Genomic DNA, 55,047 nt, shown 5'->3' on the forward strand with positions numbered 1-55,047 from the left:
AGATGCACCTCTTCGTTCAGGATCAGATCGCCCGCCAGTTCGGCGGCCTTGTTCGGGTTCGACTGGCTGTCGCGCTCCAGAATCTCCAGCTCATAGGTGTTGCCATTCGCCGACTGAAGGGTGCCCCCCAGTGCTTCGCGGATTTTCTGCACCGTATAGCCGTCGGTTTCCCCGAACAGCCCCAGCGGGCCGGTGGCCGGGGTGATATAGCCCATCTTGATCTTGCCCGCCGTCTGGGCGCGCAGATAGGTGGGCATTGCAAGTGTCGAGGCGGCCACGCCCGCACCCATGCCTCGCAGCATGGACCGGCGGCTGATCCCCGATTTGACCAGCTTGTTGTAATAGGTCATTCCCGTCTCCTCCCTCGTGTTGACCCCCCGGCCTGCTTCCTCCTCGCAGACCAAGGGGCGATAAAGTCACGTCATCCGGATCAGCGACCCGCCGTCGATCACGATCAGCGACCCGGTGAAATAGGCCCCGGCCGGCGAGGCCAGCAGCAGCGCCAGACCCTTGATGTCCTCGACATCGCCGATCCGCCCGATCAGCGACTGCGACTCGAACGCGGCGCGATCCGCCTTGTTGCGCAAGCGGCCGCCCGCGATATTGGTGATGAACGGCCCCGGCAGGATGGCATTGACGCGGATGCCATAAGCCCCCAGCTCCATCGCCATATGCCGCACAAAATGATTCACGGCGGCCTTTGCGGGCATATAGCTGGTGCCGACGATGCTTTCATTGATCAGCGCCGCGATGGACGAGGTGACGATGATTTCACCGCCCCCCGCCGGTTTCATGTGCCGCACCGCATTCTTGACCGTCACATAAACCGAGGTCAGGTTGATCTCGATCCCGCGATCCCATTGCTCGTCGGGAATGTTCTCGATCGCCCCATCCGGGTTGCGCTCGCCGGTCGGGGTGTTGAAGCCGGGGCCGGGGTCAATGCCCGCATTGGCAAACACCGTGTCAATCCGCCCGTGCCGCGCCGCGACTGCATCAAAAGCCGCCGCCATGCCGGGCCGGTCGCCGACATCGACCCTCTGGCCCCAGACATCCCAGCCCTGCGCCACCATGCCCGCCACGGTCTCATTCAGCCCGGCAGGATCAATGTCAAAGATGCAAACCCTTGCGCCCTGTTCGGCAAGGATCTCGGCATAGGCTTTGCCAATGCCGCTGGCCCCCCCGGTGACAATCACCGATTTGCCACGGACATCGAACATCGTCTCAAGTGCTGCCATCTGGTCCTCCCCCGGTCAGTTGCCCGCACACCATTGCCGCCCCTGACAGGCAGCAAGACAGAGCCCGGTCCCGCCGGGGTCAGCCTGTGAATGATACGGAATGGGTTCACCCGCCTCCCAGGGAGCGAACCGATTGCCCACATCAGGGTCTGAACAGCGGTTCAAGTCAAATGCGGAAAACGGCGTTTAATATATCGTTTCGACATAAGTATAAATCGTTGAAAATAGGCGATATTTTGAAAATTTTCAATCTCGGGCTGGTCTCGCCCTGATTTATGATGATCAAATGCGTAAATCATATTGATTATTTGATAACTTCGGCAAAGGATCAGCCGATGAAATCCCCGATGCTGCCCCTGCGCCGTACCATCGACTCTGCCGGTCTGCTGGATCGCGGCGGCCGCCCCACCGTGCGCGAGCTGCTGGGCAGCCTGTCGTTTGACGCGCTGACCGGCGCGCTCCACCTGAATGGTGAGCGTGTCACCCTGCAACTCGCCGAGGCGGACCGCATCCTGCGGCGCGAACTGGTGCATCTGTTGGGCGAGGATGAGGCGCGGGTGCTGCTGCTGCGGCGGGGATACCAGATGGGGCATCACGATGCCGCCTATGTCGCCCGCTCCTGGCCCGCGCTGGACCGGGGCGATGCCTTTACCGCTGGCACCCGGCTGCACATGTTCAGCGGCATCGTCCGGGTCGAAACCGTGCACAATGATTTCGATTTCGCCCGCGGCCGGTTCTCGGCCGAATTCCTGTGGCACAACTCGGTCGAGGCCGAAGACGGACCGGACCAGCCCCGTCGCTCTGACCGGCCGGTGTGCTGGCAGCAATTGGGCTATGCCTCTGGCTACGCCAGCTTTTTCTTTGGCGTGCCGGTGATCTACAAGGAAACCCAATGCGTGGCACAGGGTCATCGCTGCTGCCGGGTGCAGGGGCGGCTGGCCACCGGCTGGGGTGAGGATGATCCCGATGTGATCCTGTTCCGCAACCGGATTCTGCCCCGCACCCCGCTGACCGCAGCGCGCAGGCCGCAAGCCGCGCAGGTGCCCGACGCCGCCGATCTGCCGCTGGTCACCCCGGTGCTGCGCTGGCTGGAGCGGGCGGCGCAACTGCCCTTGCCCTGCCTGATCGCCGGGGCTGGCAGTTGCGGGCAGGACATCGCGGCGGCGCATCTGTTGCGGCTGTCGGGCCGGGCCGAGGGCGCGCTGCGCCTGACCGGGGCCAGCACCGGCGTTGACAGCTTGCGCGCCGCATTGGCGCAACAGCGCAAGCCCCGCCGCAAGGATCTGCCCCCCGCTCTGGTGCTGTCCGGGGTCGAGGCGCTGCCCGCGCCCGCACAGGCCGAGCTGGCAGCAGAGCTGTCCCATGCCGAGCCGCAGCTCTGGTCGCAGCTGGTGGTCACCTCGGCGCTGCCCTTGTCGCACTTGTCTGCCGGGGGTATTCTGCCCGCGCTCTGGGCGCGGCTGGCCCCGCTGGCGACCGAGCTGCCGGGGCTGGCAGACCGGCTGGCCGATCTGCCGCATCTGGCGGCCCTGCGCCTGTCCCGGCTGGCGCTGCAACTGGGCCTTGATCCGCCGGTGATTGCACCCGGCGCGCTGGACCTGCTGGCCGACCATGCCCCCGCCAACGGGGTCGAGGGGCTGGAGGCGGTTCTGACGGCAGTTCTGGTGGATCTGCCCGAAGGCCAGCCGGTCACCGCCGCCGTTGTCGCCCGCGCGCAGCAGCGGGTCAGCCCCGGACCAGCGCGGCCCATAGCTCCGGCAGATGATCTGGAGGCGATGATTGCAGCGCAATTGGCAACGGGCAGCTTTTCGCTGCCTGCGCATGAGGCCCGCATCCGCGATCTGGCGCAAACGCAGGCCGGGGGCAATCTGGCGGCGGCGGCGCGGCTCCTGGGCATCAGCCGGGCGCAACTGGCCTATCGCGAAAAGGCCGCGCGAAAATAGCGGCGGGACCGGGGGCAGGGCGCCGCCGCTGGCAGCGTCAGGACAGCGCTTCCATCGTGCCGCCGGTCGGGATTTCGGTCGCGCCGCCGTTTTCCACGATCACCAGATCATAGCCACCGCCGTCCTTCATCCGCCACTGACCGCCGGTCAGCGGGGTTTTGCAGACGTTGCGCGCGGCAAACTCGGGCACGCCCGCGCCGTTCCACGCCACCTTGCCGACGATGGTATCCAGATCGGTCGCCGCAATCGCCTCGGCCACCGCGTCGCCATCGGTCACATCACCCGCGCGGCCCATCACATTGGCCGCCACTTCGAACAGCGAATGGACAAAGCCGATCGGCTGGGTCCAGGGCCGCCCGGTCTTTGCGGTAAACGCCGCCGCCAGATCGGCCGAGCTTTCGCCGGTCAGCGATGACGCAAACGGGTGCGACGGGGTCCACCACACCTCGGACGACAGGTTATGCCCGGCAGCACCCAGCGTTTCCACCGATTGCGGGAACAGCAGCGCCTTGGCCACCGTCACCACCTTGGGATTCACCCCTTGCTGGCGCAGCTGGTTCCAGAAGGTGGTGAAATCCGGCGGGATCAGAACGCCGGTGATGATGTCGGTGTTCGCCGCCTTGAACGCATTGATCTGGGCCGAGAAATCATCGGTCAGGTTCTGAAAGCTGCCCGGATTGGTCAGCGCATAGCCCGCCGCATCCAGACCGGGGCGCAGCCCGTTGTCATTGTCGCCCCAGGCATTGCCATCGGCATCATTGGGGAACAGCCCGCCCACCGCCTTGTTGGTCTCCAGCTGGTTCCACATCGCGGTATAGACCCGGATCACATCTTCCATGCCCCAGAAGTAGTGGAAGGCATAGTCAAACGGCTTCCAGCTCGCCGGATCGCGCGGGTTGCCTTGCTGGCCGATGAACCACGGCTGCCATGGCGCGACCGTGGTGATGCAGGGAATGCCCTCGCCCTCACAGACACCCGCCACCGGATTGGTGTTTTCCGGGGTCGAGGCCGCCAGCATCAGGTTGACCTCGTCGTTCAGGATCAGCTCTTTGGCCACCTCTGCCGCGCGGTTCGGGTTGGACTGGCTGTCCTTGACGATCACCTCGAACTCGCGGCCCATGTCCGAGGCCAGAAACGCCTCGATGTTAAAGGCATCGCTTTCGGCAAAGCCCGCCAGCGGCCCGGTCTGCGGCGAGACATAGCCGAGTTTGATCTTGGCCCCCTGCGCGAGGGCGGGCGCGGCCAGACCGCTTGCCGCCAGGGTCAGGCCGGTCGCCGATGTGGTGCGCAGGAACGTGCGTCTGGTAATCATGTCTCTCTCCCTTTTGGTTGCGCGGGCCTGTCACGCGGCCCGCCGGAATGACGAAACGGCGGCCCTAGCGCGGGGCCGCCATTCCGGGTGTCTTGCCGCTGACCAGATCGGCCAGCACGGTCTGAAGCATCGCCACTTCGGCATCACTCACCTCATGCCCGCGTCCGGGGAACAGGTCGCTGCGCAGTCTGGCGCGGCTTTGGCCCAGTTCCAGCACGGCCTCGGCAAAGGCGGTGACCGGAATCCACGGATCAGCATCCGACCCGGTCAGATAGACCGGCAGATCCGGGGGCAGGGCCTGCGGGCGCAGATCACCCGGCTGACCCACCCGGCAGCCGGTAAAGGCCACCAGTGCCTCGGGGGCAGGGCGGCCCGAGAACGCATATTCCAGCGACAGGCAGGCCCCTTGCGAGAACCCGGCCAGCACCAGCGGCAGGCCCGGATAGTCTGCCCGCGCCGCCGCAATATCCGCCGCCAGCTGATCCAGCGCCGCAGCCAGCGCGCGCTTTGTGTCCCCGGTCAGCGGGTCCACCGCGCGGGCGGCATACCAGCTGCCGCCATTCGCACGGGGCAGCACAAACGCCACCTCTGGCGCGGATATCCGCGCCAGAACATGCGATTGCATTTCTTCGGGCGATTGCCCCCGGCCGTGGACAAGGACGCAGACCGCCCTTGCCCCAGCGCTCGCTCCCAGCCAGAGCGCGCCATCCGTCATCAGACGAACTCTGCCGCTTCCAGCCCCTCGCGCAGCTCCGCCTCGCGGTCCTTGAACCATGGCGGAAACACCAGTGTCTTGCCGATCTGGCCGGGCGGCTCATCCTTGGCCCAGCCTTCGGGCGTGGTCCAGGCCAGCTCGAACAGCGCCCCGCCGGGGCTGCGGACATAGCAGGATTTGAAGTAGTTGCGATCCTTCTGCTCCGAGATATCGGTAAAGCCCAAGCCCTCGATATGGGCGCGCAGCTTCAGCTGGTTGTCCTCATCGCCGGTGTTCAGCGCCAGATGGTGGATCGTGCCGCCCGAAAGCGTCCAGGTGCCCGCCGCGCTGTCGCGGTCCTCGATCACCTCAACCCGTTGCACCACGCCATTGGCATCGGGCACGCGGTAGACCAGACCCTCATGCGTGTCGGCTTCTTTGGTCAGGGGCAGGGCGATGGTCATGAAATCATCCATCGCCGTGCGGTCAAAACAGGCCACCACTGCGCCGTAAATCCCCTTGATGCCATGCTCCGGGCCAATGCCCTGTGCCGCATTGGTGATCGGCGTGCGCGGGTCGCCGTCGCTTTCGACCAGCTCATGCGGAATGCCGCACGGGTGGGCAAAAACCACGCGATCCGCCCCGAACCGGGTGGTCTTTTCCGCCGCAATGCCGCGCTGGTTCAGCCGGTCCACCCAGAACTGCGATGCGCCCTTGGGAATGGTCTGCAGAATGCTGCGCGACTGGTTGGTGCCGCGACGGCCATACACGCCGGGCTTGCGGAACGGGAAGGTGGTGATGATGGTCGAGGCGTCGCCATCGGGCGAGCCATAATACAGGTGATAAACCGGGATGGTCCCGTCAAACAGCACCGTGCGCTTGACCGAATGCAGGCCCAGGGTCTTGGTGTAGAAATCAAAATCCTCCTGCGCGCCGTCGGTTGACATTGTCAGGTGGTGATAGCCGCTGATCTGGCTCATGTGGTCTCCTCCGTTTCAGATCCGCCTTGCCGCAACGGGCAAAGCACCAGGTTTACGTCAAGCAGTCGCCCCGCCGCCGACTCTGCGGGAGGACGGAAATCGGCCAAAAGCTCGGGTTTGACCCCAAAGATCGCATCGCGCCCGATGGCCGCATCGGCCCGGTCAAAAATATGCGTCACCAGCGTCTCATGGCCCTTGGCCGAGACGCGGAAATGCAGATGCGCCGGGCGCTCCAGACACAGGCCAAGCGCCTGCATCAACCGGCCCACCGGACCGTCCGACGGCAAGGCATAGCCGCGCGGCATCACCGAGCGAAAGCCAAAGCGCCCCTGACTGTCGGTGCGGAACCGGCCGCGCAGATTGTGCTCCGGCTGCCGGTCAGGTTCCTGATTTTCGTACTTGCCGGTCCCATTGGCTTGCCAAACCTCGACCAGCGCTGCGGGCAGGGGCGCACCGCCCAAGGCGGTGATCTGCCCGCGCACCGCCAGAGGCTCGCCCTTGCCATCGCGCGACAGATCGGCCCCCAGCGGCAGATCGGGCGCGTCCGCGCGGTAGAACGGCCCCGCCACCGTGTTGGGCGTCGCCCCGGACGGGCGCGGGCTGTTCAGATCCTCCAGCAGCGACGACAGCCCCATCGCATCGGCCAGCAGCACCCATTCCTGCCGGCGCGGGTCCGCCGCATGCCCCACCTCGGTCAGAAATTCGATCCCCGCGCGCAGCTCTGCCGGGGTCAGGTTCAGATCGTCGCTCAGCTGATGCAGGGTCAGAACCAGCGTGCCCAGCGTCTCGCTCAGCCGCGACGGGGCCACACGGCCCAGCCGGTCGGCGAACTCTGCTGAAACCCTGCGCGGCGGCACCGGGCTTGCGCCCGCATGCAGCCTGCCATGCTGCCCTTCCATCCCTCGGGGCCTCCCGTCCCCTTGAGTCATGAATAGCGCGCCCTTGCGCGAATCTGATTGAGTTGTTCGCCGCACAGTATAGCAATATGGCATGAAGCTGAATGAACGCCATCTGATGCAACTTGCCGCCGTCCTTGATGCGGGCGGCGTCTCCGAAGGCGCGGCGATGCTGGGCCTGACCCAACCCGCCGTCAGCCGCTCGCTTGCGATGCTGGAGGCGCGGGTCGGCGAGCCTTTGTTCATCAAGGGCCGCCGCCCGCTGCAGGCCACCGCGCTGGGCGGCCAACTGGCCGTACAGGGCCGCGCCATCATCGCCGCCTCGCGCCGGGCGTCCGATGTGGTGCAGGGCTTTGTGCGTGGCACCACCGGGCAGGTGCGGCTGGGGGGCGTGCCCTTTTTCATCGACGCGATGATCAGCCGGATGATCGGCGAGTTTCTCAATCTCGAACCCGGCGTCACTGTCCATCAGGCCTATATGAACCTGCCCGAGCTTTCCGCCGCGCTGGAGGCGAACCAGATCGACCTTGGCATCGTGCCCATCGGCGCGCTGGATCTGGGGTCGCGCTTTGTCTTCACCGAGATTCTGCCCGGCCGCAACATCGTCGCCTGTCGTCCGGGCCATCCCTTGATGCGCAAACGCCCGCTCGAAGCGGGCGATCTGACCCGCTATCCATGGGTCGCCCCGCTGCCCGGCTCCCCCCTGATGTCGGATCTCCAGATGATTCTGATGTCGATCGGCATGTCGGATCTCAACATCCGCTATTCCGGCGGCTCGCTGATGAGCGTGGTGAATGTGCTGGCCGAAACCGATGCGCTGGCGGTGCTGCCGTTTTCGGTGGTCTTTGCGCAGCGGCAGGAAAACCGGGTGGTGGTTCTGCCCTATGACATTCCGCAGCCCAACCGCTCGCTGGGCCTGCTGCGCCTGACCTCCGGCCCGCGCAATCCGGCGGTGGAGCGGTTTGCGGGCTATATCCTCTCGGCCTTTGACGATCTGAAACATGTGATCCGCCGGCATGAGCGGTCGGTGATCTGGGGCGCAGGCCCCGACAACAACGGCTGAGACCCGCCTGGCCGGGCAGGTCGCGCCAACACAAAGGACACCTGATGAATCGCATCGACGGAAAAATCGCAGTCATCACCGGCGGCACCCAAGGCCTGGGGGCTGCCGTCGCGCGCCAGTTTGCGCTGGCCGGGGCGGCGGGCATCGTGCTGGTCGGGCGCGGGCAGGACAAGGGCGATAAGGTCGCCGCCGACATCACCGCAGCGCATGGCATTCCGGTGATCATGGTGCCCGCCGATCTGGGCCGGACCGAGGATGTCCGCACCATCATCCCCCGCGCCGACCAAGCCTTTGGCCGCGTCGATATTCTGGTCAACGCAGCCGGGCTGACCGACCGCGGCACGATCCTGAACACCACGCCAGAGCTGTTCGACCGCATGTTCGCCGTCAACGTCCGCGCGCCGTTCTTTCTGATGCAGGATGCCGCAACGCTCATGATCCGCGACGGGGTTGAGGGCCGGATCGTCAATATCGGCTCAATGTCCGAACAGGCGGGCCAGCCGTTTCTGGCCCCCTATAGCGCCTCCAAGGGCGCGTTGGCGACGCTGACCCGCAACGCCGCCTTTGCCCTGATGCGCAACTGCATCCACATCAACCAGCTCTCGATCGGCTGGATGAACTCCGACCACGAACGCCAGCTGAACGCATCCGAAACCGGCGATCCGGGCTTCATCGACCGCGCCGCCGCCGCCAAACCCTTTGGCCGCATCCTCGATCCGGTCGAGGTGGCAAAGGCCGTGCTGTGGCTCTCCAGCGCTGACAGCGGCATGATGACCGGCGCCGTCGTCAACTTCGACCAGTCGATCTGGGGCGCCTATGACGACGCCCCTGTGCCCGCATCCGCCCTGTCCCCGTTGCCCTGAGGGCGGAAAGAACCGCTCTCAACGCCGCCCGACCGGGCGCAGCGGCGGGGCAGGGGGCAGCAGCCCGCGAATGTCGGCAACCATGAGCCGATGGCCAACGGAAGATTCGAGGCTCTGCAGACGTGTGTGCACGGGTCTGGAAAGGGGAGAGACCGCACCTTCAGCCTGGCCGTTTCCGGCAGTTTCCACAGACCCCGCGCCCTTCAGCTCTGCCGTCAGTTCTGCGCCGCCGAAAAGCTCCGCCCTGCCAGCAAGGCACAGGCGGCCTGATCAGCGGGCACCTCAAAGCCACCCTCGGCTCCGGCAGCGACCTCGCATTCCAGCGGCAGCGCCGTGTTGTCACCGCCCTCGGCCGCCTCCAGCCGCAGCACACCATCTTGCAGGCTGTATTGCCCGGCAAGGGTCTGCGCGTCGCTGACAAGCTCAAACGCCCCGCCGTCCGCAAGGGTCAGGGTCATCCCTTCGGCCTCGTACTGACCCGGCTCCAGCGCGTTCACCTTTGGCGCGACGCCTGCCTGCTCAGGCGCTGGGTCAGCCGCAGTCTGATCGGCGGCCCCGTCCTGCACGGGCGCTCCGGTCTCACCCGCTGCTGCCTCCGCTTCCGGTGAAGCCTCCTCAGCGGCACCGCCCTGCGCCGCCTCAGCCGTGGACGGATCGGCGGCTTCCTGTTGGTCAGGGGCGGCGGCAGACTCTTCTGCGCCAGCCGCCTCCGTGCCGCCCTCCGCCTCTGGCGACTGCTGCGCTGCCGTGCGCGCGAAGGCCTGCGTTTCGTCTGCAATCAGGGCAGTTTGCGCCGCCATCTGCTCTGTCAACTGGCGCTCGATCCGCACCAGATCCTGCGACCGCGCCGAGACATCTTCGGTCAGCTGGCTCAGCACCGCCTGCCGCTCTTCGCGCTGCGCCTGAATGGCGGCCACGTCTTCGGTTAGCGTCGATTGCACCTGCGTCAGCCGCGCGATTTCTTCGGTCAGCCCGCGCGACTGGTCTTCCAGCCGGATCGCCTCCTCGCGGGTCTGCGCCGTGGTTTCCTCAACCGAAGCCGCCTCCTGCAGAGCGGTTTGCAGCCGGGCTTCGGTCTCTGCCGCCGTTTCGCTCAGCGTGGCGGTCTCGGTGGTCAGATCCGCAAGCGTCTGGCGCACCTCAGCTTCCCGCGCACGCGCCTCTTCCAGCCGGGTGCCAACCGCTGCCATTTCCTCGGTCTGGGTGGCGACCTGCGATTCCAGCTCGGCGCGGCGCTGCTCATAGCCCGCCAGTTCCTCGCGCAGCGGCGCAACCTGCGCCTCCACCTCGGCCAGCGCGGCGCGGCCCGCCTCCTGCTCGGCCTCAAGGCCGGTCAGTGCCGCCTGTGCGGCATCCCTCCGGGCCATCAGCTCATCCAGCTCGGTCTGCACTGAAGCGCGCTGGGCCGTCGCCTCTTCGACCTCGGGGGCCAGACGCGCGATGGACGCATCCAACTCCGCCAACGTGCCCGCCGCCGCGCGCTGCGCTTCCAGATCGCGTTGCAACGTGCCGCTCTGGGCCACCACGGTTTCCAGCTGTGCCGCCGTGTTGCGCTGCTGGGTAAAGAAGTAGATCGTGCCGATCCAGCCGACGACCGCCGCAACAGCAACAATACTGGTTGTCGAGGTCAGTCCGCTTTTGGTGGTGGCCGCCATGTGAGTATCTCCCCTGTGAAAATCTGTCGGTTTTCCGCTCCCGTCAGGCCATGGGTAGGGCCGGTGATTCAAAAGGGCACAGGTCGCAACTGTGTCTGATCGTCCAGGGGGCGCTCGCAAAGAGTCAACACCGATGCCCGGCATCCGGTTCCCCGCTCTGACAGCATGACGCACCGCGCCCCGGCTGTTGCCGGGGGCGGGTCTTGTGGGGCGGGCAAAGCGGTGGGGGGGCGATCAAGCGCAATAGTCGCAAAGGTCAGTGCAGGGCAACCGCACCAAAGCGCTGAATGCCCCGCCGTCGCACAACGGCAAAAGTAAACAAACCGTTAAATCTAAGGAGTCAAGTCGTTGATTTTAAAAGATACATAGTCCTGTAACACAGGGGGAACCACAGGTTCCCCCTGTGCCGTCAGACCAGCCGCTCGACCTCTTTCGCGGCGCGCACAAAGTCTGCAAACAGCGGGTGCGGGGCAAAGGGCTTTGATTTCAGCTCGGGGTGGAACTGGACCCCGATGAACCACGGATGATCCTTGACCTCGACGATCTCGGGCAGCTTTCCATCGGGCGACATCCCGGAAAACACCAGCCCGCAGGTCTCCAGCTGCTCGCGGTACTTGATGTCCACCTCATAGCGGTGCCGGTGCCGTTCCTCGATCACCGTGCCGCCATAGATCTCGGCCACATGCGAGCCGACTTTCAGGCTGGCGGTATAGGCCCCCAGCCGCATCGTGCCGCCCTTGTCATCATCCGACTTGCGCCGCACGGTGTGGTTGCCCTGCACCCATTCTTTCAGGTGGTAGACCACCGGGGTAAAGCGCTTTTTCCCGGCCTCGTGGTCAAACTCCTCCGACCCGGCATTCGGCAGCCCGGCCAGATTGCGGGCGGATTCAATGACCGCCATCTGCATGCCAAGGCAGATGCCCAGATAGGGAATCTTTTTCTCCCGCGCGAATTGCGCCGCCTTGATCTTGCCTTCGGTCCCGCGCTCGCCAAAGCCGCCGGGCACCAGAATGGCGTGATACTCCTGCAGATAGGGAGCGGGATCTTCGTGCTCGAAAATCTCGGCATCAATCCATTCCGCCTTGACCCGCGTGCGGTTGGCCATGCCGCCATGGGTCAGCGCCTCGGCGATCGACTTATAGGCGTCTTCCAGCTGGGTATACTTGCCCACAATCGCCACCCGGACCGTGCCTTCGGCCCCGTTCAGACGGTCCATCACGTCTTCCCAACGGGTCAGGTTCGGCTTGGGCGCGGGCGAGATGCCAAAGGCATCCAGCACCGCCTGATCAAGGCCCGCGCGGTGATAGGCAAGGGGGGCCTCGTAGATGGTTTTCAGATCATAGGCCGGGATCACATGTTCCTTGCGCACGTTGCAGAACAGCGCGATCTTTTCCCGCTCTTTGTCGGGAATCGGGTGTTCCGACCGGCAGACCAGCACATCGGGGGCAAGGCCGATGCTTTGCAACTCCTTGACCGAATGCTGGGTGGGCTTGGTCTTCAGCTCGCCCGACGCCGCAAGATAGGGCAGCAGCGTCAGGTGCATCAGGATCGACTGGCCGCGCGGACGCTCATGGATGAACTGCCGGATGGCTTCAAAGAACGGCAGGCCCTCGATATCGCCGACGGTGCCGCCGATTTCACACAGCATGAAATCAACCTCATCCGCGCCGATGCGCAGGAAATCCTTGATCTCGTTGGTGACGTGCGGAATGACCTGAATGGTCTTGCCCAGATAATCGCCGCGCCGTTCTTTCTCCAGCACGTTGGAATAGATCCGGCCCGAAGAGATGGAATCGGTGGCGCGGGCATGCACGCCGGTAAAGCGTTCGTAATGGCCAAGATCCAGGTCGGTTTCGGCGCCATCGTCGGTGACAAACACCTCACCATGCTCGAACGGCGACATCGTGCCGGGGTCGACGTTGAGATAGGGGTCAAGCTTGCGCAGACGGACGGTGTAGCCCCTGGCCTGCAACAAAGCGCCCAAGGCGGCAGAGGCCAACCCCTTGCCAAGCGATGACACAACGCCGCCGGTAATGAAAATGTAGCGCGCCATGTGCGGCCCCCGTGTTGTTCGTCGCGATTCGATGGGTGGGAATCGCAGCACCACGGGACCCATGCCTTACCCTAGGCAACGGTCCTTTGCAACAGCACCGCTAGATGCTGTTTTGCAAGGTGGAGCCGCGACAACAGATAGTGTCGTTCGATGGGTTCAGTTGTCAGCCCGTGGCGGGGCCAGGGGCGCATTGGTCGGAGCCGGGGGCAGCAGGTCGGTGCCCGAAGGTGCCGCCGGTGTCTCTGGCGCCCGTGCCGGGGCCCCGATCTGGTCGATCACCGAGCTGGACCCGGCCTTTTGCGCGGCCAGAATGGTCAGCGTGATCGAGGTGCAGATGAAGAGGATGGCCAGGATCCAGGTCACCTTGCCAAGCGCTGTCGCCGCAGCCCGGCCCGACATCGCGCCACCGCCACCGCCACCCATGCCAAGGCCGCCGCCTTCGGACCTTTGGAGCAGAACCACGCCCACCAGCAGGAGGGCGAGGATAAGGTGGATGGCGAGGATAACGTTTTCCATGGGTGTTCCCGAAGCTGACGCGCCTATCTAGGCTGATGGGGGGCGGCGCGCAACCCCTTCACGGGCAGCGCGGGTTTCAAGGGCAGATGCCTCCGGCGGGAGTATTTGGCAAGCAGCAATGCAAAGGGGGCGTCTGGGGGCGGAGGCATGAAAATGCACAGGCGGTGCCGGGCGGGGCATTTCGGTGTTTCCCTGCGCGGCGCTTTACGTCTATAGCACAGACGGTTTTGGAACCGAGGAGATCAGCATGGCCAACGTGGTTGTCGTGGGTGCCCAATGGGGCGACGAGGGCAAGGGCAAGATTGTGGACTGGCTGTCCGAACGCGCCGACATCGTCGCGCGCTTTCAGGGCGGGCACAATGCGGGCCATACGCTGGTCATCGACGGCAAGGTTTACAAGCTGTCGTTGCTGCCGAGCGGAATCGTGCGCGGCGGCAAGCTGTCGGTGATCGGCAATGGCGTCGTGCTGGACCCCTGGCATCTGGTGATGGAAATCGCCAAGCTGCGTGATCAGGGCGTTGATATCTCGCCCGAGAACCTGTTGGTGGCCGAGAACGCGCCGCTGATCCTGCCGCTGCATGGCGAGCTGGACCGCGCCCGTGAGGGCAGCATTGCCGTGGCCAAGATCGGCACCACCGGGCGCGGCATCGGCCCCGCCTATGAAGACAAGGTCGGCCGCCGCGCCATCCGCGTCGCCGATCTGGCTGATGCGGCCACGTTGGAGCTGCGGGTGGACCGCTTGCTCGCGCATCACGATGCGCTGCGCCGGGGCTTGGGGATGGAGCCGGTGGACCGCGCCGCGCTGCTGGCGGCTTTGCATGAGATCGCGCCGCAGGTGCTGCCCTATGCCGCCCCGGTCTGGAAGGTGATGAATGAGTCGCGCCGGTCCGGAAAGCGCATCCTGTTCGAGGGCGCGCAAGGGGCGCTGCTGGACATTGATTTCGGCACCTATCCGTTTGTTACCTCGTCCAACGTGATTGCCGGGCAGGCGGCAACGGGCGTGGGCCTTGGCCCGACCGCGATTGATTTCGTGCTGGGAATTGTAAAGGCCTATACCACCCGTGTCGGTGAGGGCCCGTTCCCGGCGGAACTGTTTGATGCCGATGGCGAGCGGCTCGGGGTGCGGGGCCATGAGTTCGGCACCGTGACCGGACGCAAGCGGCGCTGTGGCTGGTTTGATGCGGTTCTGGTCCGCCAGACCTGCGCCACCTCTGGTGTTTCGGGCATCGCGCTGACCAAGCTTGATGTGCTGGACGGGTTCGAGACGCTGAAGATCTGTGTCGGCTATGATCTGGATGGCACCCGGCTGGATTATCTGCCGACCGCCGCCGATCAGCAGGCCCGCTGCACGCCGATCTACGAAGAGATGCCGGGCTGGTCGGAGTCGACCGCCGGGGCGCGGTCCTGGGCCGATCTTCCGGGGGCCGCGATCAAATACGTGCGCCGGATCGAAGAGTTGATCCAGTGCCCGGTCGCGCTACTTTCTACCTCGCCCGAGCGGGATGACACCATTCTGGTGACCGATCCCTTTGCCGACTGATCACAGCGCGCAGCCTGCGGGGGGCGCGCGGACCCCGACCCGGAGGAGGACAGCATGGCACTGAGCTACAAGGCACGGCGGCGGCTGGCGCTTCTGGTGCTGCTGGTCGGGTTGCCCGCCTATGTGGTGGTGGCGGTTACCCTGGTAAACTGGTTCGATCCTCAATCGCGGCTGGCGCAATTCTTCATCTATGTCGGCCTTGGGCTGATCTGGATCCTGCCGCTGCGTCCGGTTTTTCTGGGTGTGGGGCAACCTGACCCAGAGGCAAAGCCGGACGAGCTGCCGAAATAAGAACAGGCGGAATGCGTTGTCGCATTCCGCCTGTCTTCGGGGCCTTGATGGCAGCCTCGGCCCACTATCCTGAAATACCCTTCAGCCCGCCAGTTTCCGGGCCTCTGCCAGCAGGGGCGAGGCCTCGCTGATCGCGAACTGTCCCCGGCGGCTGCGTTCGATCACGCCGTCACGTAGCAGGATACCAAAGCTGCGCAACCCGTCTTCGCGGGTCAGACCTTCGGCGGCGGCATCTATGTGGCGCATAAGCTGCGGGCGGGTAAAGCTGTCGCGACCCTCCACACAGGCGATATAGGCCGCGGCGGCCTCCAGCAGGTCGGGCAGATCGGTGGCGCCCAGCCGTTCGGCAAATTCGGGAAAGCCGCTGTCGGCACCAAAGATATTGTCGGTCGCGTCTTCAGGATCGAACTCATCATCCAGATCCGGCACGCGCGCCAGGGCAGGTGCCGCAGAAACCATGGTCGCAGGCACGGGGCGCTGGGACGGGACGCTGGACAAAGCGGGGCGGTCGATGCGCTGCTCTGACACCAGAACCAGCGGTGCGGGACGCTCGCCTTGGGCGGGGGCCGCTGGGCGCACCACTTTGGCCAGATCGTCGCGGTAAGCGCCAAGGCGTTCGCTGCCATTGCCGGCAAGCGTGCTGCCAGTGGCGCGGCGTTCGGCGATGGTTGCTGCAACGGCGGCTTTCAGGTGGGCGATGGCCGACTGGCGACGCTTGGTGTCGGGCACTTCCATCTGGGTGCGGGCCTCGGCCATCAGCCGGGTGACGGCAACATCTTCGGTCGGCGCGCCAAGGCGGCGGTCGCGTGCGGGATCGACTTTTGCAACCGGAGCCTGATCCGGGGCCGGAGTATCCTGCTCCAGAGCCGCAAGTTCTGCAGCGAGGGCGGCTTCGGCCTCTTGCGACAGGCTGGCAGGGGCCTCTGCCGCTGCCTCTGCCGCTGCCGGCGCAGGCTGCTCTGTCATGGCAGCTTCGCCGCGCCGGATCTTGATGACACGGGCACGGGCGCGCTGCAGCTTTTCAACCGTTATCGGTGCTGATGATCCGGTTTCGGCTGTGGTTTCGGTCAAAGGCGCGGCTATGGGGGCCGCTTGCTTTGCCACTGCTGCGGGGCGCAAACTCCGGACAGGGCGCGTCGGTGCGACCTCTGCCACAGGCGGAGCCTGCTCTGCGACCGGGGCCGGAGCGGCCTCCGGTTCCTGAACGGCTTCGGTTTGCGGCGTGGTCTCGGCCATTGACACCTCGGCAGAAATCGCTTCGGCCTGTGTCTCGGTGCTGTCGTCAACCAAGTTGAGCAGATCGTCATCTTCATCCGCAGCGGCGATAAAAGACTCACGAATTCCGGCTTTTGCGGCAGGCGCAGAGCTTGCCGATTCTGGTACGTCGGCGTCTGCTTCCGGGTCGATCAACGCCCCGAGGCTGGCGCGCAGGGCATCGTCGGATTGATCGGTCGCAGGCTGGTCCGCCCGTTCGGTGGCGGTGGCCGAGGGCGTGGCATCGGTGCCGGTTTCGGCTGCCAGGCTGGCCAGCAGGAACGCATCACTCTCAGATGTATCGGCTTCCGGGGCGTCAGCATCGGCCGCTGGTGCGGTGTCTTCGGCCATGTCGGCAGAGGTCGCCGCCGCCGGGACCGCCAGATCTTCATCAGCCAGATCTTCGCTACGGCCTGCATCAAGCGCCATCAGCGTCGCCAGATCTTCGGCCCCGATGTCATTCTGAAGCTCTGCATCTGCGGCCATTTCCGCATCAGCAGTCTGCAATTCGGGAGGCAGGTCGCCTGTCACGATCTCTTCGGTTGTGGGTTCGCTGTCTTCGGGTAACAGATCTCCGAAGTTGTCGTTGCCCATTGGCTGATCTGCCGGTTTCACCTGTGTCCCGGCAGCGTCCTGCAGGGCATGATCCTCTTCGGCAAAACCCTCTGCCGCAAAGCTCTCAGCCGTGAAGTCATCCCCCGCATCGGCTTCATCCACAAAGTCATGGCTCTGCGGCGGGTTCAGCGGGGCTGTCGCGGTTACAATTGTGGCCGTCTCCGCCTCTTTCTGGTTTTCGGCGGCCGCCTTTCGCAGACGTGACAGTTTTTCGGCGACTGATTCTGCGCCTTCGGCAATGGGCTGGGTGTTCTCGGTCTGAACAGGGGCCAGAACGGGCGCGGGCCGTGCCGGTGCAGCGACCGTGCGTGCCGGCATCTCGACAACCGGCTGCGGCGCAGCCTCGGCTGTGGCCGGAGCCGCGATGCGGCGCGATGCCAGCGACTCATTGTCTTCGGCGCGCAGAATCACGCCATTGTCCTGTATTTTCGCCTCAACCCGGCGCTGAATCTCGCGTTCGGCAATGCGGTGCAGCATCGCGGCATCGGGCTGCGGTGGCTCTGCGCCGAAATACCGATCCTCGGCAGCCAGATCGCGGAAGTATTCCGCAATGGCCTTCATCGTATTGAAAGGGTCGTCAAACCCCTCCAGAGTACAGGAGAAGGTTCCATAGGAAACCGTAAGGATCTTACTCGCACCGGTCATCGGATGCTCGCTTTCTGCAAAGTTCGATACGTCTTGATCACCCATCACCGGTTCGAATCCGTGGACAGATCAGGGTAATTTGAAGGATTGTTTGTGGCAGCCGCCCCGGAGTTTCGCCGCAATTGGAAAGACAGTATCCGCATGAATCAGGTCATTGTGCAATCCTCGGGCGGGATCACACTTGTCGGAGGGGCGCCGGTTTCGGCCCCATTGTTTCGATTTTCGCAGCAACGCGCGCCACTGATTGTGGCCGCAGATGGCGGTGCCGACCGCTGCCTTGCGCTTGGCGCGCGGCCCGTGGCGGTCATTGGCGACATGGATTCGATCTCGGATTCGGCGCGCGCGGCGGTCGGGGCTGACCGCCTGCACCAGATCGGTGAACAGGACAGCACCGATTTCGACAAGGCGCTGCGGTCGGTCGATGCGCGCTATGTGATTGCGCTGGGGTTCATGGGCGCCCGGATGGATCACGGGCTGGCGGTTTTCAACACGCTGGTCCGCCAGCACAGTGCCTGCGTTCTGCTGGGGTCGCGCGATGTGGTGTTTCATGTGCCTGCCCGGTTGCAGATCGGGCTGAGGCGCGGCGACCGGTTCAGCCTGTTTCCGCTGGCAGCGGTGACAGGCACCAGCACCGGGCTGGACTGGCCGATTGACGGGCTGGATTTTGCCCCCGATGGCCGGGTCGGCACGTCGAACCGGGTCAGTGCAGGGCCGGTCAGTATTGCGATGTCGGGGCCGGGGATGCTGTGCATCCTGCCCCGCGTGCGGCTGGATCAGGTCCTGGAGGCGCTGACCGGCGCGGACCGGGCCGACAGCCGCTCGCGGTAGATGATGTAGAGCCCCGACGACGTGATCACGGCAATCCCCGCCCAGGTCAGCGCATTGGGGAAATCGCCAAAGATCCAGTAGCCAAGGGCCACCGCCGCCACGATCTCCAGATAATGCAGCGGCGCCAGCGTGGCGGAGGGCGCGAATTTCAGCGCATAGGTCATGCACATGTGGCTGAGCGCCGCCCAGAACCCCACGCCAAACAGCCAGAGCCAGACCATGCCCTGCGGCATCACCGGGTCAAAATGCCGCCAGCCAGTGCCCTCGGCCAGCAACATCACCGGCAGGCACATCAACAGCCCGGTCCAGGAGGTGTGGAACTGCATCGCGACCGGGTGCATGAAGCCAGACACCTGCCGGGTCGACAGCATGTAGAACGCAAAGAAAAACGCGGTTCCCAAGGGCCAAAGCGCGACATACCCGAACGCCGCCAGCGAGGGCTGGATCACCAGCAGCGCGCCGGCAAAGCCGACACAGGATGCAGCAATCCGGCGCGGCCCCACCTCATCGTTGAACAATAACCGCCCCAGCAGCAGCAGAATGAACGGCTCGACAAAGGCAATCGCCAGAGCATCGGCCACCGGCATCACCTGAATGGCGGCCACAAAGCTGAAGGTGGACAGGATCAGGAACACCGCCCGCAGACAGATCAGCCCCAGCGCGCGCGGCGTCAGCCGCAGCGTGATCCCCATGATCAGAATGACCGGAAGCATCAATGCGCCCTGAACCACAAACCGTGCGGTGACGATCTGGCCCACCGGCACGGTGGACGAGGCCAGCTTTGCCGACACATCCAGCAACGGCGCCAGAACGCAGAAGGCAAGCATCAGCACGACGCCGGGCAGGATACGGTCAGGTTGACGGCTCATGCCCTTGGGCTAGCGTGGCATTCCCGCCGCGTCCATCGCAAAAACGACACGTCCGCGAAAACGACGCGCGAGGGCGGGGATTTTGCGATCCGCTCTTGTCGCCTGCGGCCCGTTGCCGGTAATTGTCGGGGAAATCTGCCGGACAAGGGGGCAAGTGTGCTGGTTCTGGAACAGGCGCGACTGGTGTTTTTGTCCAATCCAAAGACGGCAACGCAATCCTTGCGCGCTGTGTTGGACCCGTTTGCGCAAGCCACCCCGGCCAATACCGGCCACAAACACATCAACGCCCAGATCTATGGCCGCAAATGGGCCGGGCCCATCCGCCGCAGCTGTGGCGCGGGGTTCGAGACCTTTGCCGTCATGCGCGAACCGATGGAGCAGTTGGGCAGCTGGTTCCGCTACCGTCAGCGCGATGCGATCCGTGGCCATGAAAACTCCACCCACGGCCTGAGCTTCGCCGAATTTGTCGAGGCCCGCCTGTCCGATGATCCGCCGCCCTTTGCCCGCATCGGCCGGCAGGACCGCTTTCTGGGCTTTCTCAACAGCGGCCCGCCGGTCAATTACATCTTTGACTATGCCGCCCTTGACCGGCTGCTGGCGTTCCTGTCTCTCCGCCTTGGCACCCGGCTGAGCCTGCCACACCGCAACGTGTCCCCTGCAGCCGATGCCGCCGACCTGAGCCTGCCGGAGGATCTGCTGGCGCGATACCACAGCGCTCATGCGACAGAATTCGCGCTTTATGACCGGGTGCGGCAAAGTGGTATGCTTCATACTCCCGCAGCGCCCGGTGACACGGCAGAATGAGTATTTGGAAAGCAGCAATCCGCGCAGGCGGCACTTTGCATTGCTGCTTTCAAAATACTCCCGCCGGAGGCTCCACCCTCGGCCCCCGGTGCTGCGGTCAGCAGTTGGGGACGTTCACCGCCAGCCCGCCCAGCGAGGTTTCCTTGTATTTCTCATGCATGTCGCGGCCGGTCTGACGCATCGTCTCGATACAGGCATCCAGGCTGACCAGATGCTGCCCGTCGCCCCGCATCGACAGCGAGGCCGCCGAGACCGCCTTGATCGCGCCCAATCCGTTGCGCTCGATGCAGGGCACCTGCACCAACCCCCGGACCGGGTCGCAGGTCATGCCAAGGTGATGCTCCAGCGCGATTTCGGCGGCGTTTTCCACCTGTTCCGGGGTGCCGCCAAGTACGGCACAGAGCCCGGCGGCCCCCATGGCGGCGGCGCTGCCGACTTCGGCCTGACAGCCGCATTCCGCGCCCGAGATGCTGGCATTGTGCTTGCACAAGCCGCCGATGGCCGCAGCGGTCAGCAGGAATTCCCCGATGCGTGATGGAGCCGCCCCCGGCACATGGTCCAGCCAGTAGCGGATCACCGCAGGCACCACGCCCGCCGCCCCGTTGGTCGGCGCGGTCACCACCTGGCCCCCGGCGGCGTTTTCCTCGTTCACCGCCATGGCATACAGGCTCATCCAGTCGTTGATCGTATGCGGGGCCTGCATGTTCAGCCCGCGTTCGGCCAGAAGCTGGTCGTGGATGCCCTTTGCCCGGCGCCGCACCTTCAGCCCGCCGGGCAGGATGCCGGTTCCCTCCATCCCCCGGTCAATGCAGGCCGACATCACCTCCCACAGCCGGGCGATGCCGCGATCCAGCTCGGCAGCGGAGCGGAAGCGCAGCTCGTTGGCGCGTTTCATTCCGGCGATCGACAAGCCGCTGTCGTTTGCCATCGCCAGCATTTCGGCGGCGGTTTCAAACGGGAACGGCACATCGGCGCGGGCTTTTTTCTTGTCGGCGGTGCTGGCCTCCAGTTCCGCTGCGGTCAGGACAAAGCCACCCCCGATGGAGTAATAGGTCTCCTCCAGAATAACGTCGCCCTGCGCATCGGTGGCCCGCAGGATCAGGCCATTGGCATGGCCGGGCAGGGCAGGGCCGTAATCAAACGCCAGATCCCGTTCCGGGTCGAACTGCAGCGCCCGCAGGCCGGGCGGGGTGATGTGGCGCGACTGGCGGATCTCGTGCAGAACGTCGTCTGCGCGCTCCGCGTCATAGGTTTCCGGCACAAACCCCGCAAGGCCGAGGATGGTGGCCCGGTCCGTCGCATGGCCCACGCCGGTAAAGGCGAGGCTGCCATGCAGTGACGCCCGCAGCCCATGCGCCTGAAAGGGCGAGGCGCGGAGGCGGTCGAGAAACCGGGCGGCAGCCACCATTGGCCCCATGGTGTGGCTGGACGACGGGCCGATCCCGACCTTGAACATATCGAAGACGGACAGGAACATGCAGGCGTATCCTTTGCTTTGGCGCCACCTTGCGCCATTCCGGCGCGGTTTCGCCACACGAAAACGACATGACCGTAGGGGAAGCGTCATCCGGGGCCGGGCGCGCTTTTGGGCAATTCACCCTCGCGCCTCGGGGCAGCTTTGCCTATAACCCGGGCACGCCATTCATTTACTGCCGGGGAATCGATCCATGCCTGCCGAACTCTCACCCATCGACAAGGCCAAATTTCTCGCGGCCAAGCGCGCCACCGAATTTGTCGAAGACGGGATGAAGCTGGGGCTGGGCACCGGGTCCACGGCCGCGTGGATGGTGCGCTGTCTGGCCGAACGCATCCGCGAAGAGGGGCTGCGCGTGGTCGGTGTGCCGACCTCCAGCCGCACCGCGCAACTGGCGGCGCATCTGGGCATTCCGCTTACCACGCTGGACGAGGCCAAATGGCTGGACATGACCATTGATGGCGCAGATGAGTTTGATGGCAACCTGAACCTGATCAAGGGCGGCGGCGCGGCGCTGTTGCAGGAAAAGATCGTGGCAACCGCGTCGGATCAGATGATCGTCATCGCCGATGCCGCCAAGGATGTGACCCAGCTGGGGGCGTTTCCGCTGCCGATCGAGGTGATCCCCTTTGGCTGGCAGACCACCAAGGCGCTGGTCGAGGAAACGCTGGTTTCGCTTGATGTGCTCAACCGCGATGTCACCCTGCGGATGAACGGCGGGTCGCCACTGGTGACGGACGAGTCGAACTATATCCTTGATCTGCATCTCAAACGCATCGGCAACCCGCGCCAGCTGGCCTTGGTGCTGAACCAGATTCCGGGTGTGGTGGAAAACGGGCTGTTCATCGACATCTGTGACATCGTGGTGATCGGTCACGGTGATGGCCGGGTCACGGTGCGCGACATCAACTCGGGCGAGACCGAAGACGAACGGGTCGAATTCGTGCCCACCTCCAACATATTTGCGGATCTGGACTGATGGCTTTTGATGTAGACCTGTTTGTCATTGGCGGCGGCTCGGGTGGGGTGCGCGCCGCGCGCATGGCGGCGGCGACCGGCGCAAAGGTTGCCTTGGCCGAAGACAGCCGGCTTGGCGGCACCTGTGTCATCCGTGGCTGCGTGCCGAAAAAGCTGATGGTCTTTGCCTCATCATTCCGCGAAATGCCGTCCGAGGCGCGGGCTTATGGTTGGGATATTCCCGACGGCAGCTTTGATTGGTCGGTGTTTCGCGACAAGCTGCACGCTGAACTTGACCGGCTGGAGGGGGTGTATCGCCGCCTGCTCGACGGATCGGGGGTGAAGATTTACGACACGCGGGCGCGGCTGAGTGACGCGCATAGGGTGGCGCTGGCGTCCGGCGAGACCGTCACCGCCAAGCATATCCTGATCGCCACCGGCGGCAGACCCGTGCGCCCTGATCTGCCCAATGCCGGGCTGGGGCTGGTGTCGGACGATATCTTCGAGCTGCAATCGCTGCCAAAATCCATTCTGATCGTCGGCGGCGGCTTTATCGCTTGCGAGATGGCCTGCATCATGGCCGGGCTTGGCGTCAAGGTCACGCAGTTCTATCGCGGCGCGCAGATCCTGCGTGGCTTTGACGACGAGGCGCGCGGGCTGATCGCCGAGTCAATGAAGGCGCAGGGGATCGAGCTGCATCTTGGCACCAATATCGTCGAGATGGCCGAAGCCGCCGCGATGGCGGAGGATGACGCCAATATGGGCGCGGGAGTGGAGTCGGCGGTGGATCTGCTGCCGCAATCCGGCCAGCTTGGGTGCCCGGTCTGGGTCAAGGCGACCAACGGCATGGAGCAAAGCTTTGACTCTGTCCTGTTTGCCACCGGACGCAGCCCGAACACGGCTCATATGGGGCTTGAAGATCTGGGCGTAACCCTCGGACGATACGGCGAAATCAGCGTTGATGCCTATAGCCAGACCGCGATCCCCTCGATTTATGCCATTGGCGATGTGACCAATCGGGTCAATCTGACCCCGGTGGCGATCCGCGAAGGCATGGCCTTTGTCCGCACCGTGTTTGAGGGCGAGCCGACGCCGGTGGATCACGACCTGATCCCCAGCGCGGTGTTTACCCAGCCGGAGCTTGGCACCGTTGGCCTGACCGAAGAGGCGGCCCGCGCACAAGAGCCGATCGAGGTCTATTGCACCAGCTTCCGCCCGATGCGCACCGCTTTCGCCGGAGGCGACGCGCGGGTGTTGATGAAACTGATCATCAGCCAGTCCAGCCGCAAGGTTCTGGGATGTCACATCGTCGCACCTGACGCGGGCGAGATGATCCAGCTGGCGGCAATTGCCGTCAAAATGGGGGCAACCAAAGAGGATTTCGATCGCACGGTCGCGGTTCATCCGACAATGGCAGAAGAGCTGGTCACGATGCGGACAGCGACACGCACGGCCTGACCGGATTCGCTTGATTTTCGCGTCAGAATGACCAGTTAAAGACATAGCATAAAAAGAAGGGTTTCAACGAATGGCAAGTGGAGGTCCCTGGGGCGGTGGCGGCTCGGGCGGTGATGATCGGGGCAATGGTCGGGATGACGAACGCAAACCGGGCGGGCAACGGCCCGCAAACGGTGGTCCGCAGATCCCAGAGATCGACGAGATCGTGAAAAAGGGGCAAGAGCAGCTGCGCGTCCTGATGGGCGGTCGCGGCAAGGGCGGAGGCACTGGCGGCGGCGGCGGTGGTCGTGGACCATCAGGCCCACGGATCACCAAGCAGGGCATCGCGCTCGGCGCGCTTGCGGCGGTTGCGCTCTGGGGCTTCATGTCGTTCTACACCGTGCGCCCCGAAGAACGCTCGGTCGAGCTGTTCCTGGGTGAATTTTCCACCATCGGCAATCCGGGCCTGAACTTTGCGCCCTGGCCGCTGGTCACGGCGGAAATCGTGCAGGTCACCAACGAGCGGACGACCGATATTGGCGTCGGCCGCACCGGCGAAGATGGTGGCCTGATGCTGACCCGCGATCAGAACATCGTGGACATCGGCTTTCAGGTGGTCTGGAACATCGAAGATCCGTCCAAGTTCCTGTTCAACCTTGCCGATCCCTCTGGCACGATGCTGGCCGTTTCGGAATCCGCGATGCGCGACATCATCGCCCGGTCCGAACTCGCCCCCATTCTGAACCGCGACCGGGGTGCGATTGCAACCGATCTGCGGGCAGCTGTGCAGAACACGCTGGACAGCTATGATGCCGGTCTCAACGTGATCCGGGTCAACTTTGAAAAGGCCGACCCCCCGCGTGAGGTGATCGACGCCTTCCGCGCGGTGCAGGCCGCACAGCAGGAACGTGACCGGCTGGAAAAAGAAGCCGACGGCTACGCCAACCGGGTGACCGCAGGCGCGCGTGGTGAAGCTGCCCGCATTGTCGAAGAGGCCGAAGCCTACCGTGCCCGCGTCGTCAACGACGCCTCGGGTGAGGCCAGCCGGTTCCTCTCGGTCTATGCGGAGTATGTCAAAGCCCCCGAAGTCACCCGCAAGCGCATGTATCTGGAAACCATGGAACAGGTACTGGGCAGCATGAACAAGGTCATTCTGGACGGTGTGCAGGGTGGCGAGGGTGGTGGTCAGGGCGTTGTGCCTTTCCTGCCGCTGAATGAACTGGGTCGGCAGACGCCTGCGTCCGCACCTGCGGCAGCGGCCACGACCGGAGGGAACAACTGATGAAAGCGCAACTCATTCTGCCCGTGGTGGTGGTTCTCGGGGCCGCCGTTCTGTCATCGCTGTTCATCGTCGATGAGCGTGAAAAGGCGCTGGTGCTGCAGTTTGGTCAGGTCAAGCAGGTCAAGGAAACTCCGGGTCTGGGCTTCAAGATCCCGCTGATTCAGGAAGTCGTGAAATACGATAGCCGTATTCTGGGCCTGCCAACCCAGCCGATGGAGGTGACACCGCTGGACGACCGCCGCCTTGTGGTCGATGCCTTTGCCCGCTGGCGGATTTCGGACCTGATCGAGTTCCGCGAAGCGGTTGGTGCTGGTGGCGTCGATGCCGCACAGACCCGGCTGGACCGGATTCTGAACGCTGCCATCCGTGAGGTTTTGGGTTCGGTGCCGTCAAACCGCGTGCTGTCCGAAGACCGGACTGCGCTGATGAACCTGATCCGCGACCGGGCTCGCGTCGAATCCGGCGCCTTGGGGATCGAGGTTATCGACGTGCGTCTGACCCGCACCGACCTGCCGGAGCAGAACCTTGCCGCCACCTTTGCCCGGATGCGGGCGGAACGTGAACGTGAGGCTGCGGATGAAATCGCCCGTGGTGGCGAAGCCGCGCAACGGGTGCGGGCAACCGCCGACCGGACCGTGGTGGAACTGACCTCCGAGGCGCGCCGCATGGCCGAAGTCGCCCGCGGTGAGGCTGACGCCGAGCGCAATGGCATTTATGCCGAAGCCTTTGGCCGTGACCCGGAGTTCTTTGCCTTTACCCGCTCGCTCACCTCGTATGAGCGGTCGCTGCAATCGGGCAATTCGTCGATCGTGATGCAGCCGGACAGTGAGTTCTTTACCTATCTGCGCAGCGATTTGGCCCCGGCAGACCGTGCGGACGCACCGACGCCCGCGCCAGTGACGACGACGCCGTGATCTGGATTGTCCTGGCCCTCGGGCTGGTGGCGGTTGCTGAGGGGCTGGTGCTTGCACTGGCCCCTTCGCGTGTGGAGCAGGTGCTGACGATGCTCGCGTGCCTGACGGTGGATACCCGGCGGCTGGTCGGCATGGTATCGGTGGCCGTGGGGGCAACCCTGATCGCGCTTGCGCGCTGGATCGGGTTTTAGGGGCAGGTCTTCAGATCCGGCCCCGACCCGCGCCATGGGCCAAGATCACGGGCCAGAACGCCCTTTGGCCCAAGGGTCACCGCCATCGCGCGGGACCAGTCTGCCGAGGCGACAATCAGCGTATCACGCCCGTCACAGTGCCGCGTGCCGCCAGCAATCCGGCGCTCGCCAATGCGGTGATTGGTAAAGCCGGGCGCACGGGCGATTTCGGTCAGGGCCTTGCCCTCCAGACGGAGAAACACCAGCTCGCGTGCCAGATGCGGGCGGTCGATATAGGCGATCTCGATCCGGCCATCGCCGTCAAAATCACCCCACCCCGCCGGGGCCAGCCAACGGTTCGGCTGGCCGATATAGGGCGTAGCCGCGCGTCTGCCGCTGGCATCATAGATGGCAAGCGCCGCGCCCTGTGTGACCGAGGTTTCAACCACCATCACCTCGACCCGGCCATTGCCGTCAAAATCGCCCGTCCGGGCGGTGATATCTTCGAACACATGGCTGTCGGGCAGGGAAAAGAGCAGGCGCCGGCCATCCGAAAGGGTCAACTCCAGCCCGCCCCATTCCAGCGCATCGCCCAGAACCGCATGGGCGTAGCGGTCGGTCGGGGCCACCAGATCAGCGGCCACAATCTCTTGCGCCATGGCTGGGCCGGACAGCCCCACCATCAGCGCAAGAGCGCAGCGCATCAGATCTGCTTTTCCGGCATATGCACAACCAGACCGTCCAGCGCATCAGACACCTTGATCTGGCAGGTCAGGCGCGAGCGGGCAGGGTCGGGCTGATAGGCGAAATCCAGCATGTCTTCTTCCATGCTGTCTTTGGCTGGCAGGCGGTCTACCCATTCGGGGGAGACATAGACATGGCAGGTTGAACAGGCGCAGGCCCCGCCGCAGTCGGCCTCTATCCCCGGAATGCCATTGTCACGCGCGCCTTCCATCACGGTCAGGCCGTTGGCCACGTCCACGATATGTTCCTTGCCGCCGAATTCCACATATTTGATCTTGGCCATTGGTTGTCTTCGTCCCTTTTCGAAAGCTGGCGCGTTTCTTTGGACATAGGCCACAATCGGGGTCTTTGCCAGAGGGGCGGGGGGGTGAATTCCCGCGCGCCAGAGGCACGCAGCCCGGGGGTTGCCGGGGTGCAACGCCCGCCCGGCGATGTTGGTCGCCTGCTAGGCCCGGCGGCCTGCGCGTGTTAGGGTCTGCGCGAAGCCGGACCAACCGGCGCAGGCAGGACAGATCACCCGGATGATGCGCCACGCGTCTTTGACCCTGACCGGAGCGTTGTTCTGGCTCGCCGCCTGCCAGCAGGCCGGCGTGCCGCAAGCGCCGGGCCGGGCTGATCTGTCGGCGGATCTGGTCCGGCTGACCGTGCCCGGCCCGCCCGAAAGCGCCGAAGGCGCGTGCTGGGCGTCAGATGTCACCCCAATGGTGATCGAGACGGTGACCGAACAGGTCATGGTGTCAGAGGCAAAGCTGGCCCCGGATGGCAGGGTGCTGTCGCCTGCGGTGTTCCACTCGGAATCCCGGCAAAAGATCGTGCAGGAGCGCGAGGAGGTCTGGTTCCGCAGCCCGTGCCCGCAAGAGATGACGGTGGATTTCATCGCCAGCCTGCAACGCGCGCTCAAGGCGCGGGGCCTCTATGTGCTGCCGCTGACCGGCCAGATGGACGCGGCCACCCGCGCCGCCCTGCGCCGGTTTCAGGCGGACCGGGGGCTGGAAAGCGACAAGCTGTCGCTCACGGCCGCGCGCGAGCTGGGGCTGGTGACAACGGACGTGGGGAAAAAGTAATGTCACTGGAACAGGCTGCCCGGGCGGAGCTGATCCGCCTGTGGACCGGTGCGCAGGATGCGGCGCATGATCTGGGCCATATCGACCGGGTCTGGGCGAATTGCCAGCAGATCATGATGGATGAGCCGGGCATTGACCGCGATGCGTTGCAGATGGCTGCGATCTTTCACGATGCGGTCAACCTGCCCAAGGACGCGCCCAACCGGGCCGAGGCATCGGTGCTGTCGGCGCAAGCGGCGGCGGCGTGGCTGACCGCGCAGGGCTGGCCGTCTGAGCGTATTGCAATCGTTCGCCATGCCATCGAGGCGCACAGCTTTTCCGCCGCCATCCCGCCCCGCAGCGCCGAGGCGCGGGTGTTGCAGGATGCCGACCGGCTGGAGGCTCTGGGCGCCATCGGCCTTGCCCGCATGTTCGCGGTGGCAGGCGCGATGGGTGGGGCGTTGTTCGATGCCGCTGACCCGCTGGCCCAGCACCGGCCGCTGGATGATCGCGCCTTTGCGCTGGACCATCTGGAGGTCAAGCTGCTGCGCATTGCCGAGACCATGCAAACCCCGACCGGGCGGGCGATGGCCGAAGAGCGGGCGGAGTGGATGTACAGCTTTCGCTCGCGTCTGCTGCGCGAAATCGGCGGCGGGACCACGTTTTTCTGAACGGACCAATATCCTGATCTTAAACGAAAAACGCGCGGCAGTCAGACTGCCGCGCGTTTCAATTGATAAAGTGTCAGAGCGTCAGTCGATGGCAAGCGCCACAAAGCGCGGATCACCGGCACGGCGCACCAGAAGCAGGATCGACTTGCGCCCGGCGTCACGGGCTTCGGTGATCCGGTCCTCCAGATCCTTCAGCCGGACCACCTTTTGCTGCCCCGCTTCGGTGATGATGTCGCCATCGCGCAGGCCCTTGGCATAGGCTTCGGCTGTCGGATCAACCTTGCCGACCACCAGCCCTTCGGCATCGGCGGGCAGGTTCAGCGATTGCTTCATCTCTTCGGTCACCGGGGCCAGAGTCATGCCCAGAATCTCGGCCTCTTGCGGGTCTTCCGGCGCATCTGCGACTGCCGGGCGCACCTCGGCAGCTTCGGCCTCTTCGCGGCGGCCCAGCGTGACCTGCAGGGTTTCGGTTTTGCCTTCGCGGACCACGATCACCGGAACCGCTTCGCCCACCGGGCTGTCGGCCACGCGACGGGTCAGGTCGCGGGTATCGCGCACCGGCTGGCCGGCAAACTGGGTGATCACATCGCCCGCGATGATGCCGGAGTCCTTGGCCGGACCATCCGGCACATCCGTCACCAGCGCACCGGAGGCTTCCGTCAGGCCCATGGCCTCGGCGACATCCGGGGTCACGTCCTGAATCCGCACGCCCAACCAGCCGCGACGGGTTTCGCCGAACTCCTTGAGCTGATCGACCACCTTGGTCACCACATTGGACGCCATGGAAAAGCCGATGCCGATCGAGCCGCCGTTCGGCGACAGGATCGCGGTGTTCACGCCGATCACCTGACCATCCATGTTGAACAACGGACCACCCGAGTTGCCCCGGTTGATCGCAGCATCGGTCTGGATATAGTCGTCATATGTGCCAGACAGCGCCCGGTTGCGGGCCGAGACGATCCCGGCGCTGACCGAAAAACCCTGACCCAGCGGGTTGCCCATGGCAACCACCCAGTCGCCGACCCGGCTCAGATCCGAATTGCCAAAGCTGACATAGGGCAGCGGCTCGGTGCTTTCGACCTTGAGCAGGGCGATATCGGTTTTCGGGTCGGTGCCGACCAGCTTGGCCTTCAGCCGCTTGCCGGAAAAGAACTCGATCTCGATCTCATCGGCGTTTTCGATGACATGGTTGTTGGTCACGATGTAACCATCTTCCGAAATCACGAAACCGGACCCAAGCGCCTCGGACCGGCGCGGTGCGCCTTCGCCGCCCGGATTGTTGCGGTCCATGAAATCGCGGAAGAAATCTTCAAACGGGCTGCCCTCGGGCACGATGGGCCCGCCCGATGCCGGGCCGGAGACCACGGCAGAGGTGGTGATGTTCACCACCGACGGGCTGATCTGTTGCGCCAGATCGGCAAAGCTGTCGGGCGCGCGGGCAAAGGCCCCCTGCGCCTGACCCAGGGCAAGCGCCAGACCAAGGCCGAGCGCCATGAGCGTCGCACGCCCCCGCGCGGCAATGGCCGGGTGTCTGGAATAAGTAATGGCTTTGGACTGCACTCCCGAACTCCTCTTCGTTTGGACGGCAGGCCCAAGGCGCGATGATACGCGCAGGGTCGCCAGCAGGCTCTCACATAACATCAGGTAAGCATGGCCAATTGCAATGCAAACCCTGTTACGATCTCTCAAAGCCTTGTGATGCCCCGTGTCTGAACCGGGAGCCTGACCCGCTCAGCGGTTGCCTTTCCGGGCGAACAGGCCCGCATCTTCGGCGGCGCGTCGCAAGGCACGGGATTTGTTGACGGTTTCCTGAAACTCCGCCTCGGGATCGCTGTCATACACGACGCCGCCCCCGGCCTGAACATACAAGGTCTCGTTCTTCAGAACGGCAGTGCGCAGCGCGATGCAGAAATCCATTTCGCCATTGGCCGCAAAGTATCCGACCCCGCCGCCATAGATGCCGCGCTTTTCCGGCTCCAGCTCGTCGATGATTTCCATCGCCCGCACCTTGGGCGCGCCCGAGACCGTCCCGGCGGGCAAACCGGCCAGCAGCGCCGACAATGCGTCTTCGCCGTCCTTGATCTGGCCGACCACGTTGCTGACGATGTGCATGACGTGGGAATAGCGCTCGATGGTGAATTTCTCGGTCGGGTGCACCGTGCCAACCTTGGCCACCCGGCCCACATCATTGCGCCCCAGATCCAGCAGCATCAGGTGCTCGGCCAGTTCCTTTTTGTCGGCCAGCAGGTCCAGCTCCAGCGCCTTGTCTTCTTCCGGCGTCTCGCCGCGCTTGCGTGTGCCGGCGATGGGGCGGATTGTTACCTCGCCATCGCGCAGGCGGACGAGGATTTCGGGGCTGGCCCCGATGACCTGAAAGCCACCGAAGTTGAAAAAGAACAGGAAGGGCGACGGGTTGGTGCGGCGCAAGGAGCGGTACAAAGCAAAGGGCGGCAGTTCGAACCGCTGCGCCCAGCGTTGGCTTGGCACCACCTGAAAGATGTCGCCCGCCCGGATATAGTCTTTGGCGCGTTCAACGGCCTGTTTGTAACCCTCATGCGTGAAGTTCGACACCGCTTCCCCCACCGGGGCGGCTTCGCCCAGATCGCGCTGCGCCGGGGGCGCGCGGTCCAGATCGCGCAGGGCATCCATGACCCGCTCTGCCGCCTGAGCATAGGCGGCGCGCGCCGACAAACCACCCGCAACCCAGGCGGGGGAGACCAGCGTCACCTCGCCCTTGACCCCGTCGAGCACCGCAATCACCGTCGGGCGCATCAGCACCGCATCGGGCAGTTGCAGCGGGTCGGGGTTCACATCGGGCAGGTTTTCCACCAGCCGGATCATGTCATAGCCCAGATAGCCGAACAGCCCGGCCGACACGGCGGGCAGGCCATCAGGCATCTCAATCGCACATTCGGCGATCAGCGCCCGCAGCGTATCCAGCGGGTGGCCGTCTTGCGGGTGGAACGCCGCCGCATCATAGCGCGCCTCGCGGTTGATCTCCGATCCGGTGCCGGTGCAGCGCCAGATCAGGTCGGGCTTCATCCCCACGATGGAGTAACGCCCGCGCACCTCGCCCCCGGTCACCGATTCCAGCATGAACGTCTCGGGCCGCGCTTCGCCGAGTTTCAGCATCAGGCTGACCGGCGTATCCAGATCGGCGGCCAGCCGCGCCCAGACCAGCTGGTTCTTTCCCTGGCTCCAGTTGCGCTCGAACTCTTCAAAGCCGGGGGAAAGGATCATCGGTCAGGGCCTTCGGTCAGGGTGTGGTCAGTTGAACTGGGCGTGAACGGCGTTGATCGCGTTCTGGTCCAGGAAGATCCCGGCCTCTTCGGTCAAAGCATTCGAGAACAGTTGCAGCGCATCCTGTGCCAAAGCCTGCTCGACCTGAGCCGAAATCGCCTCTTTCAGCGCGGCAACCTCTTCGCCGTCCTGTGCGGCGGGCATCACCTCATCCAGCCGCACCAGTCCGACAAAGCCTGCGCCTTCGATCACCCGCAAGTCACCGGGCGCCATCGCGAAAACGGCCGTCATCAGCTCTGGCGGGGCGCTTTCGACAAAGCCCTCCCGCGCGATGCTGGCGGTGCGCTGCACGATGCCGAAAGCCCCCAGCGACCCGCCGCCTTCGACCGCGGCTTTCACCTCGACCGCACGATCTGCCAAGGCTTTGGCGGTTGCATCGGCGGTATAGGCCGCCACAACAGCGTCGCGCGCGGTCTCAAACGGGATCGGGGCCGCAGGCACCAGTTCGACAAACTGCAGGGCCACGACACCGCCATCTGCCAGCAGAACCGCCTCGGGGAAATCGCCTTCGGCCAGCCGGTCCGCAGCCGTGCGGAACGCCGGATAGGCGGCAATGCCTTCGGGAGCGGGTTCAGAGGCGACGTAATCCACCGTGTCGATCACCATGCCCTGATCCTGCGCCACCTCTTCAAGGGTGGAGCCACCGGCCAGCATGTCGTCAATCGTCTCGACCCGGTCCGCGATGGAGCGCCGTGCCGCATCAGCCTGAATCTCGATCGCAAGATCGGGGCGGGCGTCGTCAAAGCTGATCTCTTGTGCCGCCAGAATCGCATTCATGCGAAACAGGGCAGGGCCAAGCGTGCTGTCAAACGGACCGACCACGCCGGGACCATCAAGCGTAAACACAGCCTCGCCAGCGGCACCCAGCTCCTCTTGCGCCACGTCGCCCAGATCAATGTCTTCCAGATCCAGCCCGCGTTCGGCCACCAGCGTCTCAAACGCCTCACCGCCCTCCAGCCGGGTCATCGCCTCTGCTGCGGCTTCGGCCGAGGGATAGATCAGACGTTCGACCAGCCGTCTTTCAGGCTGCACAAAATCGGCAATCCGGCTGTCATACATCCGGCGCAGCGTTTCGTCATCCACCGGCTGATCGGCGGCAATCGCATCGGGCAGCAGGGCGGCGTAGCGGATGCGCTTGGCCTCGGGCGCGGTAAATCTGGCGATATTGGTCTCGTAAAACGCCGCCAAAGCCTCTTCGGTCGGCTCCGCGACCGGGGCCGCCAGATCCTGCACCGTCAGCTGCAGCAGCGAAAACCCGCGCCGTTCGCCGACCCAGTTGTACAGCGTATCGGTCAGCGGGGCAGGGGCGACAAAGCCGCCCGCGACCGCCCCCGTCAGCAACTGCCGCGCCACATCGGCGCGCAGCGACGCCTCATAGGCGCTTTCGGTCAGGTTGTTACGATCCAGCGTAAAGCGATAGGTCTCACGGTCAAACCGGCCCGCCGTGCCCTGAAACGCCGGCGATTCGGTGATCCGCTGGGCCACAACCGCATCGCCGACCGACAGCCGGACCCGTGCGGCTTCATTGTCGAGGGCGGTCTGCGCGACCAGCGATTGCAGCACCTGCCGGTCCATGCCAAGGCTTTGCGCCTGCGACAGCGAGATGTTCTGGCCAAACTGCGCACTCAGCGCCGACAACTCCTGTTGCAGGGCGCGGGCATAGCTGTTGGTGTCAATCTCGCGGTCACCGACCCGGCCAATGCTGGTCAGGCCGCCGCCGAAATTGGTCACGCCAAATCCGCCCAGACCGACGACCAGCATGGCCATCAGCACCCAGACCACAATCTGGCTGCCCTTGCCCTTTTTGCGCGGGGTATCGTCGCTGTCTCTGGCCATCATCCGCCCCTTTGGAACCTGCTTTGCGACTGTCTATGCGTTAAGCCACAAAGGAACAAGAGGTTGGCGGGCAAGAGAGCAGCGGGCGAGTCATCAGGCGCGAAAGGCCTTCAGGCGGTGAAACAGCTCCGTGATCCCCGCCGCATCGACATTGGCAAAGGCAATGCGGATCTGCCGCTTGCCCGCCTCTGATCCGCCGGGCTGGAACATGGTGCCGGGCAGCATCAGCAGCGACGCCTCGCTGACCAGCCGCTTGCAGAGCTGATCCGAAGGCAGATCAAACGGGTGCTCGACATAGGCGAAATAGGCGCCACAGCCAAGAAGCTTCCAGCCCTCCAGCTGGGCAAACCCTTCGATCATGGCGCGGCGGCGCGACAGGATCTCATCCCGCTCGCCCGCGACCCATTGGCTCAGGTTGCGCATGCCCCACAGCGCTGCGATCTGGCCCAGCTGGCCGGGGCAGATCGCGACGGTATCGAGGAACTTTTCCACCTCGGCCAGACGGCCCGCGCTGGCCACAACCGCGCCCACGCGGTGCCCGGTCAGGCGGTAAGCTTTGGAAAAGCTGTAGAGGTGGATCAGGGTATCGGCCCAGTCGGGATCGTCGAACAGATCATGCGGCCGACCGCCGAGTTCCACCGAATGGCGGCTGTCAAAATCGCGGTAGGTTTCATCCACGATCAGCGCCAGACCCTGCGCGCGGCAAAGATCGCGGAAGGCGGCCAATGTCTCTGCCGGATACTCGACCCCGCCCGGATTGTTGGGCGATACCAGCACAATGGCGCGGGTTCGGGGCGTGATCAGCGCACGCGCGGCCTCTGCATCGGGGATCAGCGTCGGCCCGGTGTCCAGCGCGATGGTCGCCACGCCCTGCATGTCGAACCACATCTTGTGATTGAAGTACCACGGTGTCGGCAGGATCACCTCATCCCCGGCACCGGCAAGGGTGGACATGACGGCGGTAAAGGCCTGATTGCAGCCTTGGGTGATCGCCACCTGATCCGGCGCAATCTGGCCGCCGTAGAGCGCAGACCATTGCCCCGCGATCTCGGCCCGCAGCTCGGGCAGGCCCAGCACCGGACCGTACAAATGCGCCGCGTCATTGGTCAGCGCGGCATCAGCAATCGCCTGCCGCAGGCCCAAAGGCGGCGGCTCCACCGGGGCGGCCTGACTGACATTGATCAGCGGGCGGTCGGCGGGAAAGGCCACCCCCTGCAACCAGCGCCGCGCCTCCATCACCGGGGGGGCTTCGGTTGCGGCCATGGCGGGGTTCAGCGGATGGGTCATCGGTTGCGCCTTGTGCTGGCGGCGGAACCGGGGGTTTCACACCCCCCAGCTCAGCGGTTTCTCGAACCAATGGCGAAACCACTGGCTACCCCGTGGGATATTTGGGGACAGAAAATGCAGAACAGACTCAGGAAAGTCAGTCGGTGCCACGGTAGGGCTGGACGTATTGCAGCGCCATGTCCCAGGGGAAGAAGATCCAGGTGTCCTGGCTGACCTCGGTGATATAGGTATCCACCTGCGGGCGGCCCGAGGGCTTGGCGTAGACGGTGGCGAAATGTGCTTTCGGATACAGGGTGCGCACCAGTTCCAGCGTCTTGCCGCTGTCGACCAGATCATCGACGATCAGGATGCCGGTGCCATCGCCCATCAGCTCGGCCTGCGGCGATTTGATCACCCGCGCCTCGGTCTGGTTCTGATGGCTGTAGGATTTCACGCTGATCGTGTCGACCACCCGGATATCCAGCTCGCGGCTGACGATCATCGCGGGCACAAGGCCGCCCCGGGTGATGCCGACCACGGCCTTCCAGGCGCCATTGTCCGGGCCCTTGCCATCCAGCCGCCAGGCCAGAGCGCGGGCGTCGCGGTGGATCTGGTCCCAACTGACGTGAAAGCCTTTTTCATGCGGCAGGCGGTCGTTCATGGCAGGCTCCTTCAGGTGGCGGCGATCTTGGCGCCGAGCAGGGCAAGAAGACCGCCAAAGCTGCGGTCCATGGCGGATTTCGCGCCGACATAGGCGCGGCGGGTGGCGGGCAGCGAAAAGAGACGGGCGACAATGGTGTTCCACAGCGTTTCCACCGTGAACAGAAAGGCCAGCAGGCAGGCGAGCACCCAGAGCGGGGTGTTCGGCGGCACCGTGCCGATAAAGATCGCCGACAACACCACGGCGGGTTTGGGGTTCGACAGCTGCGTGACCAGCCCCAGCCGGAACGCCGAGAGGGCCGAGCGCGGCGGCTGGCCGGTGGTGTCGGGCAAGGGGTCGGCGGCGTGACGCCACATCTGCACCGCCATCCAGATCAGATAGAGCCCGCCGATGATCTTGAACGCCCAGAGGAGCGCCGGGGCAATCTTGAACAGCGCCGCCAGACCGGACAGCGCCAACGCGGCCCAAAACACCGCGCCAAGCCCGATGCCCATGGCGAGGAAGAACCCGGTGCGCAACCCTTCGGTCACCCCGGTCCGCGCCGACATCAGCACAGCCGGGCCGGGGCTGACCGCGCCCATGGTCAACAGGGCCGCCACCGCAAGAAATGCCGCCAGCGTCATGCTCTGTGCTCCCTAGTCCTTGCGGCCGGTGACAACGTCGATATCGGGCGCATCCACCGCCTTCATGCCGACGACATGATAGCCCGCATCGACATGCAGGTTTTCTCCGGTGGTGCCCGAGCCCAGATCGGAGATCAGGTAAAGCGCGGCCTTGCCCACCTCTTCCTGTGTGACATTGCGGCGCAGCGGCGAGTTCAGTTCGTTCCATTTCATGATGTAGCGGAAGTCGCCGATGCCAGAGGCGGCAAGGGTCTTGATCGGCCCGGCCGAGATCGCGTTGACGCGGATGCCGTCTTTGCCGAGATCTTCGGCGATGTATTTCACCGATGCCTCAAGGGCGGCCTTGCACAGACCCATCACATTGTAATGCGGCATGACCTTTTCAGCACCGTAATAGGTGAGCGTCAGCAAGCTGCCGCCTTTGGTCATGATCTTTGACGCGCGCTGGCAGACAGCGGTGAAAGAATACACCGAAATATCCATCGACATCAGGAAGTTGGCGCGTGAGGTTTCGACATAGCGGCCGCGCAACTCGTTCTTGTCGGAAAACCCGATGGCGTGGACCACAAAGTCAATCGTGCCCCATTCCGCCTCCAGCCAGGCGAACAGGGCATCCATGCTGTCTTCGCTGGCGACATCGCATTCATAGAGGCGCGGTTTGCCCAAAGACGCGGCCAGCGGCTCGACCCGTTTTTTCAGCGCCTCACCCTGATACGAGAACGCGAGCTCTGCCCCATGGTCGGCGAGGGTCTTGGCGATGCCCCATGCAATGGACTTGTCATTGGCAAGCCCCATGATCAGCCCGCGCTTGCCCGCCATAAGTCCTGTTGACATCTCTTGCCCCTCGCACATTTTTCGCATTGAAATTGACGTGTAGGCGAAAGGCAATTCCCGTTCAAGCCAGAGGCTGCGGGGCGTTTCGCACAGAATGAAGGACAAGGGTCATGGACCGGAGCGGAATTTTCGCGGGCGACGACCCGTTTGCCATTGCGCGGCAATGGCTGGGCGAGGCTGAGGCGGTTGAGCCGAACGATCCCAATGCGATTGCGCTGGCCACGGTGGACCCGTCCGGCCTGCCCAATGTGCGCATGGTGTTGCTCAAGGAGATCGAGGCGGATGCCTTTGTGTTCTACACCAATTACCAGTCAAAAAAGGCGGTTGAGATCGAGTCTGCGGGCAAGGCCGCCTTTGTCATGCACTGGAAATCCCTGCGCCGTCAGATCCGGGTGCGCGGGATCACCGAGCGCGAAGAGGGGCCAAAGGCGGATGAGTACTATGCCAGCCGAAGCCTGAAGTCCCGGCTGGGCGCCTGGGCGAGTCGGCAGTCGCAGCCCCTGTCAAGCCGTGAGCATCTGATAGCCGAGGTTGCCAAGCTGACCGTGACAAAAGGAACACACCCGCCCCGCCCATCCTTTTGGGGAGGTTTCCGTCTGCGTCCGGTTGAGATAGAGTTTTGGGCGGATGGGGCTTTCAGGCTGCATGACCGTTTTCGTTGGACACGTGAGACACCGCTGGACTCGTGGGGAATTCAGCGACTCAACCCCTGATTGTTGCCCTTGGCAATGCATGGGTGTATTCATCATTTGGAAATGTGTTTGAAACCCATCCTGGAATAGCGTCAATTTGGCGCTTGGGGTCAATCTGGGGAACGGCTCTGTTATGACTGAGGAAGAAAAGACCATGCGTATTGTGCATGGTCATGTGAAGTGGTTTGATCCTGCCAAAGGGTTCGGTTTCATCGTTTCTGATGAGGCAGAAAGCGATATTCTGCTGCATGCAAATGTGCTGCGGAACTATGGCCAGAATTCTGTGGCTGACGGGGCGACCATTACGGTGCGTGTGCAGCAAAGCCCGCGTGGCGTGCAGGCGGTGGAAGTCGTTTCGGTGCAGGCACCGGCGGGGGCAATTGCGACCCTGGTCGATGAAGGCAATCTGATGACAGCCGAAGAGGTTGCGGCCCTGCCGCTGGAACCAGCGCGCGTCAAATGGTTCGACAAGGCAAAGGGATTTGGCTTTGCCAATGTCTTCGGCAGCAATGACGATGTGTTCATTCACGTCGAAGTGTTGCGCATCTCAGGCTTTGCCGATCTACAAGCAGGCGAAGCGGTTTGCCTGCGGATCATCGACGGCAAGCGCGGGCGCATGGCAGTTCAGGTGGCATCATGGGAAGCGGCAGCACGCGGCGGGCGGTAATCGGGTCTTTTGCGGCCCTGGTCCTGATGGCGGGAACCGCCCTGGCCGGGTGCCGCGATGATCAGGTTGAATTGCGCTGGCCCGGTGGGCAGGCGCGATTTGCGGTCGAGGTTGCCGATACCGATGCCACGCGCAGCCGGGGGCTGATGTTCCGCGAAACCCTGCCACGTTCGGCGGGGATGCTGTTTGTGTATGAAAGCCCGCGCCGCGCGAGCTTTTGGATGAAGAACACCCTGATTCCGCTGGACATGATCTTTGCCGATCCCACCGGGCGGGTGACAAAAGTGCATGCCAATGCCAAGCCGCAGGACACCACCCCGATTGACGGCGGAGCAGGGGTCAAACTGGTGCTGGAAATCAACGGGGGGCTGGCCGCACGGCTGGGCATTGTCCCCGGAGCAGAGATGCGGCACCCGGCAATTGCAAATCCTTCATGGTCTTGTGCTGAATAGCCCTTTTCATCCGCAGCGGCATTCGCTAAGACCCCTCTCAGTCGGGGCGTAGCGCAGCCTGGTAGCGCGACGGTTTTGGGTACCGTAGGTCGAGAGTTCGAATCCCTCCGCCCCGACCACTTTCTTCAACCTTGTGATGCTTTTGCAGATCATCCCTGTCCTATGCGGATGGATAGAAGATCATTATCGAATGATCCGCTATCCTTGGGTCCGTGGAAGCGGGAGTGTGGGAATGGACAGTCTGAATCGGAAAAGCGTGCTCGGAATGGCCCTTGGCCCTTGTCTGGCATGGGGTTTGGCAACGGCAACAATGGCTGAGACTGTGCCGCTGCCCGCCCCGACCGGCGATGTTATTCTGACTGTAAGGGGCGAGATTGCGCAAACCAACGGGGATGGTGCCGCTGCGCTGGACCGCGCCATGATCGATGCGATCGGCGTCACGACGATGCACACCGGCACGATCTGGACCGAAGGTACAAGTGAGTTTCAGGGGGTCGAGCTGTCGCGACTCATGCGGCATCTTGGGGCTGATGGCACCACCCTGCGTCTGATTGCCCTGAACGAATATGCCGTCGAGATTCCGATGACCGAAGCGGTCGACGGAGGGCCGCTGCTGGCCTTTCACATGGATGGCACGGACCTGTCGCCGCGCGACAAGGGGCCGCTGTGGATGGTCTATCCCTATGATCTGAAGCCCGATGAATACAAGAACGAGGTCAGTCACGCCCGTTCGATCTGGCAGCTGACCGTGATCGAGGTTCTGCCCTGATTGTGGCGGTCGCCGGGTTGCGATGCCCTGTGCGGTCCCCATATGATCAGGGAAAGCCGCGTCACGCAAATCGCCGAGGATAAATGACCCAAGGATTCCAGCCCTCTGCCGCTTTGACCGGAGGTTTCCGGTTTGACAACAGCTGGCATCGTGATCTGCCGGGGACTTATGTGGAGCAGGCGCCCGATACGGCCCCTGCGCCGCAACTGCTGGTGCTCAATCACCGGCTGGCGGCTGCGTTGGGGCTGGAGGCTGAGGGGCTGGCGCAGAACCCCGGCTGGTTTGCCGGCGGCGCTGTGCCCGAAGGGGCCGCGCCCATTGCACTGGCCTATGCCGGGCATCAGTTCGGCGGCTTCTCACCCCAACTGGGCGATGGCCGGGCGCATCTGATCGGCGAGCATATCGCGCCCGATGGGCAGCGCTGGGATATCCAGCTCAAAGGCTCTGGCCGCACGCCGTTTTCGCGCGGCGGCGATGGCAAGGCAGCCCTTGGCCCGATGCTGCGCGAATACCTGATCTCCGAGGCGATGGCGGCACTTGGCGTGCCCACCACCCGTAGCCTGGCCGTGGCCCTGACGGGTGAGGATGTGCGCCGCGAGGCGGGGCGTCTGCCCGGGGCGGTGGTGACCCGCGTGGCGGCCAGCCACCTGCGGGTCGGCACCCTCCAGTTCTGGGCGGCGCGCGGCGATCATGACGCGCTGGCGCGGGTGGTCGATTATGCCATCGCGCGGCACGATCCTGACCTTGTGGGGCAGGACGGGCGGCAGCTTGCGTTTTTCGACCGGGTGACCGCACGGCAGGCGCGGCTGGTGGCAGCATGGATGGGGCTTGGCTTTGTCCATGGCGTGCTGAACACCGACAACGTGGCGCTGTCGGGTGAGACCATCGACTATGGCCCCTGTGCGTTCATGGAGGCCTATGCGCCGGGCACGGTGTTTTCCTCGATCGACCATCAGGGCCGCTATGCCTATGCCAACCAGCCGCATATTCTGGCGTGGAATCTGGCAAAGCTGGCCGAAAGCCTGCTGCCGCTGATGGGCGACGCAGAGGCGGCGGTTCAGGTGCTGAACGACCGGCTGTCAGGCGTAGCTGATCTGTATCAGGCGGAATGGCTGGCGGTGATGCGGCACAAGCTGGCGCTGAACGGCGCGCAGGACGGGGACGCCGATCTGGCCAAGGGGTTTCTGGCCGCGATGGAGGGGCAGGGCGCTGACTGGACCCTCGCCTTCCGCCGTCTGGCCGAGGCAGAGACCGGCGACACCACCCCGCTGCGCGCACTGTTCGCAGACAGCACAACGCTGGACCTGTGGTTGCCGCTCTGGCGCGCCCGGCTGCGGCCGGATGCTACTGCCCATCTGCGCGCGGTCAACCCGCTGGTGATCCCGCGCAATCATATGGTGGAAGCGGCGCTGCAAGCGGCCGAACAGGGCGACCTCACGCCCTTTACCGCGCTGCTGGTTCAGGTGACTGACCCCTATACCGACCAGCCGGGGCGTGAGGCCTTTGCCCTGCCAGCCCCCAGCGGCTTTGGCGATTACGTCACCTTCTGCGGCACCTGATCCGCTATTCCGGCTCCGGCTCGGTCTTCATCAGCCGCTCGGCCTTTTTGCGCACCAGAACCGTGCGCAGATCGTGCATCGCCAGCAGCAGGGTATCGGTGACCTCTTCCAGCTGATCCTCGCTCGCCTTGGACTGCGCCCATTGCGTGACCAGATTGAGGTGATCGACTGCGCGGTGAATGTCATCAACATCGCGCTGCGCCAGAATGGCACTGCGCTGCGCGATCCAACCGGTGATGACGGCGGTTTCCTCCGCCGTCAGCTTCCGGTCGCCATGCGGCTTGATGTTGCCATTCCTGACATTGGCGATGGCAATCTCTTCCATCTCGATCCGGCGCTGGCGATTTTCCGTATCAACCCTGAACACAGCCGCGCCGTTTTCACGGATGCGGAAATAATACTCCGGCAGATCGCCCGCCATGAAACCCCCTCAGGCCAGTGCCGCACAAAAGCGTTGAATCCGGCTGCATGCCTCGCGCAGCGTGTCATCTGCGGTAGCGTAGCTGACGCGGAAGTTTGGCGATAGGCCAAAGGCCGCACCGAACACCACGGCCACCCCGGTTTCCTCCAGCAACGCGGTCGCAAACACTTCGTCATTGGTGATCAGCGTGCCGCCCTCTGATACTTTGCCGATGCAGCCCGCGATGTCCGGGTAGACATAAAACGCGCCTTCAGGGTTCGGGCAGGTCACACCCTTGGCCGCGTTCAGCATCGACACCACCAGATCACGGCGGCGCTCAAACAATTTGCGGTTTTCGGCCAGAAACTCCTGCGGGCCGGTCAGCGCCTCCAGCGCCGCATATTGCGACACCGAACAGGGGTTCGAGGTCGATTGCGACTGGATCGTGCCCATCGCCTTGATCAACGCCACCGGACCCGCCGCATAGCCGATGCGCCAGCCGGTCATTGCATAGGATTTCGACACCCCGTTGCAGGTCAGCGTGCGGTCATAGAGCGCCGGTTCAACTTCGGCGGGCGTGCAGAATGTGAAATCGCCGAACACCAGATGCTCATACATGTCATCCGACATGATCCAGACATGCGGATGGCGCAGCAGCACATCGGTCAGCGCTTTCAGCTCATCCCGCGTATAGCCCGCGCCGGTCGGGTTCGACGGGCTGTTGAAAATGAACCACTTGGTCTTTGGCGTGATCGCCGCCTCCAGCTGATCGGGCGTCAGCTTGAAATTGGTCTCGATCCCCGCCACCACCGGCACCGGAGTTCCGCCCGCCAGCAACACCATATCGGGGTAGCTCACCCAATAGGGTGCCGGGATGATCACCTCATCCCCCGGATTGCAGGTCGCCATCAGCGCGTTGTATAGGATCTGCTTGCCGCCGGTCCCCACCGTCACTTGCGCAGGCGTATAGGTCAACCCGTTTTCGCGCAGGAACTTGGTGCAGATCGCGGCTTTCAGCTCGGGAATGCCATCAACGGCGGTGTATTTCGTCCGACCCGCATCAATCGCGCGCTTGGCGGCGTCCTTGATGTTCTGCGGCGTATCGAAATCCGGCTCGCCCGCACCCAGGCCGATCACATCCTTGCCCTCGGCTTTCAGCGCCTGCGCCTTGGTGGTGACAGCAATCGTCGGCGAGGGTTTCACGCGCGCCAGCGTGTCGGACAAGAAGGGCATGATCGGCTCCTGATTTGTCATTTCCGGCCTTTGCTCTTATGGTCGCCCCGCAACCCGATCAAGCGATATCGACCTGTAGGAGAGGCAAGATGGTGGAAAATGACACAGCGGCCACGTGGTTTTCGGCAGAGGTGGCCACCTTTGGCGACCGGCTGGCCGGCGCGCGTGAGGCGGCAGGACTAACCCAGTCAGATCTGGCGAAACGGCTGGGCGTGCGCCTGACCACGGTGCAAGCCTGGGAGGATGATGCGTCAGAGCCACGGTCGAACCGGCTGCAGATGCTGGCGGGCATGCTGAACGTCTCGATCCGCTGGCTGCTGACCGGCGAGGGGGACGGGCTTGACGCACCCTCTGCGCCCGGTGTGCATGATGCGGCCACGGTCGAGGCATTGGCCGATCTGTCGCGCATGCGCGCGCAGATGCTGGCCTTGGCGCAGGATCTGGGGCAGATGGAAACCCGGCTGCATCATTTGATGCGACGCGAAGAGGTCGAGGCAGAATGACACTTACCGAAACGGCTGAAGCACGACTCAAACGCATGAAAATGCGCTCCTGGCGGCGCGGAACCAAGGAAATGGATCTGGTGCTCGGCCCCTGGGCCGATGCACATCTGGATGGTCTGACAGCAGCGCAGCTTGAGGATTATGAGGTGTTGCTGGCCGAAAATGATCAGGATCTGATGGCCTGGATCTTTGGTCAGGCCGCGCCCAAACCCGAGGTGGCGCCCTTGCTGGCCGAGATCGCGGAATATGCCCGCGAGAGATTGCGTAAGGTTTGAGCAAAAACCGGCGATAGTTTACGGAATGTTTGTTGTTTGTGCTGATTCTGCCCCTGTTTGTTTGAAGGCGGAGATCACGCATGACCCATCAGGCCCCCGTTCTGGACGGCTCGCATAAGCTTCTGACGGCTGGCTATCTTGACAGTCTTGCTCTGGTCGAACGGCTTCACCGCCTTTTGCTCGATGTCATCAAGGATGAATTTGAGCGGCTGGCGATCCTTGAGATCAATTCGGTGCAGGCGCTGCTCTTGTTCAACATCGGCGAGAATGAGGTGACGGCGGGTGAATTGAAAAGCCGCGGGTATTATCAGGGCAGCAACGTCAGCTATAACCTGAAAAAACTGGTGGATCTGGGCTACATGCACCACCAGCGATCAGAACTTGACCGGCGCTCGGTCCGGGTGCGGTTGACGGAAAAGGGGCGGCGGGTGCGGTTGGTGCTGAACGACCTGTTCGCCCGCCATGCCGAGGTGCTGATGAAAAAAGCCGTGATTGACGCCGCCGGGATGGAAGAGGTGAACCACTCCCTCAAACGGCTGGAGCGGTTCTGGACCGATCAGATCCGCTATATCTACTGATGCAGATTACCGCCGCCACAGCCGCGCATGGGTGGCGAACCGCCCCTGCAGCTTGGCCAGCAGCCGGTTTGCCAGCCCCGGATGCGGCAGATCGCCCGCCGCCAGCCGGTCCAGCGCCACCTCGGGCGGGCAGGGGCGGCGGCTGACGGGGTCGTAATAGCGCGGATAGGCGATCAGCGCCGCATGCACCAGCTGATCCAGCGAGGGGCGCGGCAACAGCCCGCCATCCGCCCCACGCAACCGGCGCGCGGGCACCGGCCCCAGATCGTGCGTCAGCCCCCAACCCGCGTAAAACGGCGCGCCCAGACAGGTCACCGGTTTGCCCCGGAGCAGCGCCTCGAACCCCAAAAGGCTGGTCATTGTCCAGACCTCATCACAGGCGTCGATCAGCGCCACCGGGTCGGCGCGTGTGGCAATAACATCGGCCAAGCCATTCAGGTCACTGGCAGAAATGGCACCGGGCCGCAGCCCGGCCTCGACATCCGGGTGGGGTTTGTAGACCAGCACTGCATCCGGGTGCGCGGCCCGCACCGCCTGCAACAGCGCAAGGTTGCTGCGCACCGCGCCACCACCCTTGAGGATTGACGCGTCATCCTCCACCTGTCCCGGCACCAGAACCCGGTGCCCCGGCGGCAGATCGGGCCGCGCGCCGGGCAGGTTGTATTTCGTCAGCCCCAGCGCCACCAGCCGGTCGCGCAGCCGTGCCGCGCGGGCCAATCCGCCGGGCGGCGGCGGGGTCAGGATCAGCCGCTCCAACCGGCTTTCGCGGCTTGGGTCGTAATAGATGCCCAGATCATCGGTCACCAGCGACAGCGGTGGCACCAGATCGGCCCCGAGGCCCCGCGAGCGCAGAAAGCCATCCTCGACCCGGCGCAGCGTTGGACCTTGCTGTGACAAACCTTCGGTTTCCTTCCCGGCCCAGACCAGAATGCCCCGACCCTGCGCATCGCCCGGCACGTCCCTGAACACCAAAGGTTTTTCCTGCCCGAACACCGCCTGTAGCCGCCCGCGTTTCCACAGCCGCATGCCAACCGCCACGTGCCCCGCGCGGTCCTCGCGAAAGGCGCGCAGCTCGGCTTCCAGCTGATCCACCGCCTCTCCAAAGCTGCACAGCCGGTCGCGGCAGGGGTCGTACCAGACCGGCGCCAGGATCATGGCGGCGGCAAAGAGTTGCACCTTTGTCAGCTTGCGGCCGCGCCGGGGCAGGGGGCCAGCGTCATGGGTCAGACCCCAGCCAGCGTAAAACGGCTGGCCAAAAACATGCGGGCGATGCCCGGCCAGTATAGCCTCGAACCCCAGTTGCGACGACACGGTGTAAACCGCAATCGCCCCTTCCAGCAGCGCATGAGGGGAGACAGCATCGGCCAGCAGCGTCACCCGGTCTGACTGATCCGCGACCGAGTAATGGCCGCCCCGCAGGCCAAGCGCCGTTTCGGGATGCACCTTGAGCACGATCCGCGCCTGTGGATGTGCGTCCATCGCGGCACCCAGCATCTGCGCAAAGCTTTGCGCGCTGGCACCGGAGTGCCGGATCGACGCATCGCCGCGCGTCTGATCCACCACCAGCACATAGCCCGGCTCTGGCAGAGGCAGCGCAGGGTCGTGCATGTTGTATTTTGACAGATCCAGCGCCCGCAGCCGCGCGATTCCGTCGCGTGCGCGGGTCAAAAGGTTCGAATCGTCCAGATGATCGGTGGCGAGGATCTGCTCCAGCCGCGACGGGGCGGCGCTGTCGAAATGCACCCCAAGCGGGTCAATCATCAGCCCCAGCGTGCCACCGCCCATCCGCCCCGGCCGGACGCCGCGCAAAAAGGCATCCTCCAACCGGATCAGCGGCACCCCGCGCCGGGCGGCGATAGCCTCGCCGCGATGGGCATAGGGGCTGTGGCCCCAGACCACCACGCCATCCTCTGGCCCCGGCAGACCGAGTGCCAGATCGTGGCCGCTCAGTTGCAGAATGCGGCGCAGCCGCCGGTCGCGCAGAAAGCCCGCGTTGTAATGATAAAGCCGCCGGGGAACGTCCCCGGCGGCTTTTGGTTGGTCATCGGGTTGCGGTGCCAATCCGGCCTCAGCCGCCGGTGCCCACGTCGGACAGCGAATTGGCCGCACCCGCCGTGCCGGTGATTGCCGACAGCGTTTTCTGCCACTGCACGAACGGCGCTTCGGTGACGTAAACCGTATCCTGATCGCGCACCACAAAATCACGCGCCTCGAACATGCCGGTGGGTTGGGTCAGATCAAGCACATAGACCATCCGCTGATCGCCGCGCAGATCCTTGCGGCCCAGGACCGCATTGGCAATCTCCGCCGGTTCGTTGCGGAACACGAACACCCCGGTCGGATCGGCCAGGTTGGTGTTCAGCCCGCCGACAATTGCAATCGCCTCGATCGCCGACAGGGTTTGCGTCGCGAACGGCACCCGGTTTTGCGCACCGGTCGCGCCAAGGGCGACAAAGGCGCGGGTGTCGCGTTCCACCACGATCTTGTCGCCGGGGCGCAGGGCAATGTCGAGCGACGGGTTGGAATACAGATCCTGAAGCCAGACTTTCCCGGTATGATTTCCACGGGTTACGCGGATAACCGCAACCTCGGGTTCAATCGAGACACCCCCGGCACGGGCGATCATCGCTGACAGAGTGCGGGTTGGCCGTTCGATGGTATAGACGCCATTGGCCCCGACCGAGCCTTGCACCGACACTGCCGAGCCATCGCCCGCCAGCCGCGTCACGGTCACTTGCGGGTCCGGTGTCTGGGTATCCAGTTTGCGGGTGATCGCGCTGCGCAACCCTTCGGGCGTTTGCCCGGCGGCCTTGATCCGGCCGGCATAGGGCACAAAAATGTAGCCCTGACCATCCACCTGCACCTCTTCGAGGGCGCTGACGCGCTGGCCGGTGTTGCCCAGAAGCGGGTCATCACGGACGTTTTCAAAGATGGTCAGACCCAGCGTGTCGCCGGGGTTGATGGTATCCGACCCCACCACGCCCGCATTGAGAAAGCCGGACGTGAACCCGAAGGCGGGGATGACGGCGGTCGCGCGGGTCACGCGCTGGTTGACGGTGACGATAAAGGCGTCCCCTTCTTTCAGCACCGACCCTTTGAAAATCTCGGCCTTGTTCGGCCCCGAACGCGGCAAGCCGCAGGCCGCCGTGGTTGCCACAAGGGCAACAAGGCAGAGGGCCTTCGCCCCCCTTGATGTAAGCACTTTCACTGCCCGGGCTCCTTTAACTGGATTTGCCTCAAGTTTTGCCTGCAAGGCTACAGAATGAATTGAGAAAACGCCAGCACTGGGTTTTGGGCTCAGTTCACAAGGCGCAACTGTTGCCGTGGTGCCGCGCTTCCCGAAACCAGTGCATCATAGGGATCTTCGGCTGACAGCATCATATCGACCACCTGCCGCAGCACTTCGCGCCGCCCGCGCGCGCTGTAAAAACCGCCGGTGATTTGGCTGGTTTCCAGCAGATAGTGCCGGTAATCGCGATAGGCGCGGGCATCGGGGCGGTTGGGGCGGGCGAAAAACCGGGCGATGGGCTGATGCGAGACGAATTCGGGCTTGGCATAGACTGCCGCGCCAAAGGTTTTGAGCGGCATGCCGCGCCACAGCACCTGTTGCCCGGCGGTGGAATTGACCGTCACGGCGCTGCGGGCGTGGTTCAGCAGTTGCGCCAGCTTGCCACCGCGCACGAAATGTACACGCCCTGCCACCCCATGCAGTTGCGACAGCCGACGGATTTCTGCCTTCAACGGCGCGCGCCCGTCTTCCAGCGGATGGGCCTTGAACACCAGATGGTGATGCGAGGCCGCCCCTTTGGCAAACCCCTCCATCACCACCGCCAGAAATTCAGCCATGGTCTTGAACGGCGAATGCATCTGAAAGCTGGCATCATGTTCCAGCTGCAGTAGCACCAGATGATAGGGAAAGCCGCCATGCTTGATGCGGAACTGTGCGATCATCCGTTCCCAGCGGTGAAACGGCAGCAGGATCAGCCGTTGGCAATACAGCAGAAATTCCTGCCAGACGGTTTGCTTGCGATGCGGGCGGAAATTGCGGAAATCCCAGAACCCGGTCAGCACAAACCAATGATACAGCGCGCCCCAGAAAATATGCTGGCGCATGTCGCCCCAGCGGGCAGGGGCCTCGGGCTGGTCCATTTCGGCTTTCGCCAAGGCAGCCTGCATGTCGGCCACTGACATCTGCATCAGTTTTGAGTGACCGTTCACGCCACCGCGTTCATAGGTCACCCAATGCGGGCGCAGATAGCCTTCTTCAAACACATGCACCATGACGCCCGCCGCTTGCGCGGCCAGAACCGCCTGCGCATGGATCGGGCGGGTGTCGCCGTAAAGCACCAGATCGGTGATCGCCAGTTCGCGCAGCAGGGCGGCAATCCGCTCTGGCCAGTGCTCTACCGGGTCGCGGAACGGGATGAATGTGGCACCCGACGGCCAGAACGCCCGGTCGCCCCGGTTGAACCCGACCCGCCAGACCTGTGCCCCCGCCGCGCCGAGCATCTTGCCCAGACGCTGGAAAAAGGGCCCGTGTGGCCCTTGCAGAAACAGAAATCGGCGGTCGTCACCAGAAGTACGCATTGCACCCGTCAAATTTACCCCGGTGACACAAAGCCCCCGTCAGTATGTGCTTCTAGCGGGACGCCAAGGTCAAAGCACGGCGAATTTGAGGCAATTTTCGTACAACCTTGCGTCCGGGTTTTGCGCAGGTTACGCATTGCAGCAAAGGAGAGCCGCCATGTTCACAGGGATCGTCAGCGATATTGGTGAGGTGCTGGAGACAGAGCAGCAGGGCGACTTGCGCGCCCGGATCGGCACCCGCTACGATGTCAGCGGCATCGACATCGGGGCGTCGATCGCGTCAGATGGGGTTTGCCTGACCGTGATTGCCACCGGCAGCAGCCCCCGCAACTGGTACGATGTGCAGATTTCGGCGGAAACGGTCAGCAAGACCAATCTGGCGCGCTGGAAACCGGGCGCGCGGGTTAATCTGGAACGCGCGCTGAAGGTCGGTGACGAGTTGGGCGGCCATATCGTGTCGGGCCATGTCGATGGCGTGGCCGAGGTGGTGGCGGTGACACCGCAAGGCGACAGCCTGCGCGTCACCTTTCGCGCGCCGCGCGATCTGGCCCGGTTCATCGCGCCCAAGGGGTCGGTTGCACTGAACGGCACCTCGCTGACGGTGAATGAGGTCGATGGCACCGATTTCGGCATCAACTTCATTCCGCACACCCAAAAGGCCACCACCTGGGGTGATGTGGCCGTCGGCGACCACGTCAATCTGGAGGTGGACACCATGGCGCGCTACGTCGCGCGGCTGCGCGAATGGGAGTGACATCAGGCATCGGCCACAACGGCGGGCCGGAGATGACCGGCCTGTCCTGGCGCACCCATTGCTGGCGCGCCGCCCGCGCCCGGCTGGTGCCGACCCTGCCGCTGGAGGTGGTGCGCCTGCGGGTGCGCCGGGCGGCAGAGCTGGGACTGGAGTACAAGACCTATGCCGGGATCCGCGCCAGCACCGGGCATGATCTGGTGGCGTTTCTGTTCTCGTCCAACGCCTTGCGCATTCTGCGCGCGGGGCAGGCGCTGCCCTCTGACCGTGCGGTGAAACTGGCCGCTGTTTCCTCGGCCGGTCTGATCGGCCTCGCCCTGCCGCCCTTGCAGGCGGCGGCTCTGGCGCAGGCCGCCCCGGTGCTGAGCCAAAGCCACAGTGCCCCGCACCATCTGGCCAGCTTTGCCGAGGCGCGCCACCGGTTGCGTGAGGTGCTGGGCAAAACCCCGCCGGATACCGTGCTGCTGATCGGCGATCACGGGCTGGAGGCAGAGTGGTGCGCGGCGGGCCGACTGGCCGGATACCTGCCGGCAGAGCGGTATTTCACCCCCTGATCCCGCGACCTTTTGCTTAGTCTGCACAGGTGTTCTGCAGGAGCAGCCTCTGGCTTTTGCAGGCCCGCCGGGGTAAAGCCAGACAAACCCGCTCAGGAACCCACCGCATGACCCAGTATTCCGACGCCATCTCTTCTGTCGAAGACATCATCGACGACGCGCGCAACGGGCGCATGTTCATTCTGGTCGACCATGAAGACCGCGAGAATGAGGGTGATTTGGTGATCCCGGCGCAGATGTGCACGCCGCAGGCGGTGAACTTCATGGCCACCTATGGCCGGGGCCTGATCTGCCTTGCTCTGACCGCCGACCGGGTCGATCAACTGGGCCTGCAACCGATGAGCCCGAAGAATTCGTCGCGCCTTGCCAGCGCCTTTACCCTGTCAATCGAGGCGCGCGACGGGATTTCCACCGGCATCTCCGCCGCCGACCGGGCGCGCACCGTGTCGGTCGCCATTGATCAGACCAAGGGCCCGCAGGATATTGCCACCCCCGGCCACGTGTTCCCGCTGCGCGCGCGCGACGGCGGCGTGCTGGTGCGCGCCGGTCATACCGAGGCGGCGGTCGATGTGTCGCGTCTGGCAGGGCTGAACCCCTCGGGCGTGATCTGTGAGGTGATGAACGATGACGGCTCGATGGCGCGCCTGCCCGATCTGATCCTGTTTGCGCAAAAACACGGGCTGAAGATCGGCACGATTTCCGACCTGATCGCCTATCGCCGCCGCAACGACAATCTGGTGAAGCTGACCGAAGAGCGCGCCGTCACGTCAGAATTTGGCGGCAACTGGACCATGCGGATTTACACCGATGTGACCGAAGGCGCAGAGCATGTGGTGCTGATCAAGGGCGACATCACCACGCCCGGCCCGGTGCTGACCCGGATGCACACGCTCGACCCGCTGCTGGACGTGGTGGGCCTTGGCGGGGCAGGGCGCACGGCGGAATTCGCCGATGCAATGACGCTGATCGCCACGGAGGGGCGCGGTGTGCTGGTCTTGCTGCGCGAGCTGGACCGCAAGCTGATCTCTGATACTGAAGCCTCGCCGCAGACCCTGAAGCAATACGGCATCGGCGCGCAGATTCTGGTGTCACTGGGGGTCAACGAGCTGACCCTGCTGACCAATTCGCCCCAGCCCAAGATTGTCGGGCTGGACGCATACGGGTTGTCGATCACCGGCACCCGCCGGATCACGGAGTAAACCATGGCCACGCACGAGTCTCATTACACCCTGCCGCTGCCGCAGTTTGACCGGCCCGTAAAGCTGCTGATCGTGGTCGCGCCTTATTACAAGGACATCGCCGACAACATGGTTGCTGGCGCGCGCGCCGTCGCTGCCGCTTGTGGGGCCGAGGTGGATCTGGTCGAGGTGCCGGGCGCGCTGGAGGTGCCGACCGCCATCGCCATGGCAGACCGTCAGGCGAATTATGATGGCTATGTCGCCCTTGGCTGCGTGATCCGGGGCGAGACCACGCATTACGACACCGTCTGCAATGACAGCAGCCGCGCCATCAGCCTGCTGGGTCTGCAAGGGGCCTGCATCGGCAATGGCATCCTGACGGTTGAAAACCGGCCGCAGGCCGAGGTGCGGGCCGATCCGGCGGGGCAGAATAAAGGTGGCGGGGCAGCGGCCGCGGCCTTGCACCTGATCGCGCTTTCGCGCAAATGGGCGGGCCAGACGAAAGGGATCGGGTTCCGCGCATGACAGAGTCAAAATCGGCAGCAAAACCGAGCAACGCCGAGAAAAAGCAGATGCGCTCTGCCGCGCGGCTTTATGCTGTGCAGGCGCTGTTCCAGATGGAAGTCTCGGGCCAGACCATCAAGGCAGTGTGCCGTGAGTTTGAGGTGCATCGGTTTGGTGCCACCTATGACGAAGGTGAATTTGTCGAAGGCGATGTCGATCACTTCCGCGCGCTGGTGGATCACGCGGTGAACTTTCAGGCGCTGGTTGACCAGATGACCGACCGTGCGCTGGTGGCCAAATGGCCGATTGACCGGATCGACCCGGTGCTGCGCGCGCTGTTCCGCGCTGCGGGTGCCGAGATGACGCAGATGGCCACACCGCCGAAAGTGGTGATCACCGAATTCGTCGATGTGGCCAAAGCGTTCTTTCCCGACGGAAAAGAATCCAAGTTCGTCAACGCCGTACTCGATCATATGGCGCATGAGGCCAAGCCCGAAGGGTTCTGATGCGTCATATGTCAGACCGCTTTTAACAGGAGCCTGACCATGACCCGTTATACCCTTGCCCTTGTCGCCAGCCTTGGCCTTGCCGCCTGCCAACCAGCCGGGGCGGATGCGGTGCCATCCGAGTACCTCGCTATCGAATGGAAGCTGGTGTCGATTGACGGCCAGCCATTCACGGCAAATGGCAAGATTGACCTCAGCGCGCCGGGCAGGGTCGCAGGGCAGGGGCCGTGTAACCGCTTTTCCGGCAGTTATGACGGCACCCTGCCTGATTTCCGCCCCGGTGCCCTCGCCGCCACCAGAATGGCTTGCCCCGATCTGTCCGCCGAATCGGCGATGCTGACTGCGCTTGGCCAGATGACCCGCGCCGAGGTGACAGGGCCGGTGACGCTGCTGCTGACCGGGCCAAAGGGCGGCAGCATGGAATTTGTCCGGCCGATGAACTGACGGGGTGAACCGCGCGGGGCCCACTCTGACGGGCAACGGCCAGATGCCGGGCACGTGACAGGCCTGCGGCGAAATGGCCCTTTCCCTTTGCCGCAGGCGCGTTACTCTTTCGCTCTGATCAGGAGCACAGACATGCCCAAACTCATCCGTCTTTATATCATCAACGTGGCCATCGGCTTTGGCATCGCGGCGGCCTTTGTCGCCGGTCTGGTCTGGCTGGATATCGCCGGTTTGCAACGTCTGATCTTGCAGTCACCGATGGGCTGGGTGGCGGCGCTGATGATGGTGATGTTCAATGGCGTGGTGTTTGCCGGGGTGCAATTCGCCATTGCGATCATGCGGATGGCCGAGCCTGAAGATACGCCGCCACGGGGCCGCAGGCAGCCGCTGGTGCCGATCCGGGTCGAAGCTGCGGTATCCCGCCCTGGCGCGCATCGCCGGTAATCCGCTTCTGTGACATCCTGCGGCGGTGTGGTCAAAGGTGTCACGGGACAACAATAAGCGGTTTTTCGCTTGCCGGATCAACCCTTTACCTTCCGCTGCGTAAGTTCACGCTTGATCGCAAAGCTGTGAAGAGCGGGAACTTTCTGCCCTTTCATCCGTTTCCTCCGCGACCGGCACGAGAGAGGCCGGTGTGTGAGAAAAGGAAATAATGATGACAGTCAAACTCCGCACCCTTGGTGCCGGCGTGCTGGCCATTGCCGCCGCCCAAGTCGCTTTTGCGCCTGCCGCTGTGGCGCAAGTCGCCATCACGGGCGTTGAGTCGGTGAATGATCGCATCGACGACATCAGCGATGATGTCGCAGATGATTTGGCGCGGGCCGAAGACGCGGCACGTTTTGGCAGCCCCGAATTCCAACCCGGTTTCAGCGGCAGCGCGTCGCTGGGCTATTCGGGCAAGACCGGCAACAACGAGTCGCAAGACATCACTGCCGGTGTGCGTCTGCGCTATGCGCAGGGCCAGTTCGTTCAGACGATCGGCGCAGCACTCGACTTTGCCGAGGCGAACAATACCGCGACCAAAGAAGACGTTTTTGTCGTCTATGACGCCAACTACTACTTTGACCAGAACTTCTATGGTTTCGCATTGGCCCGTCTGCAGACCAACGGGCTGGCCGAAACGGCTGACGAAAACCGGCGTGACGCGTTCCTTGGCTTCGGTCCGGGCTATCGCATCGTAAACACGCCGGACGTTTCCTGGCGCGTCCAGGCAGGTGTCGGCGTCAGCTACCTGCAGGACGGTGCCCGCGATTCGACCACGGAGACCGGCTATCTGGCCGCGTCGCGGTTCTTCTACAAGATCAACGACAACTTCTTCGTGACGAATGATACCGATGTTCTGAAGTCGGACTCGGCACTGCGTGCGAGCAACGATCTGGGCCTGAACGTCAAGATGACTGACGCGTTCTCGACCCGGATCAGCTATCTGAGCGAATACAACGATAGCCGTGCGATCAAGACCGACAACAAGCTGGGTGTTTCGCTGGTGTTCGGCTTCTGAGCCGGAAAACCCCACACAGCAGAAAAGGGGCGGAGAAATCCGCCCCTTTTTCGTGTCTGCCAGAAGGGTAGGGTGGCGGGCCCGCAGCAGCCGTGGGTGGCATGGTTTCCCGAGAGCCAGAGGTCTCAGGTGGGCACCAGGTAGCAAGACCAGGATCTTGCCAGAGCCAGCATCCATTCGTTTGCTTATCGGCCACTGGAAAAAAGCCCCAGCACGCGAAGAGCAGCACCCGCCACCACAACAGATAGGCGCAGCTCAGGCTCAGGGCAAGGGGGCCGGGCGGCATTTGCGTGATACTCTGCCAACGGCCGATGCCCTGAGTGGCGGACCCGCTGCATCGCCGCGAAATTCATGAGTCTTGCGACAGGGATAACACCCTGCCTGATATTGCCCTGACAAAGCTGCGCCAGACAGGACCGGCGAAAATTTCACGCCCCTCTTGTCAGATGTTCACCTTTTATTCATATTGGAGCCATGAATATCGCACCCGAACCCTTACCCGGAATGCCCGGTCAGCGCCTTGCCCGTGGGGTGGCGCGCGCCTTGCGGGACATGGGCTTTGTCACGGTGGAAGAACTGGTGCCGACCCCCGGCCTGCGCGTCGATCTGATGGCGCTTGGCCCCAA

General features: G+C 64.1%; 57 protein-coding genes and 1 tRNA gene (2 of these 58 only partly in view). 32 read left to right on the top strand and 26 right to left on the bottom strand.

The window, feature by feature from the left end:
* Both D1012_RS10785 and D1012_RS10790 read right to left on the bottom strand, forming a co-directional pair.
* Positions 1–350 carry the start of an ABC transporter substrate-binding protein gene (locus D1012_RS10785; RefSeq protein ID WP_118152022.1) on the bottom strand. Its footprint begins 946 nt before the window's first position, so the window shows 350 of its 1,296 coding nt (coding positions 1–350); it begins with the start codon at positions 348–350; its stop codon lies off the left edge, out of view.
* 66 nt (positions 351–416) lie between these two features.
* Positions 417–1,235 carry an SDR family NAD(P)-dependent oxidoreductase gene (locus D1012_RS10790; protein ID WP_118152024.1) on the bottom strand — a complete coding sequence of 273 codons (819 nt, stop codon included), beginning with the start codon at positions 1,233–1,235 and terminating at the stop codon, positions 417–419.
* A gap of 335 nt (positions 1,236–1,570) precedes the next feature.
* Between D1012_RS10790 and D1012_RS10795 the strand changes: the two genes are divergently transcribed.
* Positions 1,571–3,178, top strand: coding sequence for a XylR N-terminal domain-containing protein (locus D1012_RS10795; RefSeq protein ID WP_158569316.1), 1,608 nt, complete (start codon positions 1,571–1,573; stop codon positions 3,176–3,178).
* Between the two features lie 37 nt (positions 3,179–3,215).
* On the opposite strand, the gene D1012_RS10800 is transcribed toward D1012_RS10795, so the two are convergent.
* The 4 genes from D1012_RS10800 to D1012_RS10815 form a co-directional block, all read right to left on the bottom strand.
* Positions 3,216–4,490: an ABC transporter substrate-binding protein gene (locus D1012_RS10800; protein WP_118152029.1), complete on the bottom strand. Its 1,275-nt coding sequence runs from the start codon at positions 4,488–4,490 to the stop codon at positions 3,216–3,218.
* 64 nt (positions 4,491–4,554) lie between these two features.
* Positions 4,555–5,205 carry an alpha/beta hydrolase gene (locus tag D1012_RS10805; protein WP_118152031.1) on the bottom strand — a complete coding sequence of 217 codons (651 nt, stop codon included), beginning with the start codon at positions 5,203–5,205 and terminating at the stop codon, positions 4,555–4,557.
* Positions 5,205–6,164, bottom strand: a complete 960-nt coding sequence (locus D1012_RS10810) for a VOC family protein (protein ID WP_118152033.1) — start codon at positions 6,162–6,164, stop codon at positions 5,205–5,207. Before D1012_RS10810 ends, D1012_RS10805 begins: the two co-directional genes overlap by 1 nt.
* Complete coding sequence (locus D1012_RS10815; RefSeq protein ID WP_118152035.1) at positions 6,161–7,063, bottom strand: dioxygenase family protein; 903 nt, start codon at positions 7,061–7,063, stop codon at positions 6,161–6,163. The genes D1012_RS10810 and D1012_RS10815 overlap by 4 nt, the downstream gene beginning before the upstream one ends.
* A gap of 91 nt (positions 7,064–7,154) precedes the next feature.
* Here D1012_RS10815 and D1012_RS10820 point away from each other — a divergent pair, with 91 nt between their 5' ends.
* Entirely contained in the window at positions 7,155–8,123 is a 969-nt protein-coding gene (locus D1012_RS10820) for a LysR family transcriptional regulator (protein ID WP_118152037.1), read from the top strand.
* Between the two features lie 44 nt (positions 8,124–8,167).
* A complete protein-coding gene (locus tag D1012_RS10825) occupies positions 8,168–8,986 on the top strand; it encodes an SDR family oxidoreductase (protein ID WP_118152039.1) in 819 nt (272 codons plus the stop codon).
* Positions 8,987–9,201: 215 nt separating this feature from the next.
* Here D1012_RS10825 and D1012_RS10830 read toward each other — a convergent pair whose 3' ends face one another.
* The 3 genes from D1012_RS10830 to secG form a co-directional block, all read right to left on the bottom strand.
* Positions 9,202–10,641, bottom strand: coding sequence for a coiled-coil domain-containing protein (locus D1012_RS10830; protein ID WP_118152041.1), 1,440 nt, complete (start codon positions 10,639–10,641; stop codon positions 9,202–9,204).
* A gap of 409 nt (positions 10,642–11,050) precedes the next feature.
* Entirely contained in the window at positions 11,051–12,694 is a 1,644-nt protein-coding gene (gene pyrG, locus D1012_RS10835) for a CTP synthase (RefSeq protein WP_118152043.1), read from the bottom strand.
* A 156-nt stretch (positions 12,695–12,850) separates the two neighbouring features.
* On the bottom strand, positions 12,851–13,210 hold the full coding sequence (secG, locus tag D1012_RS10840; RefSeq protein WP_118152045.1) for a preprotein translocase subunit SecG: 360 nt from the start codon (positions 13,208–13,210) through the stop codon (positions 12,851–12,853).
* Positions 13,211–13,457: 247 nt separating this feature from the next.
* Here secG and D1012_RS10845 point away from each other — a divergent pair, with 247 nt between their 5' ends.
* Both D1012_RS10845 and D1012_RS10850 read left to right on the top strand, forming a co-directional pair.
* Complete coding sequence (locus D1012_RS10845; RefSeq protein WP_118152330.1) at positions 13,458–14,750, top strand: adenylosuccinate synthase; 1,293 nt, start codon at positions 13,458–13,460, stop codon at positions 14,748–14,750.
* A 54-nt stretch (positions 14,751–14,804) separates the two neighbouring features.
* On the top strand, positions 14,805–15,041 hold the full coding sequence (locus D1012_RS10850) for a DUF2842 domain-containing protein (RefSeq protein ID WP_118152047.1): 237 nt from the start codon (positions 14,805–14,807) through the stop codon (positions 15,039–15,041).
* 81 nt (positions 15,042–15,122) lie between these two features.
* Here the strand turns inward: D1012_RS10850 and D1012_RS10855 are convergent, their stop codons facing one another.
* Complete coding sequence (locus D1012_RS10855) at positions 15,123–17,600, bottom strand: hypothetical protein (RefSeq protein WP_118152048.1); 2,478 nt, start codon at positions 17,598–17,600, stop codon at positions 15,123–15,125.
* A gap of 48 nt (positions 17,601–17,648) precedes the next feature.
* Here D1012_RS10855 and D1012_RS10860 point away from each other — a divergent pair, with 48 nt between their 5' ends.
* Positions 17,649–18,383, top strand: coding sequence for a thiamine diphosphokinase (locus D1012_RS10860; protein ID WP_233517092.1), 735 nt, complete (start codon positions 17,649–17,651; stop codon positions 18,381–18,383).
* Here the strand turns inward: D1012_RS10860 and D1012_RS10865 are convergent.
* A complete protein-coding gene (locus tag D1012_RS10865) occupies positions 18,329–19,252 on the bottom strand; it encodes a DMT family transporter (protein WP_118152050.1) in 924 nt (307 codons plus the stop codon). The two genes, D1012_RS10860 and D1012_RS10865, sit on opposite strands and share 55 nt — an antisense overlap.
* 156 nt (positions 19,253–19,408) lie before the next feature.
* Here D1012_RS10865 and D1012_RS10870 point away from each other — a divergent pair, with 156 nt between their 5' ends.
* The gene (locus D1012_RS10870) at positions 19,409–20,056 is read left to right on the top strand and encodes a gamma-glutamyl kinase (protein ID WP_118152052.1); all 648 of its coding nucleotides are present in this window, start codon (positions 19,409–19,411) and stop codon (positions 20,054–20,056) included.
* Between the two features lie 97 nt (positions 20,057–20,153).
* Here D1012_RS10870 and D1012_RS10875 read toward each other — a convergent pair whose 3' ends face one another.
* Complete coding sequence (locus D1012_RS10875) at positions 20,154–21,533, bottom strand: L-serine ammonia-lyase (protein WP_118152054.1); 1,380 nt, start codon at positions 21,531–21,533, stop codon at positions 20,154–20,156.
* Between the two features lie 190 nt (positions 21,534–21,723).
* Between D1012_RS10875 and rpiA the strand changes: the two genes are divergently transcribed.
* From rpiA to D1012_RS10900, 5 genes are all read left to right on the top strand, one after another.
* Positions 21,724–22,509, top strand: coding sequence for a ribose-5-phosphate isomerase RpiA (gene rpiA / locus D1012_RS10880; protein ID WP_118152056.1), 786 nt, complete (start codon positions 21,724–21,726; stop codon positions 22,507–22,509).
* A complete protein-coding gene (locus D1012_RS10885; RefSeq protein ID WP_199489486.1) occupies positions 22,509–23,945 on the top strand; it encodes an FAD-dependent oxidoreductase in 1,437 nt (478 codons plus the stop codon). Before rpiA ends, D1012_RS10885 begins: the two co-directional genes overlap by 1 nt.
* Positions 23,946–24,015: 70 nt before the next feature.
* Entirely contained in the window at positions 24,016–25,206 is a 1,191-nt protein-coding gene (gene hflK, locus D1012_RS10890; protein ID WP_118152060.1) for an FtsH protease activity modulator HflK, read from the top strand.
* Entirely contained in the window at positions 25,206–26,120 is a 915-nt protein-coding gene (gene hflC / locus D1012_RS10895; protein WP_435530913.1) for a protease modulator HflC, read from the top strand. Before hflK ends, hflC begins: the two co-directional genes overlap by 1 nt.
* On the top strand, positions 26,117–26,311 hold the full coding sequence (locus tag D1012_RS10900) for a DUF2065 domain-containing protein (protein WP_118152064.1): 195 nt from the start codon (positions 26,117–26,119) through the stop codon (positions 26,309–26,311). Before hflC ends, D1012_RS10900 begins: the two co-directional genes overlap by 4 nt.
* On the opposite strand, the gene D1012_RS10905 is transcribed toward D1012_RS10900, so the two are convergent.
* Together D1012_RS10905 and D1012_RS10910 are read right to left on the bottom strand one after the other, a co-directional pair.
* Entirely contained in the window at positions 26,308–26,994 is a 687-nt protein-coding gene (locus tag D1012_RS10905) for an FG-GAP repeat domain-containing protein (RefSeq protein WP_118152066.1), read from the bottom strand. The genes D1012_RS10900 and D1012_RS10905 overlap by 4 nt on opposite strands.
* The gene (locus D1012_RS10910) at positions 26,994–27,317 is read right to left on the bottom strand and encodes a 2Fe-2S iron-sulfur cluster-binding protein (protein ID WP_118152068.1); all 324 of its coding nucleotides are present in this window, start codon (positions 27,315–27,317) and stop codon (positions 26,994–26,996) included. Before D1012_RS10910 ends, D1012_RS10905 begins: the two co-directional genes overlap by 1 nt.
* 238 nt (positions 27,318–27,555) lie before the next feature.
* Between D1012_RS10910 and D1012_RS10915 the strand changes: the two genes are divergently transcribed.
* Together D1012_RS10915 and D1012_RS10920 are read left to right on the top strand one after the other, a co-directional pair.
* Positions 27,556–28,098 (top strand): peptidoglycan-binding domain-containing protein, encoded by a 543-nt coding sequence (locus tag D1012_RS10915; RefSeq protein ID WP_233517093.1) that lies wholly within the window; start codon positions 27,556–27,558, stop codon positions 28,096–28,098.
* On the top strand, positions 28,098–28,748 hold the full coding sequence (locus D1012_RS10920; protein ID WP_118152070.1) for an HD domain-containing protein: 651 nt from the start codon (positions 28,098–28,100) through the stop codon (positions 28,746–28,748). Before D1012_RS10915 ends, D1012_RS10920 begins: the two co-directional genes overlap by 1 nt.
* Positions 28,749–28,829: 81 nt before the next feature.
* Here D1012_RS10920 and D1012_RS10925 read toward each other — a convergent pair whose 3' ends face one another.
* The 7 genes from D1012_RS10925 to fabI form a co-directional block, all read right to left on the bottom strand.
* Positions 28,830–30,308 (bottom strand): DegQ family serine endoprotease, encoded by a 1,479-nt coding sequence (locus tag D1012_RS10925; protein WP_199489487.1) that lies wholly within the window; start codon positions 30,306–30,308, stop codon positions 28,830–28,832.
* 171 nt (positions 30,309–30,479) lie between these two features.
* The gene (gene trpE, locus D1012_RS10930; protein WP_118152074.1) at positions 30,480–31,988 is read right to left on the bottom strand and encodes an anthranilate synthase component I; all 1,509 of its coding nucleotides are present in this window, start codon (positions 31,986–31,988) and stop codon (positions 30,480–30,482) included.
* A gap of 27 nt (positions 31,989–32,015) precedes the next feature.
* Positions 32,016–33,884: a peptidylprolyl isomerase gene (locus tag D1012_RS10935; protein WP_233517094.1), complete on the bottom strand. Its 1,869-nt coding sequence runs from the start codon at positions 33,882–33,884 to the stop codon at positions 32,016–32,018.
* A gap of 93 nt (positions 33,885–33,977) precedes the next feature.
* Positions 33,978–35,171 carry an aminotransferase gene (locus tag D1012_RS10940; RefSeq protein ID WP_118152078.1) on the bottom strand — a complete coding sequence of 398 codons (1,194 nt, stop codon included), beginning with the start codon at positions 35,169–35,171 and terminating at the stop codon, positions 33,978–33,980.
* Positions 35,172–35,307: 136 nt separating this feature from the next.
* Positions 35,308–35,811, bottom strand: coding sequence for a xanthine phosphoribosyltransferase (gene gpt / locus D1012_RS10945; RefSeq protein WP_118152080.1), 504 nt, complete (start codon positions 35,809–35,811; stop codon positions 35,308–35,310).
* Positions 35,812–35,822: 11 nt separating this feature from the next.
* Positions 35,823–36,434, bottom strand: coding sequence for a LysE family translocator (locus D1012_RS10950; protein ID WP_118152082.1), 612 nt, complete (start codon positions 36,432–36,434; stop codon positions 35,823–35,825).
* 12 nt (positions 36,435–36,446) lie between these two features.
* Complete coding sequence (gene fabI, locus D1012_RS10955) at positions 36,447–37,268, bottom strand: enoyl-ACP reductase FabI (RefSeq protein ID WP_118152335.1); 822 nt, start codon at positions 37,266–37,268, stop codon at positions 36,447–36,449.
* A 110-nt stretch (positions 37,269–37,378) separates the two neighbouring features.
* Between fabI and pdxH the strand changes: the two genes are divergently transcribed.
* From pdxH to D1012_RS10985, 6 genes are all read left to right on the top strand, one after another.
* Positions 37,379–37,981, top strand: a complete 603-nt coding sequence (pdxH, locus tag D1012_RS10960) for a pyridoxamine 5'-phosphate oxidase (protein ID WP_118152084.1) — start codon at positions 37,379–37,381, stop codon at positions 37,979–37,981.
* Positions 37,982–38,093: 112 nt separating this feature from the next.
* On the top strand, positions 38,094–38,627 hold the full coding sequence (locus D1012_RS10965) for a cold-shock protein (RefSeq protein ID WP_118152086.1): 534 nt from the start codon (positions 38,094–38,096) through the stop codon (positions 38,625–38,627).
* Positions 38,597–39,079, top strand: coding sequence for a DUF192 domain-containing protein (locus tag D1012_RS10970; RefSeq protein WP_118152089.1), 483 nt, complete (start codon positions 38,597–38,599; stop codon positions 39,077–39,079). The genes D1012_RS10965 and D1012_RS10970 overlap by 31 nt, the downstream gene beginning before the upstream one ends.
* A 42-nt stretch (positions 39,080–39,121) precedes the next feature.
* Positions 39,122–39,198: transfer RNA gene (locus D1012_RS10975), tRNA-Pro, on the top strand.
* Between the two features lie 113 nt (positions 39,199–39,311).
* The gene (locus D1012_RS10980; RefSeq protein WP_118152091.1) at positions 39,312–39,848 is read left to right on the top strand and encodes a putative pterin-binding protein; all 537 of its coding nucleotides are present in this window, start codon (positions 39,312–39,314) and stop codon (positions 39,846–39,848) included.
* Between the two features lie 83 nt (positions 39,849–39,931).
* Positions 39,932–41,407 carry a protein adenylyltransferase SelO gene (locus D1012_RS10985; RefSeq protein WP_118152093.1) on the top strand — a complete coding sequence of 492 codons (1,476 nt, stop codon included), beginning with the start codon at positions 39,932–39,934 and terminating at the stop codon, positions 41,405–41,407.
* A 4-nt stretch (positions 41,408–41,411) separates the two neighbouring features.
* Here D1012_RS10985 and D1012_RS10990 read toward each other — a convergent pair whose 3' ends face one another.
* A complete protein-coding gene (locus D1012_RS10990) occupies positions 41,412–41,828 on the bottom strand; it encodes a hypothetical protein (protein WP_118152095.1) in 417 nt (138 codons plus the stop codon).
* A 9-nt stretch (positions 41,829–41,837) separates the two neighbouring features.
* Positions 41,838–43,040, bottom strand: a complete 1,203-nt coding sequence (locus tag D1012_RS10995; protein WP_118152337.1) for a pyridoxal phosphate-dependent aminotransferase — start codon at positions 43,038–43,040, stop codon at positions 41,838–41,840.
* 89 nt (positions 43,041–43,129) lie between these two features.
* Between D1012_RS10995 and D1012_RS11000 the strand changes: the two genes are divergently transcribed.
* From D1012_RS11000 to D1012_RS11010, 3 genes are all read left to right on the top strand, one after another.
* Positions 43,130–43,543 (top strand): helix-turn-helix domain-containing protein, encoded by a 414-nt coding sequence (locus D1012_RS11000; RefSeq protein WP_118152097.1) that lies wholly within the window; start codon positions 43,130–43,132, stop codon positions 43,541–43,543.
* The gene (locus tag D1012_RS11005; RefSeq protein WP_118152099.1) at positions 43,540–43,818 is read left to right on the top strand and encodes an FAD assembly factor SdhE; all 279 of its coding nucleotides are present in this window, start codon (positions 43,540–43,542) and stop codon (positions 43,816–43,818) included. The genes D1012_RS11000 and D1012_RS11005 overlap by 4 nt, the downstream gene beginning before the upstream one ends.
* Positions 43,819–43,898: 80 nt before the next feature.
* Positions 43,899–44,396 (top strand): MarR family winged helix-turn-helix transcriptional regulator, encoded by a 498-nt coding sequence (locus D1012_RS11010; RefSeq protein ID WP_118152101.1) that lies wholly within the window; start codon positions 43,899–43,901, stop codon positions 44,394–44,396.
* A 6-nt stretch (positions 44,397–44,402) separates the two neighbouring features.
* Here the strand turns inward: D1012_RS11010 and D1012_RS11015 are convergent, their stop codons facing one another.
* The 3 genes from D1012_RS11015 to D1012_RS11025 form a co-directional block, all read right to left on the bottom strand.
* Positions 44,403–46,457, bottom strand: a complete 2,055-nt coding sequence (locus D1012_RS11015) for a capsule polysaccharide biogenesis protein (protein WP_118152103.1) — start codon at positions 46,455–46,457, stop codon at positions 44,403–44,405.
* A gap of 7 nt (positions 46,458–46,464) precedes the next feature.
* Positions 46,465–47,604 carry a polysaccharide biosynthesis/export family protein gene (locus tag D1012_RS11020; protein WP_118152105.1) on the bottom strand — a complete coding sequence of 380 codons (1,140 nt, stop codon included), beginning with the start codon at positions 47,602–47,604 and terminating at the stop codon, positions 46,465–46,467.
* A gap of 89 nt (positions 47,605–47,693) precedes the next feature.
* Positions 47,694–48,983 (bottom strand): capsule polysaccharide biogenesis protein, encoded by a 1,290-nt coding sequence (locus D1012_RS11025; RefSeq protein WP_118152107.1) that lies wholly within the window; start codon positions 48,981–48,983, stop codon positions 47,694–47,696.
* 157 nt (positions 48,984–49,140) lie between these two features.
* Between D1012_RS11025 and D1012_RS11030 the strand changes: the two genes are divergently transcribed.
* The 9 genes from D1012_RS11030 to D1012_RS11070 all read left to right on the top strand — a co-directional run.
* Positions 49,141–49,737, top strand: a complete 597-nt coding sequence (locus D1012_RS11030) for a riboflavin synthase (protein WP_118152109.1) — start codon at positions 49,141–49,143, stop codon at positions 49,735–49,737.
* On the top strand, positions 49,728–50,288 hold the full coding sequence (locus D1012_RS11035) for a hypothetical protein (RefSeq protein ID WP_233517096.1): 561 nt from the start codon (positions 49,728–49,730) through the stop codon (positions 50,286–50,288). The genes D1012_RS11030 and D1012_RS11035 overlap by 10 nt, the downstream gene beginning before the upstream one ends.
* A gap of 107 nt (positions 50,289–50,395) precedes the next feature.
* Positions 50,396–51,487, top strand: coding sequence for a 3,4-dihydroxy-2-butanone-4-phosphate synthase (ribB, locus tag D1012_RS11040; RefSeq protein ID WP_118152111.1), 1,092 nt, complete (start codon positions 50,396–50,398; stop codon positions 51,485–51,487).
* 3 nt (positions 51,488–51,490) lie between these two features.
* Positions 51,491–51,991: a 6,7-dimethyl-8-ribityllumazine synthase gene (locus D1012_RS11045; protein ID WP_118152113.1), complete on the top strand. Its 501-nt coding sequence runs from the start codon at positions 51,491–51,493 to the stop codon at positions 51,989–51,991.
* The gene (gene nusB, locus D1012_RS11050) at positions 51,988–52,476 is read left to right on the top strand and encodes a transcription antitermination factor NusB (protein WP_118152115.1); all 489 of its coding nucleotides are present in this window, start codon (positions 51,988–51,990) and stop codon (positions 52,474–52,476) included. Before D1012_RS11045 ends, nusB begins: the two co-directional genes overlap by 4 nt.
* Positions 52,477–52,515: 39 nt before the next feature.
* On the top strand, positions 52,516–52,920 hold the full coding sequence (locus D1012_RS11055; protein ID WP_118152117.1) for an META domain-containing protein: 405 nt from the start codon (positions 52,516–52,518) through the stop codon (positions 52,918–52,920).
* A gap of 132 nt (positions 52,921–53,052) precedes the next feature.
* Entirely contained in the window at positions 53,053–53,364 is a 312-nt protein-coding gene (locus tag D1012_RS11060) for a hypothetical protein (protein ID WP_118152119.1), read from the top strand.
* A gap of 211 nt (positions 53,365–53,575) precedes the next feature.
* On the top strand, positions 53,576–54,421 hold the full coding sequence (locus D1012_RS11065; protein ID WP_118152341.1) for a DUF481 domain-containing protein: 846 nt from the start codon (positions 53,576–53,578) through the stop codon (positions 54,419–54,421).
* A 474-nt stretch (positions 54,422–54,895) separates the two neighbouring features.
* On the top strand, positions 54,896–55,047 hold the start of the coding sequence (locus D1012_RS11070; RefSeq protein WP_118152121.1) for an MmcB family DNA repair protein. Its footprint extends 313 nt past the window's final position; 152 of the gene's 465 nt are visible here — the first part of the coding sequence; the start codon lies at positions 54,896–54,898; its stop codon lies beyond the right edge, outside the window.

The sequence above is a fragment of the Pseudotabrizicola alkalilacus genome (genome assembly GCF_003443995.1).
Lineage (GTDB): Bacteria > Pseudomonadota > Alphaproteobacteria > Rhodobacterales > Rhodobacteraceae > Pseudotabrizicola > Pseudotabrizicola alkalilacus.

What these genes read in the sequence shown, in the direction of transcription:
- D1012_RS10885 (WP_199489486.1), top strand. Translation starts at nt 22,509, where the DNA reads ATGGCTTTTGATGTAGACCTGTTTGTCATTGGCGGCGGCTCGGGTGGG.
- D1012_RS10910 (WP_118152068.1), bottom strand. Translation starts at nt 27,317, where the DNA reads ATGGCCAAGATCAAATATGTGGAATTCGGCGGCAAGGAACATATCGTG.
- D1012_RS11005 (WP_118152099.1), top strand. Translation starts at nt 43,540, where the DNA reads ATGACACTTACCGAAACGGCTGAAGCACGACTCAAACGCATGAAAATG.
- D1012_RS10790 (WP_118152024.1), bottom strand. Translation starts at nt 1,235, where the DNA reads ATGGCAGCACTTGAGACGATGTTCGATGTCCGTGGCAAATCGGTGATT.
- hflC (WP_435530913.1), top strand. Translation starts at nt 25,206, where the DNA reads ATGAAAGCGCAACTCATTCTGCCCGTGGTGGTGGTTCTCGGGGCCGCC.
- pyrG (WP_118152043.1), bottom strand. Translation starts at nt 12,694, where the DNA reads ATGGCGCGCTACATTTTCATTACCGGCGGCGTTGTGTCATCGCTTGGC.
- gpt (WP_118152080.1), bottom strand. Translation starts at nt 35,811, where the DNA reads ATGAACGACCGCCTGCCGCATGAAAAAGGCTTTCACGTCAGTTGGGAC.
- D1012_RS10810 (WP_118152033.1), bottom strand. Translation starts at nt 6,164, where the DNA reads ATGAGCCAGATCAGCGGCTATCACCACCTGACAATGTCAACCGACGGC.
- D1012_RS10815 (WP_118152035.1), bottom strand. Translation starts at nt 7,063, where the DNA reads ATGGAAGGGCAGCATGGCAGGCTGCATGCGGGCGCAAGCCCGGTGCCG.
- D1012_RS10985 (WP_118152093.1), top strand. Translation starts at nt 39,932, where the DNA reads ATGACCCAAGGATTCCAGCCCTCTGCCGCTTTGACCGGAGGTTTCCGG.
- D1012_RS11060 (WP_118152119.1), top strand. Translation starts at nt 53,053, where the DNA reads ATGCCCAAACTCATCCGTCTTTATATCATCAACGTGGCCATCGGCTTT.
- fabI (WP_118152335.1), bottom strand. Translation starts at nt 37,268, where the DNA reads ATGTCAACAGGACTTATGGCGGGCAAGCGCGGGCTGATCATGGGGCTT.
- D1012_RS10845 (WP_118152330.1), top strand. Translation starts at nt 13,458, where the DNA reads ATGGCCAACGTGGTTGTCGTGGGTGCCCAATGGGGCGACGAGGGCAAG.
- D1012_RS10915 (WP_233517093.1), top strand. Translation starts at nt 27,556, where the DNA reads ATGATGCGCCACGCGTCTTTGACCCTGACCGGAGCGTTGTTCTGGCTC.
- D1012_RS10855 (WP_118152048.1), bottom strand. Translation starts at nt 17,600, where the DNA reads ATGGGTGATCAAGACGTATCGAACTTTGCAGAAAGCGAGCATCCGATG.
- trpE (WP_118152074.1), bottom strand. Translation starts at nt 31,988, where the DNA reads ATGATCCTTTCCCCCGGCTTTGAAGAGTTCGAGCGCAACTGGAGCCAG.
- nusB (WP_118152115.1), top strand. Translation starts at nt 51,988, where the DNA reads ATGACAGAGTCAAAATCGGCAGCAAAACCGAGCAACGCCGAGAAAAAG.
- D1012_RS11030 (WP_118152109.1), top strand. Translation starts at nt 49,141, where the DNA reads ATGTTCACAGGGATCGTCAGCGATATTGGTGAGGTGCTGGAGACAGAG.
- D1012_RS10995 (WP_118152337.1), bottom strand. Translation starts at nt 43,040, where the DNA reads ATGCCCTTCTTGTCCGACACGCTGGCGCGCGTGAAACCCTCGCCGACG.
- D1012_RS10865 (WP_118152050.1), bottom strand. Translation starts at nt 19,252, where the DNA reads ATGAGCCGTCAACCTGACCGTATCCTGCCCGGCGTCGTGCTGATGCTT.
- D1012_RS10805 (WP_118152031.1), bottom strand. Translation starts at nt 5,205, where the DNA reads ATGACGGATGGCGCGCTCTGGCTGGGAGCGAGCGCTGGGGCAAGGGCG.
- D1012_RS10940 (WP_118152078.1), bottom strand. Translation starts at nt 35,171, where the DNA reads ATGACCCATCCGCTGAACCCCGCCATGGCCGCAACCGAAGCCCCCCCG.
- D1012_RS11055 (WP_118152117.1), top strand. Translation starts at nt 52,516, where the DNA reads ATGACCCGTTATACCCTTGCCCTTGTCGCCAGCCTTGGCCTTGCCGCC.
- D1012_RS10980 (WP_118152091.1), top strand. Translation starts at nt 39,312, where the DNA reads ATGGACAGTCTGAATCGGAAAAGCGTGCTCGGAATGGCCCTTGGCCCT.
- D1012_RS10965 (WP_118152086.1), top strand. Translation starts at nt 38,094, where the DNA reads ATGACTGAGGAAGAAAAGACCATGCGTATTGTGCATGGTCATGTGAAG.
- secG (WP_118152045.1), bottom strand. Translation starts at nt 13,210, where the DNA reads ATGGAAAACGTTATCCTCGCCATCCACCTTATCCTCGCCCTCCTGCTG.
- D1012_RS11045 (WP_118152113.1), top strand. Translation starts at nt 51,491, where the DNA reads ATGGCCACGCACGAGTCTCATTACACCCTGCCGCTGCCGCAGTTTGAC.
- pdxH (WP_118152084.1), top strand. Translation starts at nt 37,379, where the DNA reads ATGGACCGGAGCGGAATTTTCGCGGGCGACGACCCGTTTGCCATTGCG.
- D1012_RS10905 (WP_118152066.1), bottom strand. Translation starts at nt 26,994, where the DNA reads ATGCGCTGCGCTCTTGCGCTGATGGTGGGGCTGTCCGGCCCAGCCATG.
- D1012_RS10920 (WP_118152070.1), top strand. Translation starts at nt 28,098, where the DNA reads ATGTCACTGGAACAGGCTGCCCGGGCGGAGCTGATCCGCCTGTGGACC.
- D1012_RS10830 (WP_118152041.1), bottom strand. Translation starts at nt 10,641, where the DNA reads ATGGCGGCCACCACCAAAAGCGGACTGACCTCGACAACCAGTATTGTT.
- D1012_RS10795 (WP_158569316.1), top strand. Translation starts at nt 1,571, where the DNA reads ATGAAATCCCCGATGCTGCCCCTGCGCCGTACCATCGACTCTGCCGGT.
- D1012_RS11000 (WP_118152097.1), top strand. Translation starts at nt 43,130, where the DNA reads ATGGTGGAAAATGACACAGCGGCCACGTGGTTTTCGGCAGAGGTGGCC.
- D1012_RS10800 (WP_118152029.1), bottom strand. Translation starts at nt 4,490, where the DNA reads ATGATTACCAGACGCACGTTCCTGCGCACCACATCGGCGACCGGCCTG.
- D1012_RS10825 (WP_118152039.1), top strand. Translation starts at nt 8,168, where the DNA reads ATGAATCGCATCGACGGAAAAATCGCAGTCATCACCGGCGGCACCCAA.
- D1012_RS11035 (WP_233517096.1), top strand. Translation starts at nt 49,728, where the DNA reads ATGGGAGTGACATCAGGCATCGGCCACAACGGCGGGCCGGAGATGACC.
- D1012_RS10935 (WP_233517094.1), bottom strand. Translation starts at nt 33,884, where the DNA reads ATGGCCAGAGACAGCGACGATACCCCGCGCAAAAAGGGCAAGGGCAGC.
- D1012_RS11025 (WP_118152107.1), bottom strand. Translation starts at nt 48,983, where the DNA reads ATGCGTACTTCTGGTGACGACCGCCGATTTCTGTTTCTGCAAGGGCCA.
- ribB (WP_118152111.1), top strand. Translation starts at nt 50,396, where the DNA reads ATGACCCAGTATTCCGACGCCATCTCTTCTGTCGAAGACATCATCGAC.
- D1012_RS10850 (WP_118152047.1), top strand. Translation starts at nt 14,805, where the DNA reads ATGGCACTGAGCTACAAGGCACGGCGGCGGCTGGCGCTTCTGGTGCTG.
- D1012_RS10970 (WP_118152089.1), top strand. Translation starts at nt 38,597, where the DNA reads ATGGGAAGCGGCAGCACGCGGCGGGCGGTAATCGGGTCTTTTGCGGCC.
- rpiA (WP_118152056.1), top strand. Translation starts at nt 21,724, where the DNA reads ATGCCTGCCGAACTCTCACCCATCGACAAGGCCAAATTTCTCGCGGCC.
- D1012_RS10990 (WP_118152095.1), bottom strand. Translation starts at nt 41,828, where the DNA reads ATGGCGGGCGATCTGCCGGAGTATTATTTCCGCATCCGTGAAAACGGC.
- D1012_RS10950 (WP_118152082.1), bottom strand. Translation starts at nt 36,434, where the DNA reads ATGACGCTGGCGGCATTTCTTGCGGTGGCGGCCCTGTTGACCATGGGC.
- D1012_RS10820 (WP_118152037.1), top strand. Translation starts at nt 7,155, where the DNA reads ATGAAGCTGAATGAACGCCATCTGATGCAACTTGCCGCCGTCCTTGAT.
- D1012_RS10875 (WP_118152054.1), bottom strand. Translation starts at nt 21,533, where the DNA reads ATGTTCCTGTCCGTCTTCGATATGTTCAAGGTCGGGATCGGCCCGTCG.
- hflK (WP_118152060.1), top strand. Translation starts at nt 24,016, where the DNA reads ATGGCAAGTGGAGGTCCCTGGGGCGGTGGCGGCTCGGGCGGTGATGAT.
- D1012_RS11010 (WP_118152101.1), top strand. Translation starts at nt 43,899, where the DNA reads ATGACCCATCAGGCCCCCGTTCTGGACGGCTCGCATAAGCTTCTGACG.
- D1012_RS11065 (WP_118152341.1), top strand. Translation starts at nt 53,576, where the DNA reads ATGACAGTCAAACTCCGCACCCTTGGTGCCGGCGTGCTGGCCATTGCC.